The sequence below is a fragment of the Catellatospora aurea genome, from assembly GCF_042663325.1.
Classification (GTDB): Bacteria; Actinomycetota; Actinomycetes; order Mycobacteriales; family Micromonosporaceae; genus Catellatospora; species Catellatospora aurea.
Map to the genome: position 1 here is coordinate 1 of NZ_JBHTAC010000054.1, position 57671 is coordinate 57671.

The following is a 57671-nucleotide window of genomic DNA, read 5'->3' on the forward strand; positions in this document are numbered from 1 at the left end:
GCCGATGGTACTGCAACGGGGACGTTGTGGGAGAGTAGGACACCGCCGGACAAACGTTCCATACGAGGGCCTCCCCGCCAGGGGTAGGCCCTCGTATGCGTTGTGCCGCCGATTCACGGCGGCATCAGGAAGGATGTACCCGTGAACTCGAGTTCCAACGACAAGCCCGGACAGGACTCGTCCGGCCAGGCCGGCCGCGGAGGCGGTGGGCCTCGCTCCGAGAGGGGCGGGTACGACCGTTCTCACGGCAAGCGCGAAGGTTTCCGACGCGACGGCGACCGTGCCCGTGGTTTCGACGGCGGCTACGACAAGCCGCGTGGCACCGGTGAGCGCGGCGCGCCCCGGCGTGACGGTGACGACCGCGGCGGTTTCCGCGCCGGCGGCGACCGTCGTGAGGGCGGCTTCCGCAGCTCAGGTGACCGTACCGGTGGTGACCGGGGCGGGTTCCGTGGTGGTGACCGGGACCGCACCGGTGGCAGCCGTGAGGGTGGTTTCCGTAGCGGTGGCGACCGTCCGAGCTACGGCGATCGTTCCGGCAGCCGTGAGGGTGGCTTCCGCAGTGGCGGCGACCGCGGTGGGTTCTCCCGCGGTGGCGACCGTCCGAGTTACGGCGACCGTTCCGGCAGCCGTGAGGGCGGGTTCCGTGGTGGTGACCAGAACCGCACCGGTGGCAGCCGTGAGGGTGGTTTCCGCAGTGGCGGTGACCGTCCGAGCTACGGCGACCGCACGGGCGGCAGCCGCGAGGGTGGCTTCCGCAGTGGCGGCGACCGCGGTGGCGACCGCCCCGGCGGCGACCGTCGTGAGGGCGGCTTCCGCAGTGGCGGCGACCGCGAGCGTTTCGGCGGCGGTGACCGTCGCGAGGGCGGTTTCCGGGGCGGCGACGATCGGGGTGGCGACCGCGGCGGCTTCCGTAGCGGTGGTGACCGTCGTGAGGGCGGCTTCCGCAGCGGTGGTGACCGTCGTGAGGGCGGCTTCCGCAGCGGTGGCGACCGTCCGAGCTACGGCGACCGTACCGGCGGCAGCCGTGAGGGTGGTTTCCGCAGTGGCGGCGACCGTCCGAGCTACGGCGACCGCACGGGCGGCAGCCGTGAGGGTGGTTTCCGCAGCGGCGGCGACCGCGAGCGTTCCGGCGGTGGTGACCGTCGTGAGGGCGGCTTCCGTGGTGACCGTCCCGGTGGGGACCGTCGTGAGGGTGGCTTCCGCCGCCCGTCCGAGGACCGTGGCGGTTACCGCAGCGGTGGCTTCGGCGACCGTGACCGTACCGGCGGCAGCCGTGAGGGCGGGTTCCGTGGTGGCGACCGTGACCGGACCGGTGGCGACCGCCGTGAGGGCTTCCGCAGCGGCGGTGACCGTCCGAGCTACGGCGACCGTACGGGTGGCACCCGCGAGGGTGGCTTCCGTTCGGGTGGTGACCGCGGCGGGTTCTCTCGTGGCGGCGACCGTCCCGGCTACGGCGACCGCACCGGTGGCGACCGTCGTGAGGGTGGCTTCCGCAGCGGCGGCGATCGCGACCGCTTCGGCGGCGGTGACCGTCCCGGTGGCGACCGTGGCGGGTTCAACCGCGGCGACCGTCCCGGCTACGGCGACCGTTCCGGCAGCCGCGAGGGCGGGTTCCGCAGTGGCGGTGACCGCGAGCGTTTCGGTGGCGGCGACCGTCGTGAGGGCGGGTTCCGGGGTGACGACCGCGGTGACCGTCGTGAGGGCGGGTTCCGTGGTGGCGACCGTCCGTCCGGCGACCGTCGCGAGGGCGGCTTCCGCAGTGGCAGCGGCCCCGCCGAGCGCCGTGAGGGCGAGCGGTCCGCCGAGGGCACGGAGGCCCGCGAGTTCGAGGGTACGGGCCGTCCCGGTCCCGCGCTGCCCGACGACATCACGGCGGCGGACCTCGACAGCGAGGTGCGTGCCGAGCTGCTCTCGCTGGCCAAGCCGGTGGCGGACACGGTCGCGCGGCACCTCGTCGCGACCGGTCAGCTGATCGACGACGACCCGGAGCAGGCGCTGGAGCACGCGCTGGCCGCCCGTCGGCTGGCGTCGCGCATCGCGGTGGTCCGTGAGGCCGTCGGCCTGGCCGCGTACCAGACGGGTGACTGGGCGAGCGCGATCGCGGAGATCCGTACGTACCACCGGATGACGGGGCGGCAGACGCACCTGGCCGTGCTGGCCGACTGCGAGCGGGCGCTGGGCCGGCCGGAGAAGGCGATCGACCTGTTCCGCGGTGTCGAGCGCGACAAGCTCAGCCAGGGTGAGGCGCTGGAGCTGCTGATCGTGGCGGCCGGCGCCCGGGGCGACATGGGCCAGCACGAGGCGGCTGCGGCGATGCTGCAGGTGCGCGAGCTGACCGTGGAGTCTAACGAGGACTGGTCGCCGCGGCTGCGGTACGCGTACGCCGACGCGCTGCTGGCGTCGGGGCGTGCCGAGGAGGCTCGGGAGTGGTTCGCCAAGGCGGCCGCCGCCGACACCGACGCGGTGACCGACGCGGCTGAGCGGCTGCTCGAGATGGACGGCGTCGAGATCGAGGACGAGCCCGAGGTGGACGACGAGCCCGCCGACCGTGCCACCAAGGCCGAGGCCGAGGCCGAGGCCGAGGACGCGGACGAGGACGACCTCGACGGCGAGGACTACGACGACGAGGATGACGAAGACCTCGAGGACGAGGACGACGAAGACCTCGACGAGGACGACCTCGACGACGAAGACGATGACGACGAAGACGATGACGACGAGGACCGCGACGGCGGCGCCGAAGACGAGGACGACGACGACCTCGAGGACTTCGACGAGAAGCCCACGGCCGCTACTGTCGACACCCCCGCGACGAAGGCGGAAACAGACAAGTGACATCGCTCGTCGAGAACTATGACCTGGTCATATTCGATCTCGACGGCGTGCTGTACCTCATCGACCGCCCCATTCCCGGGGCGGTCGATGCGTTGGCGCGCCTCAGGGATCAGGGCATGGCCGTGCGCTTCGCGACCAACAACGCGTCGCGGCGTGCGGCCGAGGTCGCGGCGCTGCTGCGGGGCATGGGCATCGCCGCCCAGCCGCAGGAGGTGCTGACCTCGGCCGGTGCGGCCGCGGCGCTGCTGGCGCAGCGGCTGGAGCCGGGTGCGCCGGTGCTGGTGCTGGGCGCGCCCGCGCTGCGCGGTGAGGTGACCGACGTCGGGCTGCGGCCCGTCGACAGCGCCGACGACAACCCGCGCGCGGTCGTCCAGGGGTTCGGGCCCGACCTCGGCTGGAAGCAGCTGGCGGAGGCGTGTGTCGCGATCCGGGCGGGGGCCTGGTGGATGGCGACGAACACCGACCGGACCCTGCCGACGCTGCGCGGGCCGTTGCCGGGCAACGGTTCCCTGGTCGCGCTGCTGGTGCACGCGCTGGAGCGGGAGCCCGACGTGGTGGTGGGCAAGCCCGAGCCGGGCCTGTTCGCGACCGCGGCGGCGCAGGCGTCGGCCCGGCGGGTGTTGGTGGTCGGCGACCGGCTGGACACCGACATCGCCGGTGCGCACCGGGCGGGCATGGACAGCCTGCTGGTGCTGACCGGAGTCTCGACCGCCGTGGAGGCGGCCGCGGCGAGTGGACAGCTGCGCCCGACCTACGTGGCAGCCGATCTGGGGGGCCTGTTCACTGCGCCTGCGGTTCCGGCACTGTAGCGTTGGTCCGCGGAACGGTACGGGACGCTTACGGCGTCCCGAACCGGGCATCAGTCGGCAGGAGAGGTGGTGACCGCTGTGGCGAGCAAGTCGGGCGAACCCGTGCAGGACGTGGTCAAGGCGTACCTGGAGCTGGCCTTCGGGCTGACCGAGGCGTCGAAGAAGAAGGCGGAGAAGACCGTCAAGAAGGCGGCCAAGGAGCTGCTCGGCAAGAGCGGCGCGACCGCGTCGCAGCTGCAGACGATGGCCGAGGAGCTGGTCACCACCGGCTTGCAGAACCGTGAGGCGATCACCCGCATCGTGCGGCTGGAGCTGGACCGTGCGCTCGGCCGGGTCGGCCTGGCCACCGCCGAGGAGGTCGCCACGCTGACCGCCCGGATCGAGGACCTCGAGGGCCAGCTGCGCGAGGCGAAGGCCGACCGGCCCGCGTCCACGACCAACGGGTCCTCCGCCGCCGCGAGCCCGGTGGTCGCCGCCGCGCCGGTGGCCAAGAAGGCCGTCGCCAAGAAGGCGATCGCTCCGGCGCAGGCCACCGCCCCGGCGAAGGCGGCGGAGGCGGCCAAGCCGGCGGAGCCGGTCACGACCCCGGCGGCGGTCGCCAAGCGGGTCCACAAGGCCACGCCCCTGGTGAAGGCCGCGCCCGCGAAGAAGGCGCCCGCAGCGAAGGTGGAACCCGCCCAGGAGGCCCCGATCAAGGGCGCCGCGGCGGCCCGCAAGCCGGCGAAGGCCGTGGCGAAGAAGGCCGCGAAGGCTCCCGCCGGGGTGGACGCCGCCACCGCGATCGACGCCGTCGCCAAGGCGACGTCCGGCAGCCCCGAGCCGGTGGCCCCGGTCGCGTTCAGCTCCGCCCCCGACGTGCCGGTGGCCGCGAAGAAGGCTCCGGCCAAGAAGTCCGCGGCCAAGAAGGCCCCCGCCGGTAAGGCGGCCACCGCGTGACCTCACCGCAGCTGCCGCTGTCGTTCTCGCCGTCGGGGGTCCCGGCGCCGCGTCCGATGCCGACACCGGCGACGCTCATGCCCGGCCCGACCGGCCACCACGCGGTGGACGCGGCGGTCCGGGCCGTGGCGAACACCGCCGATCTGCCGCTGGCCGAGCAGCTGGCGGCGTACGAGGCCGCGCACAAGACGTTGCGGGAAGTCCTGACCGCGATCGAGGCCTGACGCACATGGCACGACGTACCCGCCTGGACGCGGAGCTGGTCCGCCGCGGGCTGGCCCGGTCCCGCGACCACGCCGGTGAACTGATCGCCGCGGGCCGGGTCGAGGTCAAGGGCTCCGTGGCGCACAAGGCCGCGGCCATGGTCGACCCGGCCGACGCGGTACGCGTGGTCGGCGAGTCCACCGGCGACGACTACGTGTCCCGGGGCGGGCACAAGCTGGCCGGGGCGCTGGCCGCGTTCACGCCGCACGGCCTGACCGTCGCGGGCCGCCGCTGCCTGGATGCGGGCGCCTCGACCGGCGGGTTCACCGACGTGCTGCTGCGCAGCGGCGCGGCCGAGGTCGTCGCCGTGGACGTGGGCTACGGCCAGCTCGCCTGGTCGCTGCGTACCGACGAGCGGGTGAAGGTGCACGAGCGCACCAACGTGCGCACGCTGACGCCCGAGGTGATCGGCGGTGTGGTCGAGCTGACCGTGGCGGACCTGTCGTTCATCTCGCTGCGGCTGGTGCTGCCGGCGCTGGCCGCGTGCACCGAGGGCGACCTGGTGCTGATGGTCAAGCCGCAGTTCGAGGTCGGCAAGGAGCGGGTCGGCACGGGCGGTGTGGTGCGCGATCCGGCGCTGCGGGCCGAGGCGGTGCTGGACGTCGCGGCGGCCGCGGGCACGCTCGGGCTGGGCGTGGCCGGGGTGACGGCGAGCCCGCTGCCCGGTCCGTCGGGCAACGTGGAGTTCTTCGTGTGGTTCCGGCGCGACGCACCCGCCCCCGCGGTGGACGACATCCGCGCCGTGGTGGAGGCTGGGGTGCCGAACGCACCCGACGCGGAGGACTGAATGACGGAGCGCGTGGCGCTGCTGGTCACCCATACCGGCCGGAAGGACTCCACCGATCACGCCCGCACCGTGGCGCGGGACCTGATCGCGGCGGGGTTCAGCGTGCGGGTGGTGGCCGAGGAGGCCGAGGACCTGGACCTGTCCGGGGTGACGCCCATGTCGGGCGCGTGCGCGGCCCAGGGCGCGGAGATCGTGTTCGCGCTGGGCGGTGACGGCACGCTGCTGCGCGCGGCGGAGCTGGCCCGCCCGGAGGGCGTCCCGCTGCTGGGCATCAACCTGGGCAAGGTCGGCTTCCTGGCCGAGGCCGAGATCGCGGACCTGGACACGGCGGTGCGCGACGTGGTCGCGCGGGAGTACAGCGTCGAGGAGCGGCTGACCCTCGACGTGACCGCCGAGCTGGCCGGTGAGGTCATCGCCGAGTCGTGGGCGCTCAACGAGGTCAGCGTCGAGAAGGGCAGCCGCGAGCGCATGCTCGAACTGCTGGTCGATGTGGACGGTCGCCCGCTGTCGCGCTACGGCTGCGACGGTGTGGTGTGCGCCACGCCGACGGGTTCTACGGCGTACGCGTTCTCGGCCGGCGGGCCCGTGGTGTGGCCGCGGGTGGAGGCGCTGCTGCTGGTGCCGATCAGCGCGCACGCGTTGTTCAGCCGCCCGCTGGTGACCGCGCCGGACTCGACGATCCAGCTCACCATCGACCCGTACACCGAGCACGCGCTGATGAGCTGTGACGGCCGCCGGGTGTTCAGTCTCGCGCCGGGCGCGCAGGTCACGGTGCGGCGCGGGGCGCTGCCGGTGCGGGTGGCGCGGCTGCGGCCGCGGCCGTTCACCGACCGGCTGGTGGCCAAGTTCGGGCTGCCGGTGGAGGGCTGGCGGGCACACGGGCAGCGGCACGCGACCGGCCACTGACGGAGGACCCCGACGGGCGGCGAGCCGCGCCGCGACCGGGTCCTTGATGGTGCGGAACATTCCCATATCGGCAGGTGCCCCGGCGGCCCGGCGTGACACTGTCGGAGGGGCGGGCTACTGTCATCTGCTGTGCTGGAAGAGTTGCGTATCACCGGTCTCGGCGTGATCGAGGACACCACCCTCCCGCTGACCCGTGGCATGAATGTCATCACCGGTGAGACCGGTGCCGGCAAGACCATGGTCGTCACCGGGCTGGGGCTGCTGTTCGGCGGGCGTGCCGACGCCGGCCGGGTGCGGGCCGAGCCGGGCCGCGCCACCGTCGAAGGCCGACTGCGGCTGGCGGGCAACGCGGCCAGTGCCGTGGCCGCCCGAGTGGCCGAGGCCGGAGCCGAGGGCGACGACGACGGCACGCTGCTGATGAGCCGCACCGTCACCGTCGAGGGCCGGTCCAAGGCCCACGTGGGCGGGCGCACCGTGCCGGTGTCGCTGCTCAGCGACGTCGGTGAGCAGGTCGTGGCGGTGCACGGCCAGTCCGACCAACTGCGCCTGCTGCGCCCGTCGGAGCAGCGGGGCGCGCTGGACCGCTTCGCCGGTCCGGAGCACGAGAAGCTGCTGGTGGAGTTCAAGGAGCTGTTCGGCCGGTGGCGTGGCGTGGCCGACGACCTGGCCGACCGGCGCGCCAACATGCGCACCCGGGCGCAGGAGGCCGACCTGCTGCGGCTGGGCCTCGACGAGATCACGCGGGTGGACCCGCAGGCCGGTGAGGACGAGGAGCTGCGGGCCGAGGCCCAGCGCCTGGAGCACGCCGAGGGCCTGCGCACCGCCGCGCACATCGCGCACCAGGCGATCGCGGGCGGCGGCGAGACCGACAGCGAGGACGCGACCAGCCTGGTCGGCACGGCCCGGCGCACCCTGGAGTCGCAGTCCACCGTGGACGCGAAGCTGGGGGAGTACGCCGCCCGCCTGGAGGAGGCCGCGTCGCTGCTCGGCGACGTCTCGGTGGAGCTGTCGACGTACCTGGCGAGCCTGGACGCCGACCCGGCGCGGCTGCAGCAGATCTACGAGCGGCGCGCCGCGCTGCGCTCGCTGACCCGCAAGTACGCCGACGACGTCGACGGCGTCATCGCCTGGGCAGACAACGCCCGGTCCCGGCTGGCCGCGCTGGACACTTCCGACGAGCTGCTCGACGAGCTGGAGCGGGAGATGAACCGGCTCGCCGGCGAGGTCGCCGAGCTGGCCGCGAAGCTGCGCGCGGCGCGGCTGGAGGCCGCCGGGCGCTTCGCCGACAAGGTGACCGTGGAGCTGGCCGGGCTGGCCATGCCGCACGCCCGCATCTCGGTGCTGGTCGTGCCGCGCCCGGCCGGTGACATCAGCCTGGTGGTCGACGGGGTCGAGTCCGGGGTGACCCCCGACGGCGCCGACGACATCGAGCTGCGCCTGCTGGCGCACCCGGGTGCGCCCGCGCTGCCGCTGCAGAAGGGCGCGTCCGGTGGTGAGCTGTCCCGGGTGATGCTGGCGATCGAGGTCGTGTTCGCCGGGGTCGGCGGCCCGCCGACGCTGGTCTTCGATGAGGTCGACTCGGGTGTCGGCGGCCGCGCCGCGGTGGAGATCGGACGGCGGCTGGCCCGGCTGGCCCGCAACCACCAGGTGCTGGTCGTCACGCACCTGCCGCAGGTCGCCGCGTTCGCCGACCGCCACCTGGTGGTGGCCAAGGACACCGGCGGCGCGATCACCACGAGCGGCGTGCGCGTCGTCGAGGAGACCGAGCGGGCCCGTGAGCTGGCCCGCATGCTGGCCGGCCTGCCGGACTCGGACCTGGGCATCGCGCACGCGGAGGAACTGCTGGCCGTGGCGGCCCGCGAACGCGCCGCCTGACCCCGTACCACCGCCGAGGGCGGTGCGCCCCACCCCCGGGTGGCGCGCACCGCCCTCGGCGCGTTGCGGGGCGGGTCAGTGCTGCCGGCCCAGTTCCAGGGCGACGACGCCGGCGGCGACCAGGGCCAGGCCGGCGACCTGGAGCCAGCTGAACCGGTCCTGGAAGAAGACCACCCCGGCCAGGGCGACCAGGGCCACGCCGATGCCCGCCCAGATGCCGTACGCCAGCCCGAGCGCCATGCCGCGTTTGAGCACCTGGCTCAGCAGCACGAAGGCGGTGACGTAACCCACGACCACCACCGCGGACGGGATCGGCTTGGTGAAGCCCGCGGAGGCGCGCAGGCAGACCGTGGCGACGACTTCGGCGAGGATGGCTCCGGCGAGCATGACGTAGATCACGCGGCTCACTGTAGGCGTCGATCATGGGGGTCGGCGCTGATGTGCCGTTGCGGTTACCGTTGATGTCGCGCGAGGTTTCAGACATCACAATTCAGCCCGTATGGGCCGATCAAGGGGTGTCGTACGCGCCAATACCGGACTGACATGCCAGGATGGCTGCGATGCGTCTTCCCACCTTGCGCCGGACCCGGCCCGCCGAACCGGGGATCCTCACCGGCACCGCACGGCTCGACCGCCGGACCAAACGTCTGGTCGGTCGACTGCGCCCTGGCGAGATCGCCGTGATCGATCACGTCGACATCGACCGGGTCGCCGCCGACTCCCTGGTGGCCGTGGGGGTGGCGGCGGTGCTCAACGCCAAGCCCTCCATCTCGGGCCGCTACCCCAACCTTGGTCCCCAGGTGCTGGTCGAGGCCGGCATCACCCTGCTCGACGATCTCGGCGAAGGGGTGTTCCAGCAGATCCGCGAGGGTGACTCGGTCCGGGTCGAGGGCAACACCGTCTTCGTGCGCGGTGAGCCGGTGGCGCACGGGGTGCGCCAGGACGGCGACACCATCGCCAAGGCCATGCTCGACGCCCGCGAGGGCCTGTCGGTGCAGCTGGAGGCGTTCGCCGCGAACACCATGGAGTACCTCAAGCAGGAGCGGGAGCTGCTGCTCGACGGTGTCGGCGTGCCCGACATCAAGACCCAGATCTCCGGCCGGCACTGCCTGATCGTGGTGCGCGGCTACGACTACAAGGCCGATCTGGACGTGCTGCGGCCGTACATCCGCGAGTTCAAGCCGGTCCTGATCGGTGTGGACGGCGGCGCGGACGCGCTGGTCGAGGCGGGCTACACCCCCGACATGATCATCGGTGACATGGACTCGGTCACCGACGACGTGCTGCGCTGCGGCGCCGAGGTGGTCGTGCATGCCTATCCCGACGGCCGGGCCCCGGGCCTGGACCGGGTGCACCAGCTCGGTGTGTCCGGGATCACCTTCCCGGCGGCGGCGACCAGTGAGGACATCGCGATGCTGCTGGCCGACGAGAAGGGCGCGACCCTGATCGTGGCGGTCGGCACCCACGCGACGCTGGTCGAGTTTCTGGACAAGGGCCGCGGGGGTATGGCTTCGACGTTCCTCACCCGCCTGCGGGTGGGCGGCAAGCTGGTCGACGCGAAGGGTGTGAGCCGGCTCTACCGGCAGAGCATTTCAGGTTCCTCATTGCTTTTGCTGGTATTGTCCGCCATTGCCGCTATGGCCGCGGCCGTCGCCGTGTCCACGGTCGGCAAGGCCTACCTGTCGCTGGCCGCGGAGTGGTGGGACGACGTGATGTTCCACCTGCAGCGGCTGTTCTAGGAACCCGGACGATCAAGAGGCTCTGACGTGATCAACTTCAGGTACCACGTGGTGTCCATGACCGCCGTGTTCCTCGCGCTGGCGATCGGGCTGGTCGTGGGGACCGCCGCGCTCAACGGCCCGGCGGCCGACGCCCTCGAGAAGAACGTCAACGCGCTGCGCGCGACCAACTCGCAGCTGCGCGACCAGGTGACCGGCCTGCGCGACCAGGCCAACCGCGAGGAGCAGTTCGTCACCGAGGCCGCGCCGATCATGCTGAACGGCAAGCTCACCAACCGTCGCATCCTGCTGCTGGTGCTGCCCTCGGGCCGCGACCAGGTCGAGGGTGTCGAGAGCATCCTCAAGACGGCCGGTGCCAAGATCGCCGGAACGGTCGAGCTGACCGACAAGTTCTTCAACCCGGACAACAGCGTCGAGCTGCTCGACCTGGAGAACAAGGCCGAGCCGGCCAGCGTGCCCACCACGGCGATCCCGGCCAACAGCGACGGTGTCGAGTCGTCCAGCGCGCTGCTGGCGGCGGTGCTGCTGGACCGCACCCCGGCCGTGCCCGCCCCGGACCGCGCCGCGGTGCTCGCCGCGTACAGCAAGCTCGGCTACCTGACCACCAGCGGCGCCGTGACCGGCCCCGCCGAGGCGGTCGTGCTGGTCAGCGGTTCGCCGTACACGGACAGCCAGGCGGGCGGCAAGAACGCGTCCGTGGTCACCACCGCGGTGCAGTTCGACCACGCGGGTGTCGCGGTGGTCGGCGGCGTGCTCGGCGGCGAGGGCAACCTCATGCTCGAGGTACGTGACGACGCCACGCTCGCCAAGACCATCTCGACCGTCGACAACGCGGAGACGGTGCAGGGCCAGGTCGCCGCGGCGCTGGCGCTGTACGAGCAGTTCGCCGACAGCAAGGCCGGCCACTACGGCGTCGGCCCCAACGCCAGCGCCCTGCTGCCGCAGCAGCAGAAGTGAGCTGACGTGGGTTTACTCGCCAGAGCGGCACTGATCGGCCTGGGCGCTTACGGCGCCCGGGCCGCACTGCGTGTGGTGCGCGACCAGCCCCGGGCCCGGGAGCTGGAGCGCACGAACTTCCGCGGCCGCACCCTCACCCTGGCCGGCGGCCCCGCGCTGGCGGTCTCGGCGAGCGTCACCAGCGCCCTGGGCGCGGGCGACCCGCGCACCGCGGCCGCCGCGCTGGCCGCGGGCCTGTCCGGCGGCGCGGTCGGCCTGTACGACGACGTCGTGGGCGCGCGCCCCGACCAGAAGGCCGACAAGGGCTTCCGGGGCCACCTGCGGGCGCTGCGCGAGGGCCGGGTCACCAGCGGGCTGGTGAAGATCGCCGGGGTGGGCGCGGGCGCGCTGGTCGCCGCGGCGCTGCTGCCCGATCGCCGCGGCCGGGGCAGGTTGGGCCGGGCGGCCGAGGTGGCGCTGGGCGCGGGCGTGATCGCCGGCAGCGCGAACCTGATGAACCTGCTCGACCTGCGTCCCGGGCGGGCGCTCAAGGCCGGTCTGCTGGTCGGTGCGCCGCTGACCGCCACCAGGGCGGGCGGCCTGGTCGCCGGTCCGGTCGGCGCGAGCGCGAGCCTGCTGCCCGCCGACCTCGGCGAGGAGATCATGCTCGGCGACTCCGGCGCGAACGCGCTGGGTGCGCTGCTCGGCGTCAGCGCGACCGCCCGCACCGGCCTGTTCGGCCGCGCGGCCATGCTCGCCGGGATCGCCGCGTTGACCGCCGCCAGCGAGAAGGTCAGCTTCACCAAGGTCATCGAACGCACCCCGGTGCTCCGCGAGATCGACGCCTGGGGCCGCATCCCGGCAGCCAAGCCGGGCACCACCGCGTCGCAGACCGCCCCGCGATCGGCCGCCGAGCTGCCCGCCGAGCCGTTGCCGCCCGTCACGACGGGCGCGGTGGTCACACCGGTGGCCCCTGCGGACGAGGCTGCGGTCAAGCCGAAGATCGCGAAGAAGTCGGTGAAGGCCGCCGCCCGGCAGCCTGCCCCGGCGGACGCGGCCCCTGCCGCGCAGGGATCGGACGAGGCCGACCACGCCGCGGACGCCGCCCCTGCCGCGCCGGTCGCCGACAAGCCGAGGCCACGAGCACGGGCGCCGCGCCGTACCGCTTCATGACCGTGACCGCTGACGACAAGGCCGCGGCCCCCTCGGCCGCCGGCCCGGCAGCGGCCCGCATCGCCGGCGCCGCGACGCTGATCGCGGGCCTGACCGTGCTGGCCCGCCTGGCGGGCTTCGCGCGCACCCTGGTGTTCTCGCAGACCGTCGGCGACGGCGGGCTCAGCGGCATGTACCTGGCCGTCAACACCATCCCGAACATCGTCTTCGAGATCGTGGCCGGTGGCGCGCTGGCCGGGCTGGTGGTGCCGCTGCTGGCCGGGCCGCTGGCGGCAGGCGACCGCGAGCAGGTGCGCCGCACCGTGTCCGCGCTGCTCACCTGGGCGCTGGCTGCCCTGATCCCGCTGGCGGCGGTGCTGTGGCTGGCGGCGGACCCCCTGGTCACCCTGCTGCAGGCGACCGCGCCACCGGAGCTGCATGAGGACGGCGTGGCGATGCTGCGGGTGTTCGCACCGCAGGTTCCGCTCTACGGCATCGGCATCGTGCTGACCGGCGTGCTGCACGCGCACCGCCGGTTCGCCTGGCCGGTGCTCGCGCCGCTGCTGTCGAGCCTCACCGTGATCGGCGCTTACCTGTGGTTCGCCGCCGAGGCCGGGGCCGATCCGGCGCCGGGCACGGTCAGCGGTCCGGAGCTGGCGATCCTGTCGGTCGGCACCACCGTGGGCGTGGTCGTGCTGACCCTGTGCCTGATCATCCCGGTCAGCAGGCTGAACCTGCGGCTGCGGCCGGTGTTCCGCGTCGAGGCCGCACAGCGGCGGCGGATGAGTTCGCTGGCGCTGGCGGGCGCGGCCACAGTCGTGGCGCAGCAGGTGGCGCTGCTGGTCGCGATCATCCTGGCCGGGCGCGTCCACCCCGTCGGTGATGGGGCGTCGGCCAACACGCTTTACAACTTCGCGATGACGCTGTACCTGCTGCCGTGGGCGGTGCTCGCGGTGCCTGCCGCGACGGCCGCGTACCCGGCGATCGCGACCGCTTTCGCCACCGCCGACCAGCACACGCTGCGGCTCACCGTGGCCCGTACCAGCCGGGCGGTGCTGCTGCTCAGCGGGCTCGGCGCGGCCGGGCTGGCCGCGGTGGCCGCCCCGGCGGCGGCGTTCCTGACCGAGGGCGACGGCGCGAGTGCGCTGGCCGCGGCGGTGCTCGCGTTCGCGCCGGGCCTGCTCGGCTACGGGCTGGCCGCGCTGCACCAGCGCACGCTGTACGCGGTGGGCGCGAACCGGCTCGCCGCGCTCGGGGTCAGCGGCGGCTGGGCGGTCACGCTCGCCGCCGCGGTGATCCTGTCCGGGCTGCTGCCGGACTCCCAGCGGGCGGCGGCGCTGGGCGCGGCGAACTCGATCGGCATGCTGGTGATGGCGGCGCTGCTGGCGGCGGCGGTCCGGGCCCGGGTGGGCGGTAACGCCCTGACCGGCCTGTTCCGTGCCGCGCTGGCCGCTTCGGCGGCCGGGCTGGCCGGGGCCGTCGCGGGCGTCGAGGCGGGCCGGGCGCTCGTCTCCGGGACCCCAGGCATCATGGGTCTGGTCGGACAGGGCATGCTGTCCGGTGGCGTGTCGCTTGTAGTCTTCCTGATCGTGTGCGCCCTGCTCGACCTGCCGGACCTGCGTCCGCTGCTCGAGCGGGTGAGCCGCCGACGCGGGTGACCGGGCGGGCACGGCGGGCGAGGGCAGGAGGACCGTTGACCACGGGGACGGAATGGACCGGCAGCGTCGTGCTGCTGCTCGCCTCCAGCACGGGCGGGATCGGCCAGCACGTGGCCGCGCTGGCCGAGGGGCTGAGCCGGGCCGGGTGCGAGGTGACCGTGTGCGGTCCCGCCGCGACCGAGCAGCACTTCCGCTTCACCGACCGCGGTGCGCGCTTCCACCCCGTCGAGATCCCCGCCGAGCTGCACCCCAGTGACATGCGGGCGGTACGCACCCTGCGCCAGTTCCTGGCCACCTCGCGCCCGGCCGTGGTGCACGCGCACGGGCTGCGCGCCGGGCTGGCCGCCGCGCTGTCGCGCCCACCGTGCCCGCTGGTGACGACCTGGCACAACGCGCCCCTGCGGGCCGGGCTGCGCGGCCGGGTGCACACCCTGGTGGAGCGGATCGTGGCCCGATCCTCCGCGGTCACCCTCGGCGCCTCCACCGACCTGGTCGCGCGCGCCCACGCGGTCGGCGCGGCGGACGCGCGGCTGGCCCCGGTGGCCGCCCCGCGGCTGCGACGCACCCGGCGCAGCCGGGCCGCGGTGCGCTCCGGGCTGGGCCTGCCCGACGGGGTGCCGCTGGTGCTGTCCGTGGGCCGGCTGCACCCGCAGAAGGCGTACGACATGCTCGTCTCCGTCGCGGCGCGCTGGCGGGACATGTCCCCGGTGCCGCGGGTGCTCATCGCGGGCGAAGGGCCGTCGTACCTCGACCTCGCCGCACAGATCTCGCAGCTGCGGTCCCCGGTCACCCTGCTCGGGCACCGCACCGACGTCGGCGACCTGATCGCGGCCGCCGACCTGGCCGTGGTCACCAGCGTCTGGGAGGCCCGCCAGCTGTTCGCGCAGGAGGCCCTCAGCGGCGGGCTGCCGCTGATCGCCACGGCGGTCGGCGGCATCCCCGAGCTGGTCGGCGACGGCGCGCACCTGATCGAGCCGAACGACCCCGACGGGCTGGACAGCGCGGTGCGCAAGCTGCTCGGCGACGAGCAGGCACGGGCCCGGCTGGGCGAGCGCGGCCTGGCGCAGGCCGCCACCTGGCCCGACGAGCAGGCCAGCATCGACGGCGTGCGCGCCGTGTACGCGGAACTGGCCGCCGACGACCGCGCGGGGCAGCGCTGATGCTCCGCCGGCCGGCTCCCCTCCCCACGGCCCTCCTGCTGACCCTGCTGGCGCTGCTCGGTCTCGCCCTCGCCGGGACGGCCTCCCCGGCGGCCGCCGGGCCGGTCGAGGACGACGAGGCCGACTACGTGCTCATCGCCGGCGCGCCCGGGCTGCGCTGGGACGACATCGACGCCGACCGGACCCCGAACCTGTGGAAGCTGGCCGAGCGCGGCTCGATCGGCTCGCTGTCGACCCGGTCCGCGCACACGCCCACCTGCCCGGCCGACGGCTGGCTGACGCTCGGCGCGGGCAACTACGCCGAGCGGACCGGGGTCGGCAAGGAACCCGCCGAGGGCGGCGCCGCGCCCGAGCCGGACTCCCCGCAGCTGTGCCCGAAGCTGGACGTGGCCATCGAGCGGCCGGACGCGATCGGGGCGTACCTGCCCGATCAGGAGGCCGTCGTCGAGCACCAGCGCAAGCTGCAGCACGGCACCGTGCCGGGGGCGCTGGCCGAGTCGGTGCGCTGCACCGCGGCGGTCGGCCCGGGGGCGGCGGTCGCGGCGGCCCGCTCGTTCGGCCGGGTCGACCGGTACCTGCCCACGCTGCCCGCGACGGACAAGGCGCGCAAGGCGCTGACGGAGTGCCTGCTCAGCATCGTGGATCTGGGCGCGATCGACGGGCGTACGCCGTCGCAGCGGCTGCGCCAGGCGGCCGCCGCCGACAAGCTGCTCGGGCAGGTGCTGGCGGCGCGGCCGAAGAACTCCACGCTGCTGGTCGCCGGGGTCGCCGACACCGAGGCCAGCTCGCGGCTGCACGCGGTGATCGCCGACGGCAAGGGCTTCGAGGGCGGCTACCTGACCTCGGCCACCACCGGCCGGGCCGGCTACCTGCAGCTGGTCGACCTCGCGCCGACCGCGCTGCACCTGCTCGGCCGCGAGATCCCCAAGCGGATCATGGTCGGACACGCGGCGGTGCTCGCCGACGGGCGTCCGGCGGACCTGGACCAGGCGACCGCGGCGGGCACCGACGCCGACCGGCGCGCCGCGGCGGCCCGTACCGTGTCGGCCTGGTTCTTCTGGCTGCTGGCGCTGGTGCAGATCGGCCTGTTCACGGCCGTGGTGCCGCTGCTGCGGCGCAGTTACCGCCATGCCGGGCCGACCGGTCCCACCCCGCCCCCGCAGCGGCTGGTGAGCGTCCTGGAGGTGCTGCTGACCGGGGCGTCGTTGGCGCTGCCGGCCGCGCTGATCGCCGGCGTGGTGCCGTGGTGGCGCTTCGGCCGCCGCGGGCTGATCTTCGGCCTGGTCACGGCCGGTATCACCCTGCTGCTCACCTTCGTCACGGTCCGGCTGCCGGTGTACCGCAAGCGCACCCTGGGCCCGGTCGGGGTGGTGGCCGCCATCGCCGCCGCCGTGGTCGGCATCGACCTGCTCACCGGGGCCAGGCTGCAGCTCAACGGCGTCGCCGGCTACTCGGTGCTGGAAGGCACCCGCTACGCGGGCATCGGCATGGTCGGCATGGGCGTGTTCTTCGCCGGGGTGCTGCTCACCGCGGGCACCCTCGCCCAGCTCGTGCCGCACCGCAACCGGCCGCTGCTGGTCAGCGCGATCGGCGCGGCAGGAGTGCTGCTGGTCGGCATTCCGGCGCTGGGCGCGGACGCGGGCGGCGCGGTCGCGCTGACCGCGGGGGTGTGCCTGACCGCGGCGCTGTGTCCGGGCGGCTGGCTCACGTTCAAGCGGCTGGCCCTGGCGATGGCCGCCGGGGTGGCGGCGACCGTGGTGTTCGCGCTGGTCGACGTGCGCCAGCCGGTGGACCAGCAGGGCAGCCTGGGCCGTTTCCTCACCCAGCTGTCCGACGGCACGTCCGGGCCGACGCTCAACCGGCTGCTCGACGCCAACCGCATCGCCCTGGTGACCAGCCCGCTGACCGTGCTGGCGCTGGTGTCGGCGGTGTTCCTGTGGGTGGTGCTGATGCGCCCGTGGGGCGGCCTGAAGCGGCTGTACGGCATCTACCCGCCCATCCGGGCGGCGGTGGCCGGCATCGGCCTGGCGTCGATCCTGGGCGGGCTGCTGGGCGGCGCGGCGCTGAACGTGACCGGCGCCGCGGCGGCCACCGCGATCCCGGTGCTCACGCTCGGGGCGATGCGGGTGCTCGGGCATGCGGCCGACCGGACCCGCGTCGCGGAGGAGGCCCCGTCGCCCGTGACGGTGAGCGACGACACCCCGGAGGCGGTTTCGGGTACGTAGCCCGCGGATGAACGCCTGACCCGTGTTAGGGTGAAACCCCGTGGTAGCAGCGCGGACGACCAAGCATATTTTCGTTACGGGAGGCGTCGCCTCCTCGCTCGGCAAGGGGCTCACGGCCTCGAGCCTCGGCACTCTTCTCACCGCTCGCGGTCTGCGGGTGGTCATGCAGAAGCTCGACCCCTATCTCAACGTCGACCCTGGGACGATGAACCCGTTCCAGCACGGCGAGGTCTTCGTCACCGAGGACGGTGCCGAGACCGACCTCGACGTGGGGCATTACGAGCGCTTCCTCAACCGTGACCTGTCGGCCAAGGCCAACGTCACCACGGGGCAGATCTACTCGGCGGTGATCGCCAAGGAACGCCGCGGCGAGTACCTCGGCGACACCGTGCAGGTCATCCCGCACATCACCAACGAGATCAAGTCCCGGATCCGGGCCATGGCCGAGCCCGACGAGCACGACCGCACCCCCGACGTGGTGATCACCGAGGTCGGCGGCACGGTCGGCGACATCGAGTCGCTGCCGTTCCTGGAGTCGATCCGGCAGATCCGCCACGACGTGGGCCGCGACAACTGCTTCTACCTGCACGTGTCGCTGGTGCCGTACCTGGCGCCGTCGGGCGAGCTGAAGACGAAGCCGACCCAGCACTCGGTGGCCGCCCTGCGCAACATCGGCATCCAGCCCGACGCGCTGGTCTGCCGCTCCGACCGGGAGATCCCGGCGGGCATGAAGAGCAAGCTGGCCCTGTACTGCGACGTCGACGCCGAGGCGGTGGTCTCCGCCCCCGACGCGCCGAGCATCTACGACATCCCGAAGGTGCTGCACCGCGAGGGCCTGGACGCGTACGTGGTGCGCCGGCTGGGCCTGTCGTTCCGCGACGTGGACTGGTCCACCTGGGACGACCTGCTGGAGCGGGTGCACCACCCGGTGCACGAGGTCACCATCGCGCTGGTCGGCAAGTACATCGACCTGCCGGACGCGTACCTGTCGGTGTCCGAGGCGATCCGGGCGGCCGGGTTCGGTCACCGCGCCAAGGTGAAGCTGAAGTGGGTGCCCAGCGACGACTGCCAGACCGCCGAGGGCGCGGCCAAGGCGCTCGCCCACGTCGACGGCGTGGTCATCCCGGGCGGCTTCGGCGTGCGCGGCATCGAAGGCAAGATCGGCGCGGTCAAGTACGCGCGGGAGAACCGCATCCCGACCCTGGGCCTGTGCCTGGGCCTGCAGACGATGGCCATCGAGGTGGCCCGGCACGTGGCCGGGGTCGCCAAGGCCAGCTCGCTGGAGTTCGACGAGCAGACCCCGGACCCGATCATCTCGACGATGGCCGACCAGGAGGACATCGTCGCGGGCAAGGGCGACCTGGGCGGCACCATGCGCCTGGGGGCGTACCCGGCGAAGCTGACGCCCGGCTCGATCGTGGCCGAGGTGTACGGCGCGACCGAGGTCAGCGAGCGGCACCGGCACCGGTACGAGGTCAACAACGCCTACCGCCGCGCGCTGACCAAGGCCGGCCTGCACATCTCCGGCACCTCTCCGGACGGCAAGCTGGTCGAGTTCGTCGAGCTGGACCGGGAGCTGCACCCGTACTTCGTGGCCACGCAGGCGCACCCGGAGCTGAAGAGCCGCCCGACACACCCGCACCCGCTGTTCTCGGGTCTGGTGGGAGCGGCGATCGCCTATGCTCAGGCCGACCAGCTGCCCGTCGGTGCCCCGGCGGCAGCGGCAAGCTGAGGCGGTAGACCCGCTCCGTAGAAGGGCCGCTGCCGAGGTCCTGACCTCCGGCAGCGGCCCTTCTGCCACTAAGCTACCTCCGTACCGAAAGAGCTCCGTTTGACGCAGGAGGGGTCATGCTCACGCGGCTTGAAGTCGACGGGTTCAAGAATCTGTTGAGCTTCAGCGCTGACTTTGGTGCCTTCACCTGCATCGCGGGTGAGAACGGAACCGGCAAGTCGAACATCTTCGACGCGCTTCAGTTTCTGAGCCTGCTCGCTGACATGTCCATGATGGAGGCAGCTCAGCAGGTTCGGGGTGTGCATGGTGAACGACTGGGTGATCCGCGGGACCTGTTCTGGAATGGGTATGGGGCTGCTGAGCACAGGATGTCGTTCGCGGCCGAAATGATTGTTCCCGCCGAGGTCGAGGACGATTTCGGTCGGATTGCGGCACCCACGATCTCCTTCCTGCGGTACGAGCTTGCCATCGGTTACCAACCGCCAAAGGGTGCCGAAAAGCTGGGCAGGCTGAGACTTCTTCATGAAGAGCTGCGGCACATCAACCAAGGCGATGCCGCCGGACGCCTAGCCTTCCCGCACAGCGCCAAAGAGTTCCGGTCCAGCGTGATCTTCGGAAGACGTGCCGGAAAAGCGTTCATCTCCACGACGATGGAGAGTGGAGAGCCAGTCATCAGCATCCACCAGGACGCTGGTAGCCGAGGCCGGCCCCGCCCCGCAGCCGCGTCGCGTGCTCCTGCAACCGTGGTCAGCACGATTACCAGCAGCGACGACCAGACGATCCTGGCTGCCCGTCGGGAGATGCAGTCGTGGCGACGACTTGCGTTGGAGCCCTCCGCACTCCGGACGTCGGATCGCTATGTCGATCCGCGGGAGATGGGTGCAGACGGTCGGCATCTCGCGGGTGCGCTTTACCGTGTGGCTGCGCTGGCTGAGGACGCTGATCCGCGAAAGGTCTATGCCAGCGTCGCTACCCGGCTGGCTGAGCTCTCGGGCGTATCGGTTCAAGGCCTTGAGGTGGTCGCCGATGATGTTCGAGAACTTCTGACGGTCTACCTGCAGGAGCGCGACGGCTTCCGGCTGCCAGCGCGTAGCCTGTCGGAAGGTACTCTGCGGTTCCTGGCACTGTGTGTGCTCCTCGAGGACTCGTCTGTTCAAGGCCTGCTCTGCATGGAGGAGCCGGAGAACGGCATCCACCCTGCGAACATCGGCTCGATGGTTCGCGTCGTGCAGGACCTTGCTGTCGACACATCGATGGCACCTGGGAAGGACAACCCCTTCCGCCAGGTCATCATCAATACGCACTCACCCTGGGTGGTGCAGTTGACCTCGCCCGATGACTTGTTGTTCGCAACCTCGATGCGTAGAACAGCTCCGGACGGTAGCCGTGCTCGAGGGCTGGTCCTGCGGCCCATGCGCGATACTTGGCGGGCGAAGGTCACTCCTGAGCTGGCGATTTCCAAGGCAGACATTCTTCCATATCTAGCTGCGCCAATCGGTGCTCAGCTGACACTGGACGGCTTCTGATGAGGCGGATCCTGTTTCTTGGCGAGGGAACCAGCGACGAGGGGATCGCTGTTCACGTTGAGCGCATCGCCGAGGGCTACGGCCTTGATGTCGCGCTCACGGTCCCAGATCTGGCTTTACTTCCACTGAAGGATCGGACCGTTCGTGGCAAGTTGGAAGCAGTGATGACGCTCGGGGCATCCTTCGACCTCGTCGTGGTCCATCGCGACAGCGACAATGTTGATCGACGCCAGCGCGAGCAGGAAATCCGAGAGGCTGTGGAGCTTGCCGTGCCGAAATGTCCCCACGTGGCGGTGGTACCGGTGAAGATGACTGAGGCATGGCTCGTTCTGGACGAGAGCAGTATCCGCTCGGTAGCTGGTAACCCGGGCGGTCGGATGCCGTTGGGCCTGCCTAGCCCACGAGAGGCCGAGCGTGTTGCGGATCCCAAGCAGGTTCTGAAGGAAGCACTGGTCACGGCATCCGGTCTAGCGGGACGGAAACGGACTATTTTTCAACGAGGTTTTTCACATCAGCGACGTCAACTTCTCGAACGGCTCGATCACAACGGTGCTGTTCGGCATCTGCCGTCCTGGCGGACGTTCGTCACGGATCTCCAGAACGCATTCTCGACGCTCTCTTGACGTATTCTCACGCGGGTGACGTTTGAATACGAGGTCGTCGGCAGCACCGAGCGGTTCAACGGGCGCGTCTTCCGGGTGGTCACCGACCAGGTGACGATGCCCGGGGGTGCGGTCGCCGGGCGGGACGTGGTGCGCCACGTCGGCGCGGTCGGGGTCGTCGCGCTGGACGACGCCGGCCGGGTGGTCCTGGTCCGCCAGTACCGGCACCCGGTTGGCCGCTACCTGTGGGAGCTGCCCGCGGGTCTGATCGACGTGCAGGGCGAGGGCCTGGCCGCCGCGGCGCTGCGCGAGCTGGCCGAGGAGGCCGACCTTGCCGCAGGCCAGGTCGACCTGCTGGTGGACATGTTCACCACGCCCGGCTGCAGCGACGAGATGATCCGAGTCTTCCTGGCCCGCGACCTGTCCGAGATCCCCGAGCACGAGCGCCACGCCCGCGCCGACGAGGAGGCCGACATGCAGGTCGATCTCGTCCCCTTGGACGAGGCCGTGGCCATGGTCTTCGACGGCCGCATCACCAACGGCCCGGCCGTCGGCGGCCTGCTCGCCGCCGCCCGCGCCCGCGACGAGGGCTTCAAGAACCTCCGCCCCGCCGACGCCCCGCTCCCGCCCCGCTGACGACCGCCGGGCGGGCGGTAAGAGGTAAATATCCGATTCAGCACTATCCTTGAGTTGATCGCAGGGCGGCAGGTCTGCCGTGTTGACACCATGTCAAGCCGGCAAGGCATCAGCTTGCATCCTGTCAAGCGCTTCGGGCCGTTTTCCGGGCCTAGACTGCCGCCGCGGGGGGTAGACCTGGGGCAACGGTGCCGTCGGGCCCTCCCGCAAGCGCAGGATCGAGGAAGGTGCAGTCGTGAAGGTCGGTATCCCCCGCGAGGTCAAGAACCACGAGTACCGGGTGGCGATCACCCCGGCGGGCGTACACGAGTTCGTCCGCAACGGACACGACGTCGTCATCGAGACCGGCGCCGGTCTGGGCTCCTCCATCACCGACGAGGAGTACGTGGCGGCCGGCGCGCGCATCCTGCCCACCGCTGACGAGGTGTGGGCCGAGGGCGAGCTGATCCTGAAGGTCAAGGAGCCCATCGCCGAGGAGTACCACCGCATGCGCGAGGGGCAGGTGCTGTTCACCTACCTGCACCTGGCCGCGTCCAAGGAGTGCACCGACGCGCTGATGACGCAGAAGGTCACCGGCATCGCGTACGAGACGGTCGAGACCGCCGACCGCGCCCTGCCGCTGCTGGCCCCGATGAGCGAGGTGGCCGGCCGGCTCGCCCCGCAGGTCGGCGCGTACCACCTGATGCGCTTCGCGGGCGGCCGGGGCGTGCTGCCCGGCGGCGTGCCCGGCGTGCGCCCGGCCAAGGCCGTCGTCATCGGCGCGGGCGTGTCCGGCATGAACGCCGCGACCATCGCCCACGGCCTGGCCTTCGAGGTCACCGTGCTGGACAAGAACATCAAGAAGCTGCGCGAGGTCGACCAGCAGTTCCACGGCCAGGTCCGCACCGTCATGTCGAACGCGTTCGAGCTGGAGAAGGCGGTGCTGGAGGCCGACCTGGTCATCGGTGCGGTGCTGGTGCCCGGCGCGAAGGCCCCGACGCTGGTCAGCAACGAGCTGGTGAGCCGGATGAAGCCGGGCAGCGTGCTCGTCGACATCTCGATCGACCAGGGCGGCTGCTTCGAGGACTCGCACCCGACCACCCACGCCAACCCGGTGTACAAGGTGCACGAGTCGGTCTTCTACTGCGTGGCGAACATGCCCGGCGCGGTCCCGCACACCAGCACCTACGCGCTGACCAACGTGACCCTGCCGTACGCCGTCGAGCTGGCCAACTACGGGTGGCAGGAGGCGCTGCGCCGCGACCCCGCCCTGAAGCTGGGCCTGAACACCCACGCGGGCGAGATCACCTACGGCCCGGTGGCCGAGGCGCACGGCCTCACCGCCGTGGACGTCGACTCGCTGCTCTGACCAGTGTTTTCCTGAGGCCGGTGGCGCTCGCGCGTCGCCGGCCTCATGCTGTTCACGTCGCGCGGTGACCGGGTCCGGCCGGGATCGTGAAGACACGCCGAGCCGTGGCGGTACGCCGAGGTGGTCGGTGACGTACAGTCGGACGACGACGACACGCATGCGGCCGGTCGGGGAGCTGATGGCCCACTCACGACGGTGCCTCATCCGGCCGGACGGATGTCGTCGGGAAGGGCGTAGCGGAGATGGCAGGCAACGGGCGCGCGGAGGCATGGACCTCGACGCTGCGGGCGGAACAGTCCCGCATGGACCTCGGTGCTGACCTGGGTCCGGCTGATCCGTCGGCCTACACCGCCCGCAAGGAGATCCCCGAACCGATGCCGACCGATCGGCACGGCCCAGCGCGGATCATCGCGATGGCGAACCAGAAGGGCGGCGTGGGCAAGACCACGACCACCATCAACCTGGGCGCGGCCCTGGCCGAGTACGGCCGCAAGGTGCTGCTCGTCGACTTCGACCCGCAGGGCGCGCTGTCGGTGGGCCTGGGCGTCAACCCGCACAACCTCGACCTGTCCGTCTACAACCTGCTCATGCAGGACGACGTGACCGCCGAGGACGTCATCATCAAGACCGACGTCGCCGGGCTGCACCTGCTGCCCGCCAACATCGACCTGTCGGCCGCCGAGATCCAGCTCGTCAACGAGGTCGCCCGCGAGATGGCGCTGGCCCGCGTGCTGAAGACGGTGCGCAAGGAGTACGACTACATCCTCATCGACTGCCAGCCGTCGCTGGGCCTGCTGGCCATCAACGCGCTGACCGTCGCCCACGGCGTGCTCATCCCGCTGGAGTGCGAGTTCTTCAGCCTGCGCGGGGTCGCGCTGCTGCTGGACACCATCGACAAGGTGCGCGAGCGGCTCAACTTCGACCTGGAACTCGAAGGCATCCTCGCCACCATGTACGACAGCCGCACCACGCACTGCCGCCAGGTGCTGCAGCGCGTCGTCGAGGCGTTCGGCGACAAGGTGTACCAGACCGTGATCACCAAGACGGTCAAGTTCCCCGAGTCGACCGTGGCCGGCGCGCCGATCACGTCCCTGGATCCCGCCTCGTCGGGCGCGCGCAACTACCGGCAGCTCGCGCGTGAGGTCATCGCCGCCGAGGCCGCCCGCCGGTGATCGGGGCCCACCGGCCTGCACCCGCGAACTGACCTGCTGGGATACTTGCGGCGTGAGCGATCCCGTGGTGACGGCCGACCCGGCCGGAGAGCAGTCGGCTGAACCGTCCGGTTCAGGCCGCTTCACCGTGCGGCTCACCAACTTCGAGGGTCCCTTCGACCTGCTCCTGCAGCTCATCGGCAAGCACAAACTCGACGTCACCGAGGTCGCGCTGCACCGGGTGACCGACGACTTCATCGCCCACATCCGCGCCATGGGCAAGGAGTGGGACCTCGACGAGGCCAGCGAGTTCCTCGTCATCGCGGCGACCCTGCTCGACCTGAAGGCCGCCCGGCTGCTGCCCGCCGCGCAGGTCGAAAACGAGGAGGACCTCGCCCTGCTGGAGGCCCGCGACCTGCTGTTCGCGCGGCTGCTGCAGTACCGCGCGTTCAAGCAGGCCGCCGCGTTCATCGCCGACCTGGAGGCCCACGGCGGGCGGCGCTGGCCGCGCTCGGTCGCGCTGGAGGAGCGGTACGCCGAGGCGCTGCCCGACCTGGTGCTCGGCATCGGGGCGGACCGGTTGGCCAAGCTCGCGCTCAAGGCGTTCACCCCCAAGGCGGCCCCGCCGCTGGTCTCCGTCGCGCACATCCACCAGGTCCGGGTCAGCGTCCGCGAGCACGCCGAGCTGCTGCGCACCCGCCTGTTCGAGCTGGGCACCGCCACCTTCTCCACCCTCACCGAGGACTGCGAGAACACCCTGGAGGTCGTCGCCCGCTTCCTGGCCCTGCTGGAGCTGTACCGGGAGGGGCTGGTCGGTTTCGACCAGGAACTGGCGCTCGGCGAGCTGACGGTGCACTGGACCGGCGGCGAGACGGCCGCCGGCGACCTCGCGGTCGACGACTACGACGGCGACGACGAGGCCAAACAGGCCCTGGCCGCCGAGGTACGGAACCGGCCCGACGACGAGCCCGACAGCGACGAGCCCGCCGACGACCGTGACGACGACGAGCCGGACGACGAGCCGGCCGAACCGGAGTCGGACGCGGACGATCCGGGTACGCAGGAGGCGGCGGCCGAGCCCGCAGCGCAACAGCCCGGCAAGGGCGGGGGAGCAGAACACCATGACTGACAACGAGTCCCTCGAACAGCAAGCAGCCTCCTGGGTCCCTCCATGGGCCCGCACCCCCACCCCCGAGGAAAGCAAAGGCACCTTCCCATCGGATTCCGTAGCGGAAGGGCACCTTCCCAACGCGGAGCCGGAGGCTGCGCTGGTGGAGGAGCCGGACACGGCTGCCGAGCCGGCGGACGACAGCCTCGACTGCGGGCCCGACGACCTGGCCGGTCCCCTGGACGCCGCCGGACCCGACGATGCGGCGACCGTGGCCGAACCGGGCGACCTGGCGGAATCCGAGCCACAGGACATCGTCGAGTCGCAGGACGCCGTCGAGTCGCGGGACGCGGTCGAGGCGCTGGCCGCTGTCGAGGACGAGCCGGAGGCCGCGGCGGCTGGCACTGCGGAGTGGGAAGGCGCGTTCGACGCCCAGCCCGCCGGCCTCGCCGAAGAGGCGGTTGCCGCCACGGACGAACCGGTGGCGCAGCCGGAGCCGGGCGAGCCGGACGAGGACGACGTGGCGGAGATCGTCGCCGTCGACGACCTCGCCGCGGCGCTCGGCCTGGACGAGCCGACCGTGCCGGCCTTCGACGTGGACGGGCCGGACGACAGCGGCGAGGCCGCCGTGGCGTACGCCGGAGCCAAGCTCGCCACCCCGCCGCCCGGCCTGGCCGAAGCCGACCTCGTGCCCACCCTGGAGGCGATCCTGCTGGTCGTCGACGAGCCGGTCAGCGAGCTGACCCTCGCCGAGGTGCTGGAGGTGCCCGCCGAGCTGATCGCGGGCACGCTGATCGACCTGTCGGCGTCGTACACCCGCCAGAACCGCGGCTTCGACCTGCGCCGCGCCGCGGGCGGCTGGCGGCTGTACACTCGGGCCGAGTACGCGCCCTACGTGGAGCGCTTCGTGCTCGACGGGCAGCAGCTCCGGCTCACCCAGGCGTCCCTGGAGACCCTGGCCGTGGTCGCGTACAAGCAGCCGGTGACCCGCTCGCGGATCTCGGCGATCCGCGGCGTCAACTGCGACGGCGTCATCCGTACCCTGGTCACCCGGGGCATGATCGAAGAGTGCGGCACCGAGCCCGAGTCGGGCGCCTTCCTCTACCGCACCACCAGCCTGTTCCTGGAGAAGCTGGGCCTCGACTCCGTCGACCAGCTCCCGCCGCTGGCCCCGTTCCTACCTGACAACGTCGAGGAGATCGCTGATGAGCAGCGCTGAAGCACGAACCGAAGGCGCTGAGCGGCTGCAGAAGATCCTGGCCCAGGCCGGTGTCGCGTCCCGCCGGGCCAGCGAGGACCTGATCGCCATGCGGCGGGTCACCGTCAACGGCAAGGTCGCCAAGCTCGGCGACAAGGCCGACCCGATCGCCGACGTCATCCACGTCGACGGCCAGCGCATCGTCACCGACGCGAACCTGGTCTACCTGGCGATGAACAAGCCGCGCGGCGTGGTCTCGACGATGGCCGACGACAAGGGCCGCGAGGCCGTCGCCGACTACATCGGCAACATCTCGACCCGGGTGTACCATGTGGGCCGGCTCGACGCCGACTCCGAGGGCCTGCTGCTGCTCACCAACGACGGCACCCTCGCGCACAAGCTGATGCACCCGTCGTACGAGGTGCCCAAGACGTACCTGGTCGAGGTCGTCGGGCCGCTGCCGCGGGTGGTCGGCCGGGAGCTGATGGCGGGCGTGGAACTGGAGGACGGCCCGGCGCGGCTGGACGACTACCGCCTCAAGCAGGCCATCGACAAGCAGGCGCTGATCGAGGTGGTGCTGCACGAGGGCCGCAACCGCATCGTGCGGCGCATGTTCGACCACGTCGGCTTCCCGGTGCAGCGGCTGGTGCGCACGGCGATCGGCCCGATCAAGCTCGGCGACCTGAAGGCCGGCCGGCACCGCCGCCTCAACGCCGGCGAGGTGGCCGCGCTGTTCAAGATCACGGACCGCAAGGGCCGCGGCGCGGCGCAGGAGGAGACGATCCGCGAGATCCCCGAGGTGTACGAGGACTAGGCCGCGTCGCCGGTCCGGGTCCCCCCGCGTGGGTATGGTGGTCGGGATCGCCGCACGCCAACCGCCAGGGAGCCGCCCGATGCAGCCGACGACCGTCACCGACCTGCCCGCCCTGCTCGCAGGGGACGCGGTGGCCGGCGCCGACCGGCCGCTGCTGACCTATTGCGACGACGCCACCGGCGAGCGCGTCGAACTCACCGCGGTCGAACTGGGCGGCCTGGCCGCGCGTACGGCCGGGCTGCTGCGCGAGGACTGCGGGCTCGACACCGGTTCCCGGGTCGCGGTGCTGCTGCCGCCGCACTGGCAGACCGCCGCCGTGCTGCTGGGCGCGTGGTCGATCGGGGCCGCCGTGTCGTTCCGGCCCTGGGCCACCGCGGGACTCGCCCCGGTCGGCCAGGGCGAGAACGATCCCCTGGACGCGCTGTTCGTCAGCCGCCAGCGGCTGGACAGCTGGCTGGAGCAGGTCCCGCAGGCGCGGCACCGCTACGTGCTCGGTCTCGCGCCCGGCGGCGCACCGCTCGGCGAGGTGCCGGACGGCTACCGGGACTTCGCCGCCGACGCCTCCCGCCACCCGGCGAACCTGCCCGCGTACGGGGCGTTCGGCAGCACCGACGCCGCGAGCCCCGACGGCACCACCTACCGGCAGTGGGGCGGCCTGGCGCAGGGCGTCGCCGACCAGCTCGGCCTGCGCGCGGGCGACAGGCTGCTGGTCGACGTCGCCAAGCACGAGCAGCCCGTGATGTGGCTGCTGACCCCGCTGGCGGCGGGCGCGTCGGTGGTGCTGTGCGCGAACCTGGACCGCGCCAACCTCGACGCCCGGATCGCCGCCGAGGGCGTCACCCGGGTCATCTGAGCGGTCAGGCGTCCTGGCGCAGGTAGGTGGCGTGGCCTTCGCGGACGAGGCCGCCGTCGAAGACGAGGACCTCGTTGACCAGCTGGCCGCGGTGGTTGCGGTAGTTGATGACGACGGTGTCGATGCCGGCGTACACGGCCTCCACCGTGAAATGAAGGCCCGGCAGCCGTTTCAGGCCTTCGTCCCAGTACTTCCGCAGCGCGTCCTTGCCGCGTACGACCCCGCCGGTCTCCGGGAACAGCTGGGCCGCCAGCGGTGAGGAGAACACGACGTCGTCGTGGAAGTGCGCCAGCACCGCCGCCACGTCACGCGCGTTCCACGCCGCGACCCAGCGCCGGCTGAACTCCGTCGCCTCCAGCTCGTTCGGCATAGGCACCCCCGTCCAGGCAGTGGGCCCCGCCCGCCGGGACCCGACGCCTGAAACTAACCCGATCCGGCGGCCGTACCCGGGCAGTGTCCGCTCCGTGGAACAGGCCGCGCTGCGGTCCGGTGATCCGCCGGGTTCAGTTCAGCAGTGCGTTGACGATCAGGGTCGCGTTGTCCTCGTGCTTGGCGTACGCGTCGGGGAACGCCGAGATCTGCACCGACTGCGCGGCGCGGGTCAGGGACATGTCCTCCCAGCCGTCGATCTGCACGAGGCGGCGGTAGAACGCGCCGGCCGCGTACGACGGCTGCATGATCTCCTTGACGGAGCCCCAGCTGCCGCTGGCGCGCTGCTGGAACAGGCCGATCGAGTCGTGGTCGGAACCGGTGCCCTGGTGCGGGTAGTTCAGCGACTCGGGCACGACGTGGCTGGCCACGTTGTAGAGGCGGCTCTCCTGCATGGCGGTGGCCACGCCGACGATCATCGCCCACTTGGTCAGGCCCATGGACTGGGCCTTCTTGACGATCGCGGCGGCGTTGTCCATCTGCTGGCGGTCCATGCCGGCGACCAGCTTCACGACCCGTACCACCGGCTTGGGCTTCGGCTTGGGTTTGGGTTTCGGCTTGGGCTTCGGCTTGACCGCGGGCGTGCCTGGCTTGGCGGCCCGCAGCTGCGGCAGGCGGTGCAGCAGCGCGCTGCTGGTCACGTCACTGGCGGCGAGCATGGCGGGGGAGGCCACGGCGTTGCCGGGCAGCAGCTCGGCGGTCGGCGGCTCGACGACGGCGGGGCCGCCGGCGCCGGAAAGGATTGCGACGGCGCCGACGCCGGCGAGCGCGGCTGTGGTGAGCAGGGGAGCGAGCAGGCGTTGCGCTCGGGACCGCTCGCGGCGGTGCCGAGCTTGCCAGCCGTCGTCACGGCGGTGCCGACCGGAGGCGGGGGAGCCTTCGGTGTGGGCGGTGCGGCGGTCTTGCTGATCACGGGGGGTATGCGGGGGCATTGGCCGATATTAAGAAGGCATAAGCCCAGGTAAAAGGGGGTGCTATCAGATTTCTCCCAGGGTGGTGCTGATTTGGCCCGAATTGCTCGTACTTGTTCTCAAGATTGTTTCTGACCAGGGGTTTCGTGAGGCCGCCTCGCACTTCGGGAGCGCCCGTCCTGCCGGGATGATCGATGAAGTCGGGCGCGGGCCTGCGCCGGCCCGGCAGCGTCGGGCACTAGCATCGGGCGGGTGACACAGACCCTGCATGCCGACGCCGTACGACTGCTGACCGACTGGCGCCCGCCCGCCGACGCGGCGGCCGACTGGACCGAGACGATGGCGCTGCTGGAGCAGGGTCCCCGGGTGATGGGCAAGCCGCACCCCGACGGCCACGTCACCGCCAGCGCGATCATCGTCTCCCACGACCGCACCCGCATCCTGCTCTGCCTGCACGGCAGGCACGACATCTGGTGCCAGCTCGGCGGCCACCTCGAACCCGAGGACGGCGACCTCGCCGCGGCCGCCCTGCGCGAGGCCACCGAGGAGAGCGGCATCGCGGGCCTGGTCGTCGACCCGGTGCCGGTCGACGTGGACGTGCACCACGTGAACTGCGCGGGCAGCCCCAACCGGCACCACGACGTGATCTTCCTGGTGCACGCGCCCGCGGACGCGGTGGCGCAGGTCAGCGAGGAGTCGCACGAGCTCGGCTGGTTCTCCCCGGACGCGCTGCCCAGCCCGCTGGGCACCGACACCGCGCGTGTGGTGCGCAACGCCATGGCCCGGCTGGGCTGAGCCAGGTGAGGGTGCCGCACGAGCCCTGGCCGGCCGACGAGGCCGAGGCGCTGCGTCAGCAGCTCGCCCTGCGCGAGCGGGTCGAGCCGGCCGCGCCGCTGCCCCTCGTGCGGACCGCGGCCGGGCTGGACGTGTCGTACGACGGGGAGACCGGGCGGGCCGTGGCCGCCGTCGTCGTGCTGGACCTGGCCACGCTGACCGTCGTCGAGGCGGTCACCGCGGCCGGCGAGGTGAGCTTCCCGTACGTGCCGGGCCTGCTGGCGTTCCGGGAGCTGCCCGTGCTGGTCGACGCGCTGGAGCGGCTCACGGTCACCCCGGACGTGCTGGTGTGCGACGGCTACGGGATGGCGCATCCGCGCCGCTTCGGGCTGGCCTGCCACGTCGGCGTGCTCACCGGGCTGCCCGCGTTCGGGGTGGCGAAGACGCCGTTCACCTCGGCGCACGCCGAACCCGGGCCGGGCCGGGGCGACTGGTCGCCGCTGACCGAGGACGGCGAGGTGCTCGGCCGGGTGCTGCGGACCCAGCCGAAGGTCAAGCCGGTGTTCGTCTCCGTCGGGCACCGCGTCGACCTCGACACCGCCACGGCGCTCACGCTGGCGCTGTCGCCGCGTTTCCGGCTGCCGGAGACCACCCGGCACGCCGACCAGCTCTCGCGCCGCCTGCTCGCCGCCCGTTGACAGCCCGCGTGGGGTGACGCGGCTCACCAGGTGTCGGAATGAGCACGTCGGCGCAGCCGAGCAGGCCGGGTTCCGGCAGGTCAGGGTGGGAGAGGCGGGCCGGATGTGGCCCGTGGGACGTGTTCTGCGCCGCGTGGAGCCCCTCTGCCTGATCGGTGTCCGGACGGACCGGGCAGAATGGGAGCATCAAACCTAGGGGCGGAGGATGGGTCGTGGCTGAGTTGCGCTGCGTGGTCGCGGTGGACGGGCCCTCGGGCTCGGGCAAGTCGACGGTGTCGCGCCGGCTGGCGCAGCGCCTGGACGCACGCTACCTCGACACCGGCGCGATGTACCGGGCGCTGACCTGGGCCGTGCTGCAGGCCGGGGTGGACCTCACCGACCCCGACGGCATCGCCAAGGTGGCCGTCGACTGCGAGCTGATCATCACGACCGACCCCGAGCGGCCCTCGATCAGCGTGAACGGCGAGAACGTGGACGGCCCGATCCGCGGCGGCGAGGTCACCTCCGCCGTCTCCGCGGTCTCGGCGGTGCCGTTCGTCCGCCAGGTGCTCACCTCCCGCCAGCGCGCGATCATCGAGGAGTCGGCCCGGATCGTCGTCGAGGGCCGTGACATCGGCACCGTCGTCGCCCCCGACGCCGACCTGAAGGTCTTCCTGACCGCCTCCTCCGCCGAGCGGGCGCGCCGGCGCAGTGCCGAGAACGCCGTCGACCACGCTGCGACCGAGGCCGACCTGGCCCGTCGCGATCACCTGGACTCCACCCGCAAGGTCAACCCGTTGCAGCAGGCCGCCGACGCGGTCGTGCTCGACTCGACCGAGCTGGGCATCGATGAGGTCGTCAGCGAGCTGCACCGGCTGCTGACGGCAAGGAAGGCAGTATGAGTAACACGGAATGGACCGAGCTGGAGGTCGTCGACCAGCCGAAGCCGGAGGAAGCTCCGGTCACGCCTGTCGTCACGCCGCAGCCGGTCCTCGCGGTGGTGGGCCGCCCCAACGTGGGCAAGTCCACCCTCGTCAACCGCATCATCGGCCGCCGCCAGGCGGTGGTCGAGGACATCCCCGGCGTGACCCGGGACCGGGTGGCGTACGACGCGACGTGGTCGGGCCGCAAGTTCACCGTCGTGGACACCGGCGGCTGGGAGCCCGACGCCAGGGACCGGGCCGCGGCCATCGCCGCGCAGGCCGAGGCCGCCATCGCCGCCGCCGACGTGGTGCTGTTCGTGGTCGACTCGTCGGTCGGCGCGACCGACGAGGACGCGGCCGCGGTGAAGATGCTGCGCCGCAGCTCCAAGCCGGTGCTGCTGGTGGCGAACAAGGCCGACAACCAGAACATGGAGTACGAGACGCACGCCCTGTGGTCGCTCGGGCTGGGCCAGCCGTGGCCCGTGTCGGCGCTGCACGGCCGCGGCTCCGGCGACCTGCTCGACGCGGTGCTGGAGGCGTTCCCGGAGCAGGCCCCGCTGGAGGACCACGTGCCGGGTCCGCGCGGCCCGCGCCGCGTGGCGCTGGTCGGCCGCCCCAACGTCGGCAAGTCCAGCCTGCTCAACCGGCTCGCGCGGGAGGAGCGCTCGGTCGTCGACTCGGTCGCCGGCACCACCGTCGACCCGGTCGACACCCTGGTCGTCATCGGCGGCCAGACCTGGCAGTTCGTCGACACGGCGGGCCTGCGCAAGCGCGTCGGCAAGGCCAGCGGCACCGAGTACTTCGCCTCGCTGCGCACCGCCGCCGCGATCGAGACCTCCGAGGTCACCGTCGTGCTGCTGGACGCCAGCGAGGTCATCAGCGAGCAGGACCAGCGCCTGCTGTCGATGGTGTCGGAGGCCGGCCGCGGCGTGGTGCTCGCCTTCAACAAGTGGGACCTCGTCGACGCCGACCGGCGGCACTACCTGGACAAGGAGATCGACCGGGAGCTCAAGCGCATCCCGTGGGCGCTGCGCGTCAACATCTCCGCGCTGACCGGCCGCGCCGTGGAGAAGCTCGCCCCGGCGCTGCGTACCGCGCTGGCCAGCTGGGAGAAGCGCATCCCGACCGGGCAGCTCAACCAGTGGCTGACCGCGCTGGTGCAGGCGACCCCGCACCCGGTGCGCGGCGGCCGGGCCCCGCGCATCCTGTTCGCGACCCAGCCCAGCGTCTCGCCGCCGAAGTTCGTGCTGTTCACGACGCAGCCGCTGGACCCGGGCTACGTCCGGTTCGTGGAGCGCAAGCTGCGCGAGGAGTTCGGCTTCGAGGGCAGCCCGATCGACATCGCGGTCAAGCCCCGCAAGGAGAAGGGCCCCGGCGGTCGCGGCCGGACCCACGGCTGACCGTCCACGAAGCCCCGTCGCGCCGGAAGGCGGGCGGGGCTTCGTCGTGTCCGAGGCGGTCCACACCGGACCGATGACGCCGCTGCGGCGTTCATGGGCAGAAGGACCTGCGGACTGTACTGTCAGTACATGATTCACATCGATGCGTCGGTGCCGCAGGTGGCGGCGGTGCGGCTGGCGTTCCCGGCGCATCGGTACCGCCAGGAGGAGATCGTCGCCGAGTTCACCGCGATGTGCCTGCCCGGCGAGCATCCCGGGCGGGAGGTGTTCGCCCGGTTCGGACGGACCACCGGGGTGCAGACCCGCCACCTGGCGCTGCCGCTGGACCAGTACGCCGGACTGACCGGGTTCACCCAGGCCAACGACGCGTTCATCGAGGTGGCCCAGGAACTGGGCGAGGCCGCGCTGCGCGCGGCGCTGGACGCCGCCGGGGTGCGCCCGGACGAGGTCGATCTCGTCGCGACCACGAGCGTCACCGGGCTGGCCGTGCCGTCGTTGGACGCGCGGCTGGCGGCCCGGGTAGGCCTGCGGCCGGACGTGAAGCGGCTGCCGCTGTTCGGCCTGGGCTGCGTCGCCGGCGCGGCGGGCGTGGCCCGGCTGCACGACTACCTGCGCTCGTTTCCCGACCAGGTCGCGGTGCTGCTGGCGGTCGAGCTGTGCTCGCTGACCGTGCAGCAGGAGGACACCACGCCCGCCAACCTGGTCGCGTCCAGCCTGTTCGGCGACGGCGCGGCCGCGGTGGTGATGGTCGGCGGGCAGCGGGCGGAGCCGGTGCCGGGCCGGCCCCGGGTGCTGGCCACCCGCAGCCGCCTCTACCCGGACACCGAGCAGGTGATGGGCTGGCGGATCGGCTCCAGCGGCTTCCGGATCGTGCTGTCCACCGAGGTCGCCCCGATCGCCGAGCGCTTCCTCGGCGGAGACGTGCGCGGCTTCCTGAGCGACCACGGCCTGGACTCCACGGACATCGCGACGTGGATCTGCCATCCCGGCGGGCCGAAGGTCATCGACACCATCGAGAAGGTGCTCGGCCTGCCCGGCGACGCGCTGACGCCGACCCGCCGGTCGCTGGCCGGCCGGGGCAACCTGTCGTCGGTGTCGGTGCTGGACGTGCTGCACACGGCGATGGCCGGCCCGCCGCCCGAGGACCAGCCCGGACTCATGATCGCCATGGGGCCGGGGTTCTGCTCCGAACTCGTCCTGCTGAGGTGGTGACAGCGTGCTCGCGTACACCCTGCTGATCCTGACGGTGGCCGCCGAACGGCTGGTGGAGCTGGTGGTGTCCAAGCGCCACGCGGCCTGGGCGCTGGCCAACGGCGGCCGCGAGTACGGCCGCGCCCACTACCCGTACATGGTGGCCCTGCACACCGCGCTGCTGGTCGGCTGCCTGGCCGAGGTCTGGCTGCTGGACCGCCCGTTCCTGCCCGCGCTCGGCTGGACCATGCTCGCCCTGGTCGCGGCCAGCCAAGCCCTGCGCTGGTGGTGCGTGACGACCCTGGGCCGCCGCTGGAACACCCTGGTCATCGTGGTCCCCGGCCTCCCCCTGGTGGACCGCGGCCCCTACCGCTGGCTCAAACACCCCAACTACCTGGCCGTCGTCATCGAAGGCTTCGCCCTCCCCCTGGTCCACACCGCCTGGCTCACCGCCCTCACCTTCACCCTGCTCAACCTGGCCCTCCTCACCGTCCGCATCCGCGTCGAGAACACCGCCCTCGCCGAGGCCACCGCATGAGCCCTGTCGATCATGAACTTACGGACGTGTTCACCGGCGTGTCCCCACCCTGCCGCCGTGATCATCCGATGAGGCGGCGGCGTGGAGTTTGACGCCGATGTGGTGATCGCGGGTGGGGGGCCGGCGGGGCTGGCCACGGCGCTGCTGGCGCGGCGGGCGGGCATGTCGGTGGTGGTGGTCGAGCCGCGCGCCGACCCGATCGACAAGGCCTGCGGTGAGGGGCTGATGCCCGGCGGGCTGGCCCGGCTGCTGGCGCTCGGCGTCGACCCGGCGGGGGTGCCGTTCCACGGCATCGCCTACCGGGCGGGGCGGCGGCAGGCCCACGCCCGCTTCGCGGCCGGGCCGGGCCGCGGCGTCCGGCGCACCACGCTGCAGGCGGCGCTGCGCGAGCGCGCCGTGTCGGCCGGGGTCGAGTGGTCGTCCGGGCGCGTCGCCGGGTTGCGGCAGGACTCCCACGGCGTCGAGGCGGCGGGGGTACGCGCGCGCTGGCTGGTCGGCGCCGACGGACTGCACTCGCGGGTACGCCGGGAGGCGGGCATCGCCTCGACGGCGGGCGCCCCGGCGCGGTTCGGGCAGCGCCGGCACTACGCCGTCGCGCCCTGGTCGGACCTGGTCGAGGTGTGGTGGTCGGCGCACGCCGAGGCCTACGTGACCCCGGTCGCGCCCGACCTGGTCGGGATCGCGATCCTGCACCGGCGGGCCGGGCTGGGCTACGAGCCGCTGCTCGACGGGTTCCCCGAGCTGAAGGCGCGCCTGCGCGGCGCGGAGCCGGCCGGGCCGGTACGCGGGGCGGGCCCGCTGCGCCGCACCGTGCAGGCCCGGGTCCGGGGCCGGGTGCTGCTCGTCGGCGACGCGGCCGGGTACGAGGACGCGCTGACCGGCGAAGGCGTCAGCCTGGCCCTCGACCAGGCCGAGGCCGCGGTGTCCGCGCTGGCCGACGGCGACCTCACCGGGTACGAGGCGCAGTGGCGACGCCGTACCCGCACCTACCGCCTGCTCACCCGGGGGCTGGTGCTGCTCACCGCCGTCCCGCCGGTGCGCGGCGCGGTCGTGCCGCTGTGCGTCGCGGTCCCGCCGCTGTTCCGGGGCGCGGTGAACGTGCTGGCGGGATAGGCGTCAGATCACGGTGTCGCGTCCGTGGCGCGGGCCGCGCCCTCGGATACGGTGTGGGACATGCTGAACGGCTTCAAGAACTTCATCATGCGCGGCAACGTCGTCGACCTGGCGGTCGGTGTGGTCATCGGTGCGGCTTTCACCACCCTGGTCAACCAGTTCACCAAGTCCTTCCTGGAACCGGTGATCAAACTGGTCGGCGCGGGCGAGGGCACGGTCGGCGGGCGGACCAAGATCGGCACCGAGAACTTCATCGACTGGGGCGCGTTCATCAACGCGACGATCACCTTCGTGCTCACCGCCGCGGTGCTGTACTTCCTGGTCGTGCTGCCGATGAACAAGCTGGCCGAGCGGCGCAACAAGGGCAAGGAGCCCGAGCCCGCCCCGGTGACCGAGGACATCCGCCTGCTCACCGAGATCCGCGACGCGCTGGTCGCCGCCCGGGTGCCCGCCCAGGCCACCCGCCAGGAGACCGAGCACTCGACCGAGCGCTGAGCCTCGCGGCCGCCGCGCCGTTCGTCGGCCCTAGCGTGGCCCGGCGGTGAGCGCGATCGCCAGCACGTCGGGCACCTCGGTGTCCTTGAACGGCGGCGGCCGCAACATGATGAACGCGGTCGGGTGCCGCACCACCAGCCCGCTGACGTTCTCCTCGCGGGCGACCGGCGGCACCGCCTTGGACCAGGCGCTGCCGCCGGTCACCGGATCGATCGCGGCGAAGTTCTGCTGGGCGACGGCGTAGCAGTACCTGCCGTCCGGCGATGCGGCCAGGCGCGCACCGCGTGCCTGGACCTTCCATTTCTCCACGCCCGTGTCGATACGGAACCCGTAGATGCCGTCGGCGGCCATCACCACGGTGTCGCCGATCATCTCGATGGCGGAGACCGGCTTCTGCCAGGGCTTGTACCATCGCCTACTGCCATTCGACAGCCGGAGCAGGCGCAACTCGCCACCCTCGCGCAGCAGCAGATGCTCCGCGCTGAGCCGGGCCTCGACGGCCTCCCATGCGTCGTCGGGCGGGCCGCCACCGGGCCCGCCGGGGCCTCCCCCCGGAGGAGGTCCGCCGCGTCCCTGGTCGGCGGGTGGCGGAGCGAGCTGGTGCGACACCTGCCACTGCTGTTCACCGGTGGCCGCATCACGCAGCGTGATCCGCACCGTGCCGTTGCGCTCCTGCCTGGTGACCAGCCAGGTCATGTCGGCGATCAGCGGAGACTCGATAACGTCCTGCCGCCACACCAGTGCGCCGACCCGGTTGAACGCGCGCACCGAGGACGGCAGCCCGACGAACGCCCGGTCGGTGGCCAGCGCGACGTCGCCGACCGTGCCGCCGGTGTCGACGCCCTCGAAGCCCACCCGACCGGTCGCGTTCTCCACCCGCCACAGGCGGCTGTCCGCGGTGACCAGCACCGCCGGGCCCCAGTCGCGGACGGCGAGCGGCTCGGCGTCGATACGTACGCTCCAGGCCTGGTTCTGGCCCGGGCCGGGCGGGTCGGTGGCGAACACACGCCGCCCGTCCGTGCCGATCAGCCGTCCACTGTCGCCCACCACGAGGTTCAGGGGGCCTGGGACGGTCTGTGAGTTGACCTGCCAGCGCACCGACCCGGGCTGCGCAGGGCCGGTCGGGCTCGGTGAGGCGGTCGGTTCTGCGGTGGCCGGCCCCGGCCCGCCGGGCGGGGCGGCGCTGCCGCCGCCGCGGGTCGCCGCCCACACGCCGCCCGCCGTGAGGCCGAGCGCGCCCAGCACGGCGCCGGCCAGGACCGGCCGCCGCTGCCACAGCTTCGGGGTGCCCCAGGTCGGTGCCGGGGGCTCGAGCGGCTGCGGCTCCCCGCTCGGCAGTGCGATCAGCGGCTGGAACCAGCCCGGCGACGGCGTCGACACTCCGGTGCCGATGAGGATGCGCGACAGCTCCTTGGCGGTGGGCCGGTCGTGCGGGCGCAGGCTGATGCACCGCACCACGAACGGGCGCAGCTGGATCGGCAGGATGCTCAGGTCGAACCGGCCCTGGGTGACCTGGTTGATCTGCTCGAACATGCTGCCGCCGCTGATCAGCGTGCGGCCGGTCGCGGCGAAGTACAGGGTGGCGCCGAGGGCGAAGATGTCGCCCGGGGCGCCGGCGTCCTCGCCCTGGATGCGCTCGGGAGCCATGTACGACGGGGTGCCGACGTTGACGCCGGTGGTCATGCGCTCGGCGTCGGTGGCCAGCGCGATGCCGAAGTCGATGATGTGCGGGCCGGTGTCGTCGAGCAGGATGTTGGCCGGTTTGAGGTCGCGGTGCACCAGCCCGGCCCGGTGGATCGAGGCCAGCGCCTCGGCCAGGCCGGTGGCCAGGGTCAGCGCGGCGGTCACCGACAGCGGGCCGCTGGAGCGCACCCGCTGCTCCACGCTCGGTCCCTCGATGTAGGTGGTGGCCAGCCACGGCGACTCGGTCTCGGTGTCGGCGTCGACGACCGCGGCCGTGAACAGCGGGTTCACCAGACGCGCCGCGGCCACCTCACGGGTGAACCGGCGGCGGAACATCGGGTCGGCGGCCAGCTCCGGGCGGATCACCTTGATCGCGACGTAGCGTCCGCTCGGCGACTGTCCGAGGTAGACCCGCCCCATGCCGCCGCCGCCGAGCACGCCGACCAGCCGGTACGTTGCTACGGAGTGCGGGTCGGTGGTTCCCAGCGGCCTCATACGACACCCTCAGTCGGCTCCCAGTTGCGCTCCCGCGCGGCATACTAGCTCGTCCATCCGCGACGGGCGGTTCGACACCACATACAACAGTCGTGATCGGATGTGCCGTCTGGGAGCGCTTCGGCAGTCATCATGCCCTGCCGTCCGGTTGGCCGCCCACCCAGGGTAGCGAGTCCCATGGATTGGTACCCCTGTTCGAACTGGGTATAGAATCCCTGCTCATGGCGCACGCACACCAACCATCGATGTTCGATCTTGATGAGCGGGCGACCCTGGGCCCGCTGGCCGGGGCGGTGAACCGGCACCCGCTCACCCGCGGCGCCTGGGTCGACCACCTGCCCGGCTGGGTGCACGGTTCCGAGCAGATCCTCGACGTGCTGCTGGAACAGGTCGACTGGCGGGCCGAACGGCGCGAGATGTACGAGCGCGAGGTCGATGTGCCCCGCCTGCTGCGCTGGTACGGCCCCGACGAGGCGCTGCCGCACCCGGTGCTCGACCAGGCCCGCACCGCACTGTCGGATTTCTATGTCGAAGAGCTGGGTGAGCCGTTCGTGTCGGCGGGCATGTGCCTCTACCGCGACGGCCGCGACAGCGTGGCCTGGCACGGCGACACCATCGGCCGCGGCAGGCACACCGACACCATGGTCGCGATCGTGTCGTTCGGCGAACCCCGCCCGCTGCTGCTGCGCCCGCGCGGCGGCGGCGAGCCGAGCATCCGGTTTCCGCTCGGCCACGGCGACCTGGTCGTCATGGGCGGCTCCTGCCAGCGCACCTGGGAGCACGCCATCCCGAAGACGGCCCGCCACGTCGGGCCACGGGTGAGCGTGCAGTTCCGCCCGGTCGACGTGGCCTGAGCAGCCGCAGCCGCAGCCGACCCGCCGGGCGGTCCGGCTAGCCTTCCGTGCCCAGGCCGAGGCGTTCGCGGAGCTTGCCGCGCCGGTCCTCCAGCACCGCGACCAGCGCTTCCTGCTCCTCCGCGCTGCTGATCAGCAGGGTGGTGTCGCCGGGGTCGCCGGGACCGTCCTCGCGGTTGCCGACCTCCTGCCGGATCTGCTCCGCCTGGCTGCGCAACTCGGCGATCATCGCATCGACCTGCTCCAGCTCACGCTGCATCGCATGCTCGTCCGTCATGGGTACATTGTCGGCTTCGTTGCGCCCGGCTCGTCCGAGTTCCGCCCAACGGGCGACATGACGTGCGGAGTCGCCTCGCCTCGCCTCGCCTCGCGAGGGTAGGACCGAGCCGGTCTACATCTATTTTGATGTGGCCACATCAAAATAGATGTAGGCGTCGGTCATGATGCCCCGCGCACCCCGTCCCACGGTCCGCAACGGGCCTTCTCCGGCGCGCCGCGGTGATCCATACTGCCGCAGTGACCATGCCGCCCGACAACCTGCTCGAGTTCCTCCGCAAGTGCGGGGTCGCCCTGTGCCTGGCCGGGGAGACCGCCAACCGCATCCCGGACGAGCTGGTCGCCATCGCCGACGCGTACGGCGTGGGCGACGTGGAGTTCCTGGTCGTGCCGACCGGGGTGTTCGTCCGGGCCGGTGCGGAGGGCGGTGTCACCGTCGACTTCGCCAACGCCGACGGGCCGCCGCTGCGCCTGGACCAGGTCGACCGGCTGTACAAGCTGTTCGAGCAGGTCAAGGCGAATCCGATTCCGCCCGCCGAGGGCATCGAGCGGGTGCAGGACATCCTCGACGCGCCGCCGCGTTTCGGCGCGGTCGTCACGGTGCTCGGCCACGGCGTGCTGACCGTCGGCATCGGGCTGCTGTTCGTCCGCGACGGCCGGGCGCTGCTCAGCCTGGCCCTGCTCGGACTGCTGGTCGGCGTGCTGCGGCTGCTGGCCGAGCGGGTCCAGGTGCTGTCGCTGGCGCTGCCGGTGGCGGCGGCGATGCTGGTCACGGTGCTGGCCTACCGCTACAGCCCGGAACTGGGCGCGGATCCGGCGAGCCTGCTGATCCCGCCGCTGGCCACGTTCCTGCCCGGGGCGGCGCTGACGCTGGGCGCGCAGGAGATGGTCACCCGGTCCATCATCAGCGGCGCGAGCCGCCTGGTCTCCAGCGTGTACGTGCTGCTCCTGCTCACCTTCGGCATCTACGCCGGGATGCAGATCGCCGGGCCCGCGCAGGCGGTCGCGCCGAGCGAGCCGCTGGGCGTGTGGGCGCCCTGGGTCGGCGTGCTGGTGTTCGGCTTCGGCATCTACCTCAACAGCTCGGCTCCGTCGCGCTCGCTGCCGTGGCTGCTGGTCACGCTCCTGCTGGCGTACGGGGGCCAGTACCTGGCCGGGCAGGTCGGCGGCGGCGTCTTCTCGGCGTTCGTCGGCGGGCTGCTGATCGTGCCGCTGGCCAACGCGGTGCAGCGGCTGCACGGCCCGCCCGCGCAGGTAGTGTTCCTGCCGTCGTTCTGGCTGCTGGTGCCCGGCGCGCTCAGCCTGGTCGGGGTGACCGGCCTGACCGGGCTGGTCGAGCTGTCCGGCACCGGCCGGTCCAACCTGGTCACCGCGTTCCTGACCGTGGTCGCGGTGTCCCTGGGCGTGCTGGTCGGCTCCAGCCTGCTGTCCAACGTCACCGCGAGCTCCCGTCTGCTGACCTCCCGCTCCGCCTGAACCCGGTCCGGGCCGCGGTTAGGATGCGGCGGTGACGGTGCGGCGGGTGATTCTCAGCGGGTCGACCTTCGAGGAGCAGATCGGGTACGCCCGGGCCGTGGTCGACGGCGACCGGGTGTACGTGTCCGGGACCACCGGATTCGACTACGCCACGATGACGATCTCCGACGACGTGGTGGAGCAGGCCGAGCAGTGCCTGCGCAACATCGAGGCGGCGCTGGCCGAAGCCGGGTGCGGCTTCGCCGACGTGGTGCGGGTGCGTTACCTGCTGCCCGACCGGGCCGACTTCGAACCGTGCTGGCCGGTGCTGCGCCGCCGCTTCGCCGACGTCCGCCCGGCCGCCACGATGCTCGTCTGCGGCCTAGCCGACCCCCGCATGAAGCTCGAGATCGAGGTCGACGCGCACCTCCCCCGCGACAACTCTTAAAAAGTCGCGGCCTGGGCGGGTGCCTGTGGCCGCGACTCCTTAAGAGTTGCGCGTGGGGGCAGGGTCAGGCGCCGAGCTGGCCGACGTCGGTGACGGTGATGACGGCTTGGCCGTGTTCGTCGGAGGCGGCCAGGTCGACCTCGGCGGAGATGCCCCAGTCGTGGTGGCCGTCGGGGTCGTCGAGGATCTGGCGCACCTTCCAGACGTCCTTGCCCTGCTCGATGATGATCCGGGCGGGGCCACGGGCGTCGGGGCCGATGCCGATCTCGTCGTACAGCTCGAAGTACGGCTCCAGCGCGTCGCGCCACGCCTCGCTGTCCCAGCCGTCGGCGGCGTCCAGCTCGCCGAGCGCCTCCCAGCGCCGGCGGGCGGCCAGCTCGACGCGGCGGAACAGGGCGTTGCGCACCTGCACCCGGAACGCGCGCACGTTGCGGGTGACCGCGGGCGGGGCGGCCTCGACCGGGGCGTCGCCCGGGTTGCTGAGCTGCTCCCACTCGTCGAGCAGGCTGGAGTCGACCTGGCGGACCAGCTCGCCGAGCCACTCGATGACGTCGTGCAGCTCCTCGGTCTTGCTGTCCTCGGGCACCGTCTGGCGCAGCGTGCGGTACGCGTCGGCGAGGTAGCGCAGGACCAGGCCCTCGGAGCGGGTCAGGCCGTAGAAGCTGATGTACTCGGTGAAGGTCATGCCCTGCTCGAACATGTCCCGGACCACGGACTTCGGGGACAGCCGCTGGTCGTCGACCCACGGGTGGCCCTTGCGGTAGGACTCGAACGCGACCTCCAGCAGCTCCTCCAGGGGCTTGGGCCAGGTGACGCCTTCGAGCAGCGCCATGCGCTCCTCGTACTCGATGCCGTCGGCCTTCATCTGCGCGACGGCCTCGCCCTTGGCCCGGTCCTGCTGCGCGTAGAGGATCTGCCGCGGGTCCTCCAGCACCGCCTCGATGATCGACACCACGTCCAGCGCGTACCCGGGGGACTGCGCGTCGAGCAGTTCGATCGCGGCGACGGCGAACGGCGACAGCGGCTGGTTGAGCGCGAAGCCGAGCTGTAGCTCGTCGGTGACCCGGATGCGGCCGTCGTCGGTCTGCTCGACGATGCCCGCCGTACGCAGCGCCCGGTAGATCATGACGGCGCGGCGGATGTGCTTGCGGCGCGCGGCCGGGGTCTCGTGGTTGTCGGTGAGCAGGTGGCGCATGTTGGCGAAGGCGTTGCCGCCGCGCTCGATCACGTTGAGCACCATGGCGTGGCTGACGTTGAAGCTGGAGGTCAGCGGCTCGGGCTCGGCGGAGACCAGGCGTTCGAAGGTCGGCTGCGCCCAGCCGACGAAACCCTCCGGCGGCTTCTTGCGCACCAGCTTTTTGAGCTTCTTCGGATCGCCGGCGGCCTTCGCGACGGCCTTCTCGTTCTCGACCACGTGCTCGGGGGCCTGCACGATCACGGTGCCGAGGGTGTCGTACCCGGCCCGGCCCGCGCGCCCGGCGATCTGGTGGAACTCGCGCGCCTTGAGCAGCCGCATGCGCTGCCCGTCGAACTTGTTCAGGCCGGTGAACAGCACCGTGCGGATCGGCAGGTTGATGCCGACGCCCAGGGTGTCCGTGCCGCAGATGACCTTCAGCAGGCCGGCCTGGGCGAGCTGCTCGACCAGGCGGCGGTACTTGGGCAGCATGCCCGCGTGGTGCACGCCGATGCCGTGGCGGACCAGCCGGGACAGGGTCTTGCCGAAGCCCGCGGTGAACCGGAACGTGCCGATCAGCTCGGCGATGGCGTCCTTCTCCGCGCGCGTGCACATGTTGATGCTCATCAGCGCGCTGGCCTGCTCCAGGGCCGCGGCCTGGGTGAAGTGCACGATGTAGATCGGGGCCTGCTTGGTGGACAGCAGCTCCTCGATGGTCTCGTGCAGCGGCGTCGTGACGTACGAGTGGATCAGCGGGACGGGCCGCTCGCCGGAGCTGACCACGGCGGTCGCGCGCCCGGTGCGCCGGGTCAGGTCGTCGACGAACCGGGTGACGTCGCCCAGGGTGGCCGACATGAGCACGAACTGCACGTCGGGCAGCTCGATGATCGGGACCTGCCAGGCCCAGCCCCGGTCGGGCTCGCTGTAGAAGTGGAACTCGTCCATGACGACCTGGCCGACGTCGGCGTCCGCGCCGTCGCGCAGCGCCAGGTTGGCCAGGATCTCGGCGGTGCAGCAGATGATGGGCGCGTCCGGGTTGACGGCTGCGTCGCCGGTCATCATGCCGACGTTGTCCGGCCCGAACGCCGCGCACAGGGCGAAGAACTTCTCCGACACCAGCGCCTTGATCGGCGCGGTGTAGAAGGTGCGCCGGTTGTCGGCCATCGCGGCGAAGTGCGCGCCGAGCGCGACCATGCTCTTGCCGGAGCCGGTCGGGGTGCTCAGGATCAGGTTCGCCCCGGAGACGATCTCGATGAGCGCTTCCTGCTGCGCCGGGTACAGCGAGAAGCCCTGCTCGGCGACCCAGCCGGAGAAGGCGTCGAAGAGGGAGTCGGGATCGGTGTCGCGGGGGAGGTGATCAGTGAGCGTCATGGTCCGTAAATAGTCTCACGTCGCCGACCCGCGACCCGCCTCCCGTGCCCGCGGCCCCCTCCCGCGCGTGGCGCACCCCACATCCGCCCGCACCCGCGCGCCGCCTGATCGTCGGGGCGCTCACCACACCATGGTCACTCGACTTGCCAGGCAGGTGGGCGAAAGCGGCCGCAAGATACGCACGTTTGCCGGGCAACTCGAGCGATCAAGCGCCGCCGCGCGCAACGATCATGAAGTTGGGGAGGCGACACGCCGTCGAACCGTGCCATAAGTTCATGATCAACGCGAAAGAGGCGGCGGGCCGCTGGTGTGGCGGCCCGCCGTCGTGCCCAGGGCTAGCGCTTGGGCTGGTTGTGCTTGGGCTGGTTGCCCTTCTTGGACTTCATGGAGGTCGGCGAGTTGCCCGCCTGCTCCTTCTTCTGCTGCTGCATGGTCGCCGTGGACGCCGCATGTTCATGGTTGGCCTCGGCGTGGTTCGTGGAATGCGCGTTCATGCCGCCGGCCGCGTGGTTCTGCTGGCTGCCCGCGTGCTGGGCGTCCTCGTGACGGGGTGCGCGCGGGTCGCGGTCGGGTCGGTTGTTCTTCGCCATGCTGACGTGCCTCCTCGGGCCTGGGCTTCAGCTACCTGCTGACACCCACGGCCCACGCTAGAAGAGCGGCGGTCGGCCCTGCGGCAGAATGGACAATCTAGTCATACCGGCCGGTAACGAAGGTCAACCTGCATCCCGCCCCAGGTACGCGGCCAGCCGGTCGGCCTCGGTCGCGCCCGCCGGGGCCGGCCGCTCGGGGCCGAACGGGTCGCCGTCGCGGGGCAGGCCGTCCAGAAAGGACCGCCAGCTCGCCAGCACGCGCGGGGCCAGGTCGGGTGCGACGTCGGTGCTCGTGCCGAGCGCGCGGGCCAGATCCCAGCCGTGCGTGGTCAGCTCGTTGACGACGTGCTGCACGGTGACCGCGCCCGGCTGCGGGCCGATCGGCGTCGGCGCGACCTCGGTCAGGTAGCCCGGCCGGCCGAACGCGGCGCGGGCCCGCGCCGCGTGCTCACCGAACGCGGCCACCGGGTCGGCGTAGTCGGGTTCGTCCTCGGGTATCAGCGCGCCCTCGGCCAACGTGGCGTAGCGGTCGTTGACGAACACCAGGTGGCACAGCAGCCGCCGCACCGTCCAGCCCTCGCACGGGGTCGGGTCGCCCAGGTGCCCCGGCGTGACCGTGCGCGCCAGCGTCCCGACCTCGGCGGCGATCGTGTCGTACGCGGCCAGGGGGTCGTCCAGCGTCAGATAGCCGTCCATGCCCCGATCCTGCCCGCTCCCGGTGACATTCACGCCTGAGCGGAGCGCAGCGTGGTCGGGGCGGGTGCGTTCTGCCAGCGGGTCTCCTTGGCGGTGCCGTCCAGGGCGCACGCCCACAGCCGCCCGTCAGCGCCGACGACAGCCGCGTACGCCCGCCCGCGTGAGTCCACAGTCACCGCGGGCGCACCGGTGAACAGCGCCCCCGTCGCCGTCCACACCGGAGTCTCGCCGGGTGGGTGTGCGTCCGTGATGCCGACCCGGCCCGCGTCGTCGCGGCGCAGCAGCTGCAGGCGGCCGTCGCGGAACAGCCCGGCCATCGCGCCGGTGCCACCGCCCGCCGGGACCGTGGTCGCGGCCCCGTCCAGCAGCACGGTCAGCGTCGCCCCGTCGGCGTGCCCGACCAGCACCGGTCCCGGGCCGCCCGCGGCGGTGCGGGCGGCCGACAGGGTGCCGTCCATCGCCTCGCGCAGCAGCGACCGCGGCTCGCCGAAGCGGCCCGCCGGGCTGTCCCGGCTCCAGCACAGCAGCTCGTCGTCGGTCACCGCGTACAGGTCGGTGCGCGGGCCGGTCGACACCGCGACCAGCGCGTCGCGGATGCCCTTGCCGCCCAGGCGGATCCACGGCCCCCAGTGCCCGCCCGCGGGACGGGTGCGCATCGCGGCCCCGCGGTCGAAGTCGCGGGTGAACACGCTCAGTCCACCGTCGGCGTCGGCGACCGCGACCGGCATGCCCAGCTCCCGGGCCCGCAGCGGGTCGCCGCCCCCGTCCGGGTTGCCCAGCTCCGCCCACGTGACCGGGCCGTCCGGCGTGGCCTGCTCGCCGTGCACCAGGGCCAGGCGCGGCCCGGCGACGGCCAGGTCCTGGCGTACGCCGAACAGGTGCACCCGCCCGTCCGGCGTGGACACCACCGACAGGCACGGCAGCAGGTTCTCCCCGCCGACCGGCTCCGGAGCCGACCACGCGCCGGGGTCCGTGCCCCGCCGCCACATCAGCGCGGTGCCGCCGAACACGGCGTACGCGGCCAGCCCGGTCCCGTGCGGGATCAGCCACGTGGTGCCGCCCTGGTGCCGGTGGGTCTGGCTGCGGCCGTAGCGCTTGGCCCGCGCGCGGGTGCCGACCTGCAGGTCGCCGCAGCCGTAGGGGACCGCGCAGGCGTGCCCGTCGGCCCAGCCGTAGATGTCCAGGTAGGAGAACTTGCGCTCGTACACGGCGGGGCTGAGGTTGCGCGGCCAGTACTTGTTGAAGTAGCCGCGGTAGCTCTGCACCTGCACCGCCTCGCCGGCCCGCCGGTGGCGGCGCACCGCCTCGAACGCGAACCACGCCGCGTACAGGTGGTCGGTGTGGTCGGAGTACTCGACGTCGTCCTCGGCGTATTTCAGGTGCTCCGGGGCGGGATCCAGGGTGCGCACCACCGTCGGCTCGGCGGTGTCCAGCAGCGACGCCAGGATGCCGAGCACCTCGTCGCGGGTGAGCTGACCGGCCGCGGGCAGCGGGCTGTCGGTGGGCCGCAGGTAGGGCTGGGCGTCGCGGCGGCCGTCCCAGAGCCACTCCAGCCGGTTGGCGCCGGGGCCGTCGACCGGTGCGCGCAGGTTGAGGAACGCCAGCGTGACATGCGGAGCGGCGGCGAGCGTGGCGGTCTCGTACACCGCGTCGCCGAGGTGGCGGACCTCGCGCCGCCACGCGCTGTCGGGGTCGCCGGTCGCCATCGCCGCGTACGCCGACCGGATGCCGTACTGCCGCGCCGCGGCGTACCCCTCGAAGTCGGGTTTCGGTTTGCGGCCCTCGCCGAGCTGCGCGTTGACCCCGTTGGCCTCCCCGGCGGTGAGGTAGACGCTGGTCACCGCGTTGCCGCCGTCGAGGGCCTGCATCACGTCGGGGTTGAGGAAGTACAGGTCGTCGTCGGGGTGCGCGCAGATGTTGAGGAACGCCGCGGCGCGCGGCGGCGCGCCCGCCGACCAGACCCGTTCCCACGGCCGGGTCAGGCCCAGTCCGACCACCCCGCCGCCGGCCAGCAGCAGGGCGCGCAGCGCCGTGCGTCGGTGCAAGTCAGCCGTCCTGTCGCGCGGCGTCCGGCCCCGGCAGCTCCCACGGCGCCGCCACCGGGAAGTACGCCGACAGGAAGTCGTGCAGCAGCCGTTGCCGGCCCTGCCGCTGCTCGGGTGTGCCGTCCTCGTCGTTGAGGCAGAACACGTCCTGGTCACGGCGGGCGAGGACCCCCGCGAGCTGCCGTTTCGTGTCGGACGCGGCCAGGCTCACATACGTGCTGGTGATCCGGTCGACGGCCGCCCGTCCGGTAGCGAGAGCGTAGTAGTGGTACGCCGAGGACACCAGCGAGACGTCCGACGGGTCCCGGAACCGGTTGCCGGCGGTGCGCTCCAGCTCCTGGGCGTACCGGTCGGACATCTCGGCGAGCACGTCGCGGCGCAGCGCGTGCGGGACGTGCTTCATCTTGTAGGTCAGGTGGCGGCCGAAGTCGCGGGCGATCAGCGCGCGGTTGTTCTTGCCCGCCGCGGTCGGGGCCAGGTCGGCGGCGTCCGCCGGGCCCAGGGCGACCTTGCCCTTCGACGGGAACGACTTCGACAGCCCGTTGGGCTGGAAGAACTTCAGCGCGCTGATCGGCCGGCCGACGAACACGTCGTCGTTGAAGTAGACGAATTGCTCGCTGAGCCCGTCGATGTGGTGCAGCCGGCTCTCGATGGCGTGGGAGTTGAAGGTCGGCAGGCGGCCGTGGTCGCCGAACAGCTCCTTGTGCGTGACCACCCGCACCCGGTCGTGGCAGGTGTCCAGCCACGACGGCACCTGGTCGTCGGTGACCAGCCAGATCCGGCGCACCCACGGCGCGTACAGGTGCAGCGAGCGCATCGAGTAGCGCAGCTCGTCGTGGTTGGCGAACCGCGACGTCCCGGTGGCGTGGCCTGCCGGCGGCCGGTCCTGTGTGGCGAGCGCGGCGTCGCGGCGGGCCTGCCAGGCCGGGTCCTCGTCGTCGACCCAGGTGTAGACGATGTCGACGGGGAAGGTGATGTCGTCGAGCAGGGTGCCGGCGAACTCCGCCCGGCTGGGGCGCTGCGCCTGGCCGGGCACATGCGCCGACGTCATCCGGGTGAAGACGGCCTCGTCGAGCTGGACCGCCGGCCCGGTGGCCGGGACCAGGTCGGCGGCCCGGTTGGGCCGGGGCGCGTGCAGCGGCCCCTGCGGGGTGCGCGACCACACCTCCAGGTCGCAGCCGTGCGCCGTGCCGAGCAGCAGCGAGCCCGACGGGTCGCAGACGTACTGGATCACCCGGATCACCCGGTGTCCGGCCAGCGTGCGCCAGGCATGGTGGGAGGTCGCCGGCATCGGTGTCTGCACGCCCTGGTCGGTGACGGCCGCGACGAACAGCGGCCGCCGCAGCGCCTCGCGCCGCAGCGCCTTCCACGCCTCACGCCGCCCGCCGGACCCGATGGCGACCGCCGACGCCTTGTCGTCGTAACCGCGCACGCAGAAGTGGTCGACTCCCGCGTCGCGCAGCACCGTCAGCACCGTCTCCAGGTTGAGCCGCCGCGCCGCCAGTGGCGTCGCCTCGGCCAGCGGCCGAGCCAGCGCCGGGCCATGCGCCGTCGGCACCAGCCGCAGCTCGCTGGTGTCGTACCGGCTGGTCAGATGCCACCGCACCGCCGAACGCGCCCACCGCTCGGCCGGCCCGCCGGCCCGTTTCACACGCGGCAGCAGCAGGTCCACCGACCTGCGAGATAGTGCGGCCATCGTCGCCGACCGCCCCGGCACCTGGAAGATCACGCCGTAATAACGATCCACCCCCCGAAAAGGCGACACCCTCGTGTGGTGGCAGGCTGGACGGGTGCTGGACGCGACAGAGGTGGCCGAGGTCGAGCGCGCGGTACGCCGCGTCGCCGAGGAGCAGATCCTGCCCAGGTTCGGTCGCCTGGCCGCGGCCGACATCGGCTACAAGTCCTCCGAGACCGACTACGTGACCGTCGCCGACCGGGCCGCCGAAGAGGAGCTGGCCAAGCACCTGACCGCGCTGGTGCCCGGCTCGGTCATGGTCGGCGAGGAGGCGGTCGCCGCCGACCCGGGCCTGCTCGCCGCGATCGACGGCGACGCTCCGGTCTGGATCGTCGACCCGATCGACGGCACGCACAACTTCGTCAGCGGCAGCCCCCGGTTCACCACCCTGGTGGCGCTGGCCCACCGCGGGCGGCTGCTCGCGTCGTGGACGTACGCGCCGGTGATGGACCTGATGGCGGTGGCCACCGCGGGCGGCGGGGCGTACGTCGACGGGCAGCGGGTGCGGGTGCGGCCCGTCGAGCCGACCCTGCGCCACCTCGACGTCAGCGTCTCGCCGCCGATCTGGTGGAAGCCCGCGGAGCGCGCCGGGTTCCACGAGCTCAGCAGGCACGGCGTGGCACTGTCGTTCTTCGACACCTCGGGCCTGGAGTACATCCAGCTCGCCAGCGGGCGGCGCACCGCGATGGTGCTGACCTGGGAGCTGCCCTGGGACCACGCGGCCGGGCTGCTGCTGCACGCCGAGGCCGGGGGAGTGGCCATGGCCGCCGACGGCAGCCCGTTCCGCATCGGCGGCGGCAACCCGATGCCCTTCCTGGTCGCCCCCGACGCCGACACCGCCCGCCTGGTCCTCTCGGCCCTCCAGCCGACCCCCGACAAGCCCTGACACCCGTCAGTCGGCCGACAGGGCCGCGGTGACCAGGCCGACGGTGGTCCAGTCGACGTCGGGGTCGGCGAGCAGGCGCGCGTAGGTGGTGAACTCCAGGGTCGTCTGCTCGCCGTCGGTGGCGACGCCGTGCCGCTGGGGGCCGGTCTCCAGCGCGTCCAGCTCGGCTTCGGTCAGTTCGAGGCTGAACAGGTGCACCCGGTGGGCCGACACGGTCGCGGCGGGCTGGCGTACACCGTGCGAGCGCAGCCGGGCCGCGTCCACCTCCAGGCCGGTCTCCTCGGCCAGCTCCGCGAGCGCGACCAGGCGCGGGTCGGCTGCCCCCGGCTGGGAGCCGCCGGGCAGCTCGTGCACGTACCCGTCGGTGGTGACGGCGCTGGAGCGGAACTCGCGCACCAGCACGATCCGGGTCTCGGGCAGGCTGCTGCCGGGCAGGTGCGCGACCACCGCGCTGACGTCGGGGCGGCCGATGACGACCTCGTTGTCCTTGACCCGGCCCTCGGCGGCGACCTCCACGCCGACGTGCGCCGCCCACCAGAACGCCCGCCCGTCGGGGCCGGGCCAGGTCCAGGCGATCCGCGCCGAGCGCAGCCGGTTGCCGGCCGCCTCCTGTCCGGCCAGCCAGGTGCGGACGCCGTCGTCCTGCCACAGGGCCAGGGGCAGCTCGCGGTGCGCGCCCGCCCGGTGGGCCCCGCCGCCGAGCAGCGCCAGCGCCGCGGACAGGGTGTCGGCGAGGGTGTCGGCGACGGGCGCGCCGTGCAGCTGCGCGTAGTGGGACAGGTAGCGCAGGCCCGGGGCGTCCGGCGGCGCGCCGAGCACCACCCGGCCGCTGGACTCCCAGCGCCCCCACTCGACGTTGGTGGTGAACCCGGGCAGGGTGGCCAGGTCGCGCGGCACCCAGAAGACGACCGCGTCCGACAGGTGCAGGCAGGTGTCCTCCCACTGCACCTGGCGCAGCCAGCCGTGCGGCATGCCGCCCTCGGGCCGCTCGGGCACGAACACCACCAGCCGGCCCGGTCCGGTCCAGAGCTGTGCGAGCAGGTCCAGGGCCTGCGGTCGCCAGGACAAGACGTCGGGTGTACGGGGCGTCGGCCCGGCCAGGAACAGGGCCGCGTGCCAGGAGTCCGGGGGCTGCTCGCCGGCGTACACGGTGACGACCTCGCGCGGGCTCTCCATGCCGATGATCGTCGCACGCGTGGCCGCGCCCACGGCGGCCGTCGGTAGGGTGGGTGGATGCGAGTGCGGCCGGTGACTCCCGAGTTGGTGGTGAGCGAGCTGGTCGAGCGGATCGCCAAGGTCGCCGACCCGGACGGGTGGACCCGCGTGGCGCTGGACGGCGCGCCCGCCGCCGGGCCGGACCGGCTCGCGCAGGCGCTGGTGGACCCGCTGCGCGAACTCGGCCACGAGGTGCTGCACGTGCGGACCGCCGACTTCCTGCGCCCGAAGTCGGTGCGGTGGGAGTTCGGCCGCACCAACCCCGACGCGTATTACGACGGCTGGGTCGACGAGGCCGGGTTGCGCCGGGAGGTGCTCGACCCGCTCGGCCCGGGCGGCACCGGCCGGGTGCTGCCGACGCTGCGCGACCCGGTGCGCGACCGGGCCACCCGGGCCGGCTACCTGACCCTGCCGCCCGGCGCGGTGCTGCTGGTCAGCGGAGACCTGCTGCTCGGTTCCGGGCTGCCGTTCGAGCTGGCCGCGCACCTGGTGATGTCACCGGCGGCGCTGGCCCGGCACACCCCGCCGGAGGAGGCCTGGGCGCTGCCCGCGTACGCCCGCTACGCCGACGAGGTGGCCCCGCAGACGTTCGCCGACCTGGTGGTGAAGGTCGACGACGCCCGCCATCCGGCGATCATGTCCATCGATTAGGGCGCGCGGCCGGTGGCCGGAGGCGCACGATGACCCCAGGGGACTGGCTACAGGGGGGTTGATCATGACTACGGCCAAGCAGATCATGCATCTGGGCGCGCAGTGCGTGCCCGAGAACGAGACACTGGCCCGTGCCGCGCAGCTGATGCGCGACATGGGTGTCGGCTCGCTGCCGATCTGCGGCAGCGACGACAAGCTGCGGGGCATCATCACCGACCGCGACATCGTCATCAAGTGCATCGCGGCGGGCGGCGACCCGAACACCACGACCTGTATGGAGATGGCCAAGGGCACGCCGATCTGGGTCGACGCGAAGGCCGACGAGGACGAGGTGCTCAAGACCATGGAGCAGCACAAGATCCGCCGGGTGCCGGTGATCGAGGACCACCAGATCATCGGCATGATCAGCGAGGCGGACCTGGCCCAGCACCTGTCGAACGAGAAGCTGGCCCACTTCGTCTCCACGATCACGGCCGCTCCGCCGACGCGGGGCTGAACACACGGGAAGGGGCGCCCCGGCCGGGGCGCCCCTTCTGCCGTGCCTGCGTCAGTGCGCGCCGACACCGGTCAGCGACCGCACCTCCAGCTCGGCGTACTTCTTCGGGTCCGCGGGCTCGCGGGACAGGATCGTGCCCAGCCAACCGCAGAGGAAACCGACCGGGATCGAGATGATGCCCGGGTTCGACAGCGGGAACCAGTGCCAGTCCGAGTTCGGGAACATCGCGGTCGGGCTGCCGGACACCACCGGGGAGAAGAACACCAGCACCACGGCGGTGATCAGGCCGCCATAGATCGCCGCGGTGGCGCCGGCGGTGGTGAACCTCTTCCAGAACAGGGAGTACAGGATCGCGGGCAGGTTGCCCGAGGCCGCCACCGCGAACGCCAGCGCGACGAGGAACGCCACGTTGAGGCTCTGCGCGAAGATGGCCAGCACGATCGCGACCGCGCCGATCGCGAACGCCGAGATGCGGGCCACCCGCACCTCGCTGCCCTCGCTGACCTGGCCCTTGCGGATGACGCTGGCGTAGATGTCGTGCGCCAGCGAACTCGACGAGGCCAGGGTGAGACCGGCGACCACCGCCAGGATCGTGGCGAACGCGACCGCCGCGATGATCGCCAGCATCGCCGCGCCGCCGGTGGCCCCGCCGAGGAACTTCTCGCCGAGCGCCTGGGCCAGCTGCGGGGCGGCGGTGTTGCCGCCCTTGTCCTGGGCGGTGATCGCCTCGCTGCCGACCATCGCCGCCGCGCCGAAGCCCAGCGCCAGCGTCATCAGGTAGAACGTGCCGATGATGCCGATCGCCCACAGCACGCTCTTGCGGGCGGCCTTGGAGTTGGGCACGGTGTAGAAGCGGATCAGGATGTGCGGCAGGCCGGCGGTGCCCAGCACCAGGGCGATGCCCAGCGACAGCAGGTCCATCTTGTTGTAGAAGGTCTGCGCCGCGTCCCCGGCCACTTCCTTGCCGTAGCGCAGGCCGGGTTCGAGGAACGCCGCGCCCTTGCCGGACTTGGCCGCGGCCTCGCCGAGCAGGCCGGACAGGTTGAACTTGAACGCCGCCAGCACCAGCAGGGTCATCACCGCGGCGCCGACCATCAGCAGGAACGCCTTGACGATCTGGACGTACGTGGTGCCCTTCATGCCGCCGACGGTCACGTACACGATCATCAGGATGCCGATGAAGATGATCGTGGCGATCTTCGCGGTGTCGGCGTCCATGCCCAGGAAGTGCGCCCCGGGCTTGATGCCCAGCAGCAGCGCCACCAGCGCGCCCGCGCCGACCATCTGGGCCAGCAGGTAGAAGATCGACACCACGATGGTGGAGATCGACGCGGCCACGCGCACCGGCGTCTGGCGCATCCGGAACGCCAGCACGTCGGCCATCGTGTACTTGCCCGAGTTGCGCAGCAGCTCTGCGACCAGCAGCAGGGCCACCAGCCAGGCGACCAGGAAGCCGATCGAGTACAGGAAGCCGTCGTAGCCCGACAGCGCGATGATGCCGGCGATGCCGAGGAAGCTCGCCGCCGACATGTAGTCGCCGCCGATCGCCATGCCGTTGGAGAAGCCGGAGAACGACCGGCCGCCGGCGTAGAAGTCCGTCGCGGTCTTCGTCTGCCGGCTGGCCCAGATCGTGATCGCCAGCGTGAACAGCACGAAGACCACGAACAGGACGATGGTCAGGGTACGGGCGCTCATGCCACGACCTCCTTCGGCTGCTCGTCGGCGTCGAACTCGCCGGCCTGGATGCGGGCGTTGAGGTCCTCGGCGACCGGATCGAGCTTGCGGTCGGCGTAGCGGGCGTACAGCCAGGCGATCAGGAACGTGGTCACGAACTGCAGCAGCCCGAAGACCAGCGCCACGTTGATGTTGCCGAACAGGACCGTTCCCATGAAGTCGCGCGCGTACGCCGACAGGATCACGTACAGGGCGTACCAGCTGAAGAACGCGATCGTCATCGGGAACACGAATCGCCGCAGCGCGCGGCGCAGCCCCGCGAACTCGGGGTTGTCCGCGATGCGCTCGTAGCGGTCCGGAGCGTCGGTGCTCATGAATCACCAGCCTCGGTGGGGAGAGGGAGCAACGTGGCACGTCGCCGGTGTGTGCGACGGGTCACAGTGCGGTTGCCCGCAGGCTAGGGACCGGCATGTCGATCTGTGAACCAGCCGAAGCGGACATGCGCGGCGTACGCGCCGAGCGGTCGCCAGTACGCGCCCAGCGGCGCATGCCCGCGCGCCGAACGGCAGCGCTCCCACCCGCCGGCGGGTGACCGGGTACCGCTCGGCGGTGGCGGTCCATGCTGCGTGAACGCCGTAGGTGTCGGCACCATATCCTGCGAGCTAGCCCTTACGGCATTGCGACGTGAGCCTGGAGGTCGAAGAGCTGAACCGCGGTGCCTGATCCGCAGGGCATCGACATGGGCATCCGTGACCCGTCCGGCAACCCGGTGCGGATCCTCCAGCAGGAAGTCCCCCTAAGGCCGAACCGGCGCACGGGCGCAGTCCATGACAACTAGCCGCGTCAAAGGCAACGTATTCGTATCTACTCCCCAGTGAAAACCAGCTGGTGGCAGTATTGCGTACCGCCAACCGTGTAACCGGGCGCAACCACGAACTTAATCTTCTTGTACGGGTCGCAAGCACCCCACAGCTTTTGCCTCGCCGAATCCAGAACGTCTCGTCTGCCCATGCCGAAGTCCCAAGGGGAGGCAACGCCAGTCCGATCGACTTGTCCAATCATGATCGTAGCCGAAACCGTAAGTCGTTCTACATCCTCCAGCCAACGCGGGTCATCCGTGTCAACCAAGTTGCGAATCGCCTCAACGTCGATGATGTGCCCCTTAAAGAACTGTCGAGACAACTCGCTCATTAAGAGTGCTATCTGCTCGGCAGATTGAGCCCTTCGGCCCTTTCGAAAGTGGCGGTAATGCCGCTGCGCAACCCCCTGCAACTTTTGCTCGACGAAGGTCAAGTAAGAATTGGCAATATTGAAGTGAGCCGCCTTGTCGGAGTCGTTAAGGTCGGTTCTCTGTCTCGTTCGCCGCTCAAGGTCCATGCCGAGACGACAATCAAGATCATCAACGTTATCGGATATTTGAGAGACCCAAGAAAGGAGCCTTTCGTATTTTGTAGTCAAGTTGTTCACTTGAATCGCTAGATATTCGACCCCGCTTTTGTTTTCTAGAAAGATGGACTCGTCGTTAGCCTCATGTTCGTCGTCAACCTTGTGTGCGGAATTTTCGTCGTAATTCATCACATCACATCACCGCATCGAAGACGATTGTGCACTCGTGTAATGGCCCATCTGGAAGGCACTGTGCGGTGGCATGAATCTGAGTTTCGCCGAACTTCGCCCGCACCTCCACTGCACGCTGTTTGTAGGGTAAGTGGAGCACGGGCTTCAGATCCACAACGATCTCCTCGCTTTGAGTGCAGTGAGTATCCGTCGTATAGCGTGGCTGAGAGACTGGTGTGCGATAGAACGAAACGACGAGCTCCGACTGCTTACTTGATGTCGGGCCAACTGTCGCGACTCGCACTGAATCCACATCGATTGTTTCGCGGGCTTTGGCCAGGATATTAAACCGGTTCTCGCATAGAACGCGGCCTTCCTCGTCTGTGAATTTATAGTTGGCAGGGTCTATTCCTGCGACGAATGGCAAAGCGATCGAGTATCCATAAGTGTATTTGGTTTTACGTGCACGAGTTTGAGGGTCATACGCATAGTGCGCCGCACCGTAAAGAACTGCGCCTTTAGGGTCATCCAGCTCCATGACGTGCGCACGACCTTTGACATGCTCGCGGATTCGATGCTTCAGATAAGGGGACTCCGCAAATCCGCCCACCAAGACAATTACTTCTTGGGCAGACCTTCTGCCATTTGCCATGACCTGAAGTTGTTTATCTATGTGTGCAAGAATCCCAGGTACCACAGATTCGAAGCATTCCGTTATCTCATCCGGGCGTAGCACAATAGCGTAGTCGATCCCGTCTTGCATCTGTGCGAGACGATGCTTTGCATCTGGACTCAACTTCCGAGCCAGGGCGTTAAGGTGAAGAATCACGTCATCGTCCGAGTCGGGTCCAACCTCGAGCTTCGCTCGCTCCCAGCAATCCATCAGCTCCAGCATTGCGGGATACTCGTTCTCGATAAGCTCGGCGGTTTCCGCTTCGCCTAGCCGTGATGCTACAAAGTTCTTCTTCAGATAGTCGTTAACGTACTCAGATCCAAGGGCGTCTCCGCAGTCATTGCCAATTTCTGTGAGTTTACCTTTGGAATCCGCAGAGTAAGAGGTTATATCAATAGTGCCTCCCCCGCAGTCGACGACCATAAAGCGCGAGTTAGGCGAACCCAGACTCACTCTACGTCCGTTAGTAAAGTTGCCGGTATGAACGCCTGCAACCCGCACATAGTGCGCGGCCGCCTCTGGTTCTAGTGCGATCACAAGGCGCTCCGGATCACCAGGAAGCCCTGCACGGATTGCCGCTTCTCGCATTTCCTGCTTTTGGCGATCGTCCCAGATGGCGGGCACTGTGAGGCACCAGCGAATGTCATCCGGGCGGTATCCATCGCCTGCCGTGATTGTCTCTAGCGCGCGCTCATACATCTTCTTCAGATAAACTTCAATGAGGTACTCCGTTGAATAGGCATGGCTTGTCGAGGATCTCTCGGCTATGTCCAATTGCTGCGTTTGCGGCGCCAAGCGCATCTTAAATCGCGCTTCATAAATGTGGTCGAAATATTCAGGCCTCGACCTCTTTTTGCGCGCGTCGTAACCCCACGCCACAACCTCGCCAGTTGGTGACAGTAGTAACGCAGTAAGATTCTTAGGGTAAGCGATCGGCTGTCCGGGCCAAGTCACGTTCACTGCAACCTTGCGAGCCTTAACATCTCGGTTTCGCTC

The 57671-nt window shown here is 71.5% G+C and carries 51 protein-coding genes and 2 pseudogenes (1 of these 53 running past the window's edge); 37 read left to right on the forward strand and 16 right to left on the reverse strand.

Features of this window, described 5'->3' with window-relative positions; genetic code table 11:
• Positions 1–411 precede the first annotated feature (411 nt).
• On the reverse strand, positions 412–1950 hold the full coding sequence (locus ACFQO7_RS32950; RefSeq protein WP_376810055.1) for a hypothetical protein: 1539 nt from the start codon (positions 1948–1950) through the stop codon (positions 412–414).
• Here ACFQO7_RS32950 and ACFQO7_RS32955 point away from each other — a divergent pair.
• From ACFQO7_RS32955 to recN, 7 genes and pseudogenes are all read left to right on the forward strand, one after another.
• Positions 1894–2835 (forward strand): Replicase polyprotein 1ab, encoded by a 942-nt coding sequence (locus ACFQO7_RS32955; protein ID WP_376810056.1) that lies wholly within the window; start codon positions 1894–1896, stop codon positions 2833–2835. The genes ACFQO7_RS32950 and ACFQO7_RS32955 overlap by 57 nt on opposite strands.
• Positions 2832–3632: pseudogene (locus ACFQO7_RS32960) on the forward strand (HAD-IIA family hydrolase); the annotation flags it as partial. The gene ACFQO7_RS32955 and the pseudogene ACFQO7_RS32960, both read left to right, overlap by 4 nt.
• Positions 3633–3713: 81 nt before the next feature.
• Positions 3714–4580 carry a phasin family protein gene (locus ACFQO7_RS32965; RefSeq protein WP_376810057.1) on the forward strand — a complete coding sequence of 289 codons (867 nt, stop codon included), beginning with the start codon at positions 3714–3716 and terminating at the stop codon, positions 4578–4580.
• A complete protein-coding gene (locus tag ACFQO7_RS32970) occupies positions 4577–4804 on the forward strand; it encodes a hypothetical protein (RefSeq protein ID WP_376810058.1) in 228 nt (75 codons plus the stop codon). Before ACFQO7_RS32965 ends, ACFQO7_RS32970 begins: the two co-directional genes overlap by 4 nt.
• Before the next feature lie 5 nt (positions 4805–4809).
• The gene (locus ACFQO7_RS32975) at positions 4810–5631 is read left to right on the forward strand and encodes a TlyA family RNA methyltransferase (RefSeq protein ID WP_376810059.1); all 822 of its coding nucleotides are present in this window, start codon (positions 4810–4812) and stop codon (positions 5629–5631) included.
• Positions 5632–6537: an NAD kinase gene (locus ACFQO7_RS32980; RefSeq protein ID WP_376810060.1), complete on the forward strand. Its 906-nt coding sequence runs from the start codon at positions 5632–5634 to the stop codon at positions 6535–6537.
• A 129-nt stretch (positions 6538–6666) separates the two neighbouring features.
• Positions 6667–8412 (forward strand): DNA repair protein RecN, encoded by a 1746-nt coding sequence (gene recN, locus ACFQO7_RS32985; protein ID WP_376810061.1) that lies wholly within the window; start codon positions 6667–6669, stop codon positions 8410–8412.
• A 75-nt stretch (positions 8413–8487) separates the two neighbouring features.
• On the opposite strand, the gene ACFQO7_RS32990 is transcribed toward recN, so the two are convergent.
• Positions 8488–8811: a DMT family transporter gene (locus ACFQO7_RS32990; RefSeq protein WP_376810062.1), complete on the reverse strand. Its 324-nt coding sequence runs from the start codon at positions 8809–8811 to the stop codon at positions 8488–8490.
• 161 nt (positions 8812–8972) lie between these two features.
• Here ACFQO7_RS32990 and steA point away from each other — a divergent pair, with 161 nt between their 5' ends.
• The 16 genes and pseudogenes from steA to ACFQO7_RS33070 all read left to right on the forward strand — a co-directional run bounded on the left by steA (position 8973) and on the right by ACFQO7_RS33070 (position 28250).
• Positions 8973–10151: a putative cytokinetic ring protein SteA gene (gene steA / locus ACFQO7_RS32995; protein ID WP_376810063.1), complete on the forward strand. Its 1179-nt coding sequence runs from the start codon at positions 8973–8975 to the stop codon at positions 10149–10151.
• Between the two features lie 27 nt (positions 10152–10178).
• Positions 10179–11108 carry a copper transporter gene (locus tag ACFQO7_RS33000; protein WP_376810064.1) on the forward strand — a complete coding sequence of 310 codons (930 nt, stop codon included), beginning with the start codon at positions 10179–10181 and terminating at the stop codon, positions 11106–11108.
• Positions 11109–11114: 6 nt separating this feature from the next.
• Positions 11115–11942: pseudogene (locus ACFQO7_RS33005) on the forward strand (hypothetical protein); the annotation flags it as partial.
• A 314-nt stretch (positions 11943–12256) separates the two neighbouring features.
• Positions 12257–13897: a lipid II flippase MurJ gene (locus ACFQO7_RS33010; RefSeq protein WP_376810065.1), complete on the forward strand. Its 1641-nt coding sequence runs from the start codon at positions 12257–12259 to the stop codon at positions 13895–13897.
• Positions 13898–13932: 35 nt separating this feature from the next.
• Positions 13933–15057, forward strand: coding sequence for a glycosyltransferase family 4 protein (locus ACFQO7_RS33015; protein ID WP_376810066.1), 1125 nt, complete (start codon positions 13933–13935; stop codon positions 15055–15057).
• A complete protein-coding gene (locus tag ACFQO7_RS33020) occupies positions 15057–17282 on the forward strand; it encodes a hypothetical protein (RefSeq protein WP_376810067.1) in 2226 nt (741 codons plus the stop codon). Before ACFQO7_RS33015 ends, ACFQO7_RS33020 begins: the two co-directional genes overlap by 1 nt.
• 40 nt (positions 17283–17322) lie before the next feature.
• Positions 17323–19014 (forward strand): CTP synthase, encoded by a 1692-nt coding sequence (locus ACFQO7_RS33025; protein WP_376810068.1) that lies wholly within the window; start codon positions 17323–17325, stop codon positions 19012–19014.
• Positions 19015–19130: 116 nt separating this feature from the next.
• Positions 19131–20540, forward strand: a complete 1410-nt coding sequence (locus ACFQO7_RS33030; RefSeq protein WP_376810069.1) for an AAA family ATPase — start codon at positions 19131–19133, stop codon at positions 20538–20540.
• Entirely contained in the window at positions 20540–21163 is a 624-nt protein-coding gene (locus tag ACFQO7_RS33035; protein ID WP_376810070.1) for a hypothetical protein, read from the forward strand. Before ACFQO7_RS33030 ends, ACFQO7_RS33035 begins: the two co-directional genes overlap by 1 nt.
• Positions 21164–21178: 15 nt before the next feature.
• Positions 21179–21778 (forward strand): NUDIX domain-containing protein, encoded by a 600-nt coding sequence (locus ACFQO7_RS33040; protein WP_376810071.1) that lies wholly within the window; start codon positions 21179–21181, stop codon positions 21776–21778.
• A 235-nt stretch (positions 21779–22013) separates the two neighbouring features.
• The gene (ald, locus tag ACFQO7_RS33045; protein WP_360534988.1) at positions 22014–23126 is read left to right on the forward strand and encodes an alanine dehydrogenase; all 1113 of its coding nucleotides are present in this window, start codon (positions 22014–22016) and stop codon (positions 23124–23126) included.
• 242 nt (positions 23127–23368) lie between these two features.
• The gene (locus ACFQO7_RS33050; RefSeq protein ID WP_203697899.1) at positions 23369–24298 is read left to right on the forward strand and encodes a ParA family protein; all 930 of its coding nucleotides are present in this window, start codon (positions 23369–23371) and stop codon (positions 24296–24298) included.
• Positions 24299–24350: 52 nt separating this feature from the next.
• Positions 24351–25406 carry a segregation and condensation protein A gene (locus tag ACFQO7_RS33055; RefSeq protein WP_376810072.1) on the forward strand — a complete coding sequence of 352 codons (1056 nt, stop codon included), beginning with the start codon at positions 24351–24353 and terminating at the stop codon, positions 25404–25406.
• A gap of 142 nt (positions 25407–25548) precedes the next feature.
• Positions 25549–26604: an SMC-Scp complex subunit ScpB gene (gene scpB / locus ACFQO7_RS33060; protein WP_376810073.1), complete on the forward strand. Its 1056-nt coding sequence runs from the start codon at positions 25549–25551 to the stop codon at positions 26602–26604.
• The gene (locus tag ACFQO7_RS33065) at positions 26591–27397 is read left to right on the forward strand and encodes a pseudouridine synthase (RefSeq protein ID WP_376810074.1); all 807 of its coding nucleotides are present in this window, start codon (positions 26591–26593) and stop codon (positions 27395–27397) included. The genes scpB and ACFQO7_RS33065 overlap by 14 nt, the downstream gene beginning before the upstream one ends.
• Before the next feature lie 79 nt (positions 27398–27476).
• Positions 27477–28250 carry a TIGR03089 family protein gene (locus tag ACFQO7_RS33070; RefSeq protein ID WP_376810075.1) on the forward strand — a complete coding sequence of 258 codons (774 nt, stop codon included), beginning with the start codon at positions 27477–27479 and terminating at the stop codon, positions 28248–28250.
• Positions 28251–28254: 4 nt separating this feature from the next.
• On the opposite strand, the gene ACFQO7_RS33075 is transcribed toward ACFQO7_RS33070, so the two are convergent.
• Together ACFQO7_RS33075 and ACFQO7_RS33080 are read right to left on the reverse strand one after the other, a co-directional pair.
• Positions 28255–28620: a nuclear transport factor 2 family protein gene (locus ACFQO7_RS33075; protein ID WP_376810076.1), complete on the reverse strand. Its 366-nt coding sequence runs from the start codon at positions 28618–28620 to the stop codon at positions 28255–28257.
• 133 nt (positions 28621–28753) lie between these two features.
• Positions 28754–29611, reverse strand: a complete 858-nt coding sequence (locus ACFQO7_RS33080; protein ID WP_376810077.1) for a hypothetical protein — start codon at positions 29609–29611, stop codon at positions 28754–28756.
• Positions 29612–29842: 231 nt separating this feature from the next.
• Here ACFQO7_RS33080 and ACFQO7_RS33085 point away from each other — a divergent pair, with 231 nt between their 5' ends.
• From ACFQO7_RS33085 to mscL, 8 genes are all read left to right on the forward strand, one after another.
• On the forward strand, positions 29843–30385 hold the full coding sequence (locus tag ACFQO7_RS33085) for an NUDIX hydrolase (protein ID WP_376810078.1): 543 nt from the start codon (positions 29843–29845) through the stop codon (positions 30383–30385).
• A 68-nt stretch (positions 30386–30453) separates the two neighbouring features.
• Positions 30454–31062, forward strand: coding sequence for an endonuclease V (locus ACFQO7_RS33090; RefSeq protein WP_376810100.1), 609 nt, complete (start codon positions 30454–30456; stop codon positions 31060–31062).
• Positions 31063–31274: 212 nt separating this feature from the next.
• Complete coding sequence (gene cmk / locus ACFQO7_RS33095) at positions 31275–31943, forward strand: (d)CMP kinase (protein ID WP_360534974.1); 669 nt, start codon at positions 31275–31277, stop codon at positions 31941–31943.
• Positions 31940–33364: a ribosome biogenesis GTPase Der gene (der, locus tag ACFQO7_RS33100; protein ID WP_376810079.1), complete on the forward strand. Its 1425-nt coding sequence runs from the start codon at positions 31940–31942 to the stop codon at positions 33362–33364. The genes cmk and der overlap by 4 nt, the downstream gene beginning before the upstream one ends.
• A gap of 129 nt (positions 33365–33493) precedes the next feature.
• Positions 33494–34576 (forward strand): type III polyketide synthase, encoded by a 1083-nt coding sequence (locus ACFQO7_RS33105; protein WP_376810080.1) that lies wholly within the window; start codon positions 33494–33496, stop codon positions 34574–34576.
• A gap of 4 nt (positions 34577–34580) precedes the next feature.
• Positions 34581–35093 (forward strand): isoprenylcysteine carboxyl methyltransferase family protein, encoded by a 513-nt coding sequence (locus ACFQO7_RS33110; RefSeq protein WP_376810081.1) that lies wholly within the window; start codon positions 34581–34583, stop codon positions 35091–35093.
• An 81-nt stretch (positions 35094–35174) separates the two neighbouring features.
• Positions 35175–36206, forward strand: a complete 1032-nt coding sequence (locus tag ACFQO7_RS33115; protein WP_376810082.1) for an NAD(P)/FAD-dependent oxidoreductase — start codon at positions 35175–35177, stop codon at positions 36204–36206.
• A gap of 60 nt (positions 36207–36266) precedes the next feature.
• Positions 36267–36701: a large conductance mechanosensitive channel protein MscL gene (gene mscL / locus ACFQO7_RS33120; RefSeq protein ID WP_376810083.1), complete on the forward strand. Its 435-nt coding sequence runs from the start codon at positions 36267–36269 to the stop codon at positions 36699–36701.
• A 30-nt stretch (positions 36702–36731) separates the two neighbouring features.
• Here mscL and ACFQO7_RS33125 read toward each other — a convergent pair whose 3' ends face one another.
• The gene (locus ACFQO7_RS33125) at positions 36732–38879 is read right to left on the reverse strand and encodes a protein kinase domain-containing protein (protein ID WP_376810084.1); all 2148 of its coding nucleotides are present in this window, start codon (positions 38877–38879) and stop codon (positions 36732–36734) included.
• Between the two features lie 221 nt (positions 38880–39100).
• On the opposite strand from ACFQO7_RS33125, the gene ACFQO7_RS33130 reads away from it, so the two are divergent.
• Positions 39101–39733 carry an alpha-ketoglutarate-dependent dioxygenase AlkB gene (locus tag ACFQO7_RS33130; RefSeq protein ID WP_376810085.1) on the forward strand — a complete coding sequence of 211 codons (633 nt, stop codon included), beginning with the start codon at positions 39101–39103 and terminating at the stop codon, positions 39731–39733.
• Between the two features lie 37 nt (positions 39734–39770).
• Here ACFQO7_RS33130 and ACFQO7_RS33135 read toward each other — a convergent pair whose 3' ends face one another.
• Positions 39771–40010 (reverse strand): hypothetical protein, encoded by a 240-nt coding sequence (locus ACFQO7_RS33135; RefSeq protein ID WP_376810086.1) that lies wholly within the window; start codon positions 40008–40010, stop codon positions 39771–39773.
• Positions 40011–40255: 245 nt separating this feature from the next.
• Between ACFQO7_RS33135 and ACFQO7_RS33140 the strand changes: the two genes are divergently transcribed.
• Together ACFQO7_RS33140 and ACFQO7_RS33145 are read left to right on the forward strand one after the other, a co-directional pair.
• Positions 40256–41485 (forward strand): threonine/serine exporter family protein, encoded by a 1230-nt coding sequence (locus tag ACFQO7_RS33140; RefSeq protein ID WP_376810101.1) that lies wholly within the window; start codon positions 40256–40258, stop codon positions 41483–41485.
• A gap of 31 nt (positions 41486–41516) precedes the next feature.
• The gene (locus ACFQO7_RS33145) at positions 41517–41912 is read left to right on the forward strand and encodes a RidA family protein (RefSeq protein ID WP_376810087.1); all 396 of its coding nucleotides are present in this window, start codon (positions 41517–41519) and stop codon (positions 41910–41912) included.
• A 64-nt stretch (positions 41913–41976) separates the two neighbouring features.
• On the opposite strand, the gene ACFQO7_RS33150 is transcribed toward ACFQO7_RS33145, so the two are convergent.
• The 5 genes from ACFQO7_RS33150 to ACFQO7_RS33170 form a co-directional block, all read right to left on the reverse strand.
• Entirely contained in the window at positions 41977–44457 is a 2481-nt protein-coding gene (locus ACFQO7_RS33150; protein WP_376810088.1) for a DEAD/DEAH box helicase, read from the reverse strand.
• 335 nt (positions 44458–44792) lie between these two features.
• Entirely contained in the window at positions 44793–45047 is a 255-nt protein-coding gene (locus ACFQO7_RS33155) for a hypothetical protein (protein WP_376810089.1), read from the reverse strand.
• A 123-nt stretch (positions 45048–45170) separates the two neighbouring features.
• Complete coding sequence (locus tag ACFQO7_RS33160) at positions 45171–45743, reverse strand: TIGR03086 family metal-binding protein (protein ID WP_376810090.1); 573 nt, start codon at positions 45741–45743, stop codon at positions 45171–45173.
• 29 nt (positions 45744–45772) lie between these two features.
• Positions 45773–47788 (reverse strand): DUF8189 domain-containing protein, encoded by a 2016-nt coding sequence (locus tag ACFQO7_RS33165; RefSeq protein WP_376810091.1) that lies wholly within the window; start codon positions 47786–47788, stop codon positions 45773–45775.
• A 1-nt stretch (position 47789) separates the two neighbouring features.
• Entirely contained in the window at positions 47790–49535 is a 1746-nt protein-coding gene (locus tag ACFQO7_RS33170) for a stealth family protein (protein ID WP_376810092.1), read from the reverse strand.
• Between the two features lie 43 nt (positions 49536–49578).
• On the opposite strand from ACFQO7_RS33170, the gene ACFQO7_RS33175 reads away from it, so the two are divergent.
• Complete coding sequence (locus ACFQO7_RS33175) at positions 49579–50409, forward strand: inositol monophosphatase family protein (protein WP_376810093.1); 831 nt, start codon at positions 49579–49581, stop codon at positions 50407–50409.
• A 6-nt stretch (positions 50410–50415) separates the two neighbouring features.
• On the opposite strand, the gene ACFQO7_RS33180 is transcribed toward ACFQO7_RS33175, so the two are convergent.
• A complete protein-coding gene (locus tag ACFQO7_RS33180; protein ID WP_376810094.1) occupies positions 50416–51585 on the reverse strand; it encodes a nucleoside 2-deoxyribosyltransferase domain-containing protein in 1170 nt (389 codons plus the stop codon).
• Positions 51586–51642: 57 nt separating this feature from the next.
• Between ACFQO7_RS33180 and ACFQO7_RS33185 the strand changes: the two genes are divergently transcribed.
• Together ACFQO7_RS33185 and ACFQO7_RS33190 are read left to right on the forward strand one after the other, a co-directional pair.
• The gene (locus ACFQO7_RS33185) at positions 51643–52275 is read left to right on the forward strand and encodes a nucleoside/nucleotide kinase family protein (RefSeq protein WP_376810095.1); all 633 of its coding nucleotides are present in this window, start codon (positions 51643–51645) and stop codon (positions 52273–52275) included.
• Positions 52276–52339: 64 nt separating this feature from the next.
• Positions 52340–52771: a CBS domain-containing protein gene (locus ACFQO7_RS33190; RefSeq protein ID WP_203699204.1), complete on the forward strand. Its 432-nt coding sequence runs from the start codon at positions 52340–52342 to the stop codon at positions 52769–52771.
• 51 nt (positions 52772–52822) lie between these two features.
• On the opposite strand, the gene ACFQO7_RS33195 is transcribed toward ACFQO7_RS33190, so the two are convergent.
• The 4 genes from ACFQO7_RS33195 to ACFQO7_RS33210 all read right to left on the reverse strand — a co-directional run.
• Entirely contained in the window at positions 52823–54466 is a 1644-nt protein-coding gene (locus ACFQO7_RS33195; protein ID WP_376810096.1) for a solute symporter family protein, read from the reverse strand.
• On the reverse strand, positions 54463–54819 hold the full coding sequence (locus ACFQO7_RS33200; RefSeq protein WP_203699202.1) for a DUF485 domain-containing protein: 357 nt from the start codon (positions 54817–54819) through the stop codon (positions 54463–54465). The genes ACFQO7_RS33195 and ACFQO7_RS33200 overlap by 4 nt, the downstream gene beginning before the upstream one ends.
• Positions 54820–55309: 490 nt before the next feature.
• Entirely contained in the window at positions 55310–56020 is a 711-nt protein-coding gene (locus ACFQO7_RS33205) for a hypothetical protein (protein ID WP_376810097.1), read from the reverse strand.
• A 4-nt stretch (positions 56021–56024) separates the two neighbouring features.
• Positions 56025–57671: the 3' portion of an Hsp70 family protein gene (locus ACFQO7_RS33210; protein WP_376810098.1), read on the reverse strand. It continues 75 nt past the right edge of the window; the window shows 1647 of its 1722 coding nt (coding positions 76–1722); its start codon lies beyond the right edge, outside the window; the stop codon is at positions 56025–56027.

Bases quoted from the DNA above. Each gene is read 5' to 3' on its own strand.
- ACFQO7_RS32975 (WP_376810059.1), top strand. From the start codon at position 4,810: ATGGCACGACGTACCCGCCTGGACGCGGAGCTGGTCCGCCGCGGGCTG.
- ACFQO7_RS32980 (WP_376810060.1), top strand. From the start codon at position 5,632: ATGACGGAGCGCGTGGCGCTGCTGGTCACCCATACCGGCCGGAAGGAC.
- steA (WP_376810063.1), top strand. From the start codon at position 8,973: ATGCGTCTTCCCACCTTGCGCCGGACCCGGCCCGCCGAACCGGGGATC.
- ACFQO7_RS33010 (WP_376810065.1), top strand. From the start codon at position 12,257: ATGACCGTGACCGCTGACGACAAGGCCGCGGCCCCCTCGGCCGCCGGC.
- ACFQO7_RS33020 (WP_376810067.1), top strand. From the start codon at position 15,057: ATGCTCCGCCGGCCGGCTCCCCTCCCCACGGCCCTCCTGCTGACCCTG.
- ACFQO7_RS33030 (WP_376810069.1), top strand. From the start codon at position 19,131: ATGCTCACGCGGCTTGAAGTCGACGGGTTCAAGAATCTGTTGAGCTTC.
- ACFQO7_RS33035 (WP_376810070.1), top strand. From the start codon at position 20,540: ATGAGGCGGATCCTGTTTCTTGGCGAGGGAACCAGCGACGAGGGGATC.
- ACFQO7_RS33050 (WP_203697899.1), top strand. From the start codon at position 23,369: ATGGCAGGCAACGGGCGCGCGGAGGCATGGACCTCGACGCTGCGGGCG.
- ACFQO7_RS33065 (WP_376810074.1), top strand. From the start codon at position 26,591: ATGAGCAGCGCTGAAGCACGAACCGAAGGCGCTGAGCGGCTGCAGAAG.
- ACFQO7_RS33070 (WP_376810075.1), top strand. From the start codon at position 27,477: ATGCAGCCGACGACCGTCACCGACCTGCCCGCCCTGCTCGCAGGGGAC.
- ACFQO7_RS33075 (WP_376810076.1), bottom strand. From the start codon at position 28,620: ATGCCGAACGAGCTGGAGGCGACGGAGTTCAGCCGGCGCTGGGTCGCG.
- ACFQO7_RS33080 (WP_376810077.1), bottom strand. From the start codon at position 29,611: ATGCCCCCGCATACCCCCCGTGATCAGCAAGACCGCCGCACCGCCCAC.
- der (WP_376810079.1), top strand. From the start codon at position 31,940: ATGAGTAACACGGAATGGACCGAGCTGGAGGTCGTCGACCAGCCGAAG.
- ACFQO7_RS33105 (WP_376810080.1), top strand. From the start codon at position 33,494: ATGATTCACATCGATGCGTCGGTGCCGCAGGTGGCGGCGGTGCGGCTG.
- mscL (WP_376810083.1), top strand. From the start codon at position 36,267: ATGCTGAACGGCTTCAAGAACTTCATCATGCGCGGCAACGTCGTCGAC.
- ACFQO7_RS33125 (WP_376810084.1), bottom strand. From the start codon at position 38,879: ATGAGGCCGCTGGGAACCACCGACCCGCACTCCGTAGCAACGTACCGG.
- ACFQO7_RS33130 (WP_376810085.1), top strand. From the start codon at position 39,101: ATGGCGCACGCACACCAACCATCGATGTTCGATCTTGATGAGCGGGCG.
- ACFQO7_RS33135 (WP_376810086.1), bottom strand. From the start codon at position 40,010: ATGACGGACGAGCATGCGATGCAGCGTGAGCTGGAGCAGGTCGATGCG.
- ACFQO7_RS33140 (WP_376810101.1), top strand. From the start codon at position 40,256: ATGCCGCCCGACAACCTGCTCGAGTTCCTCCGCAAGTGCGGGGTCGCC.
- ACFQO7_RS33150 (WP_376810088.1), bottom strand. From the start codon at position 44,457: ATGACGCTCACTGATCACCTCCCCCGCGACACCGATCCCGACTCCCTC.
- ACFQO7_RS33155 (WP_376810089.1), bottom strand. From the start codon at position 45,047: ATGGCGAAGAACAACCGACCCGACCGCGACCCGCGCGCACCCCGTCAC.
- ACFQO7_RS33160 (WP_376810090.1), bottom strand. From the start codon at position 45,743: ATGGACGGCTATCTGACGCTGGACGACCCCCTGGCCGCGTACGACACG.
- ACFQO7_RS33180 (WP_376810094.1), bottom strand. From the start codon at position 51,585: ATGGAGAGCCCGCGCGAGGTCGTCACCGTGTACGCCGGCGAGCAGCCC.
- ACFQO7_RS33185 (WP_376810095.1), top strand. From the start codon at position 51,643: ATGCGAGTGCGGCCGGTGACTCCCGAGTTGGTGGTGAGCGAGCTGGTC.
- ACFQO7_RS33190 (WP_203699204.1), top strand. From the start codon at position 52,340: ATGACTACGGCCAAGCAGATCATGCATCTGGGCGCGCAGTGCGTGCCC.
- ACFQO7_RS33195 (WP_376810096.1), bottom strand. From the start codon at position 54,466: ATGAGCGCCCGTACCCTGACCATCGTCCTGTTCGTGGTCTTCGTGCTG.
- ACFQO7_RS33200 (WP_203699202.1), bottom strand. From the start codon at position 54,819: ATGAGCACCGACGCTCCGGACCGCTACGAGCGCATCGCGGACAACCCC.
- ACFQO7_RS33205 (WP_376810097.1), bottom strand. From the start codon at position 56,020: ATGAATTACGACGAAAATTCCGCACACAAGGTTGACGACGAACATGAG.